Below are 40,871 nucleotides of genomic sequence, written 5' to 3'. Positions count from 1 at the left end.
TCTCCCGATGTTCCCAACACCGCGTCCCCGCGCCGCCGGTGAAGGCGTATTTACGGATCACAACACACCTCCGCAAGCCCTTTTTTCGTGAAACCGACACATTCCTGTGGAAAACTTCGACGCTCTTGGCCGCGGGTCTGCTCCTCAGGAGTGCTAGGCCGCCGCGCCCGCCCGCGCGAAGGCCTCGCGCAACCGCTCCAGCCCGCGCTCACGCAATTGGCGCACGCGCTCCCGGGAGATGCCGTAGGTCTCGCCGAGGTCCGCCAGGGTCTGGGGCGGGTCCTGCACGTAGCTCGCGATGACGATCTCGCGCTCGCGGTCGGGCAGCGCCGACATGTGCCCCGCCATCTTTCGCCAGAAGGCGCGCCGATCGAGGCGCGCGCCCACCAGCGCTTCCGAATCGCCCGACGGATCCTCGATCAGATCCTGGATGTCGCTGCCATCCTCGCCTGCCGCAGGACGGTTGAGCGAGCCGTCCCGCGCCGCCAGACGCTGGCGCATCGCCGCGACGGTCGTCTCGTCGACCTCGAGCTCGCGGGCGATCGCGGCGTCCAGCTCCTCGGGGCGCACCTCCCCGGAGAAGGCGAGCCGCGCCTCGACCCGGCGCAGGTTGAAGAAGAGGCGCCGTAGAGCCGGCGAATTCCCCAGCCGCACCAGAGACCAGCTGCGCAGGCGGTAATCCTGGATCTCGGCGCGGATCCACCAGGCCGCGTAGGTCGAAAACCGGAAACCACGGTCCGGGTCGAACCGCTCCGCGGCCTTGAGAAGGCCGATATTGGCTTGCTGGACGATATCCTCGTCGGGCGCGCGCCCTGCCCCGCCGGCGCGCCGCGCCACCGAAACCGCCAGCGCGCGATGGGCCGTCACCAGGCGGTTGCGCGCGTCGGTGTCGCCCTCGTCGCGCCAGGCCCGCGCGAGCGCCAGCTCCGTCTCGGCGTCGAGGAATTCCGCCGGACGGTCGAACTTGCTTCGGGAGCGGGACGGGGTGAATGGCTTGTTCATCGGGATCCGAGCAGCAGGGACGCCTTCAAGGGCGCAATCGTTTCGAAACGAAACTATGTTCCTGCGCGGCGGCTTGTCAATATGGTATCGGAACGCTACTTTTGGTCCATGACATCGCGCAGCGCCGACCCAAGCCACACGCCTGACGAGATCGCCGAGATGCTGGTCCATCTCGGACGCGCGGCGCGCGGCGAGGATGCCGCCGCGCGGCTGACGCCCGCGCAGTGGACCGGCCTTCGGTTCTTCGCCCGCGCCAACCGCGCCTCGCGCACACCATCCGCCTTCGCCAGCTTTCACGCCACGACGCGGGGGACCGCGTCGCAAACCGTGAAATCGCTCGAACAGAAGGGGCTGCTGACCCGCAGCCGGTCGGACGAGGATCGCCGCTCCGTGAGGTTCGAGTTGACGAACCATGGCCGCACGATGCTTCGCGCCGATCCGCTGCGTCATCTGGCCCACGCGATCGAGCGCCTGCCGGACCGGCAGCGCGCGGCGCTGTCCGCGGCGCTTCCGGCCGTCGCGACGGACCTCGCGACGATGCGCGGCGCGAGCGCCTTCGGCACCTGCGGCGACTGCCGGCATTTCGCCGGGCGCGACGGCGGCGGATACTGCGCCTGCGTCGCGGCTGAACTCACACCTGCCGAAATCGGACAGCTCTGCGCGAATTTCGCCGCCGATACCACGCACACCACGGATCCAGAGGAGACGACGTGACCTCCACACCCCCCGATCTCGGCCGACGAGAGGCCCCCGAGCCCTCGAACGGCCTGTCCCACCTTGGCCGCATCATCGCCGTGGCGAGCGGCAAGGGGGGCGTCGGCAAGTCCACCGTGACCACCAATCTCGCGCTGGCGCTGGCCGGGCGCGGGTTGCGCGTGGGTGTGGTGGACGCCGATCTTTACGGCCCCTCGATCCCGGGGATGCTCGGCGTGCCCACAGATGAGCCGCCCCTGCTCGACGCGGCGCGAAAGGTCATCCCGGCCGACGCGCACGGGGTGAAGGTGATCTCGATGGGGATGCTCACCGGCGACGACAAGCCCGCGATCCTGCGCGGCCCCATGGTGGCCAAGTATCTGCGCATGTTCGTCACAGAGGTTGCGTGGGGCGAGCTCGACGTGCTGCTGCTCGACCTGCCACCCGGCACGGGCGACGTGCAGCTGACGCTGGCGCAGGCCTTCCCGCTTTCGGGCGCGGTCATCGTGACGACGCCGCAGGACGTGAGCCTGAAGATCGCGCGGCGCGGCCTGCGCATGATGGAGCAGGTGAAGGTGCCGATCCTCGGCATCGTCGAGAACATGAGCGGGTTCACCTGTCCCGACTGCGGCTCGGTCACCCACATCTTCCACCGCGGCGGCGGCGAGCGGATCGCCGCGGATCTGGGCGTGCCCTTCCTCGGCGCCGTGCCGCTCGACCCGGCCGTGGTCGATTGCGGCGACGCGGGCAAGCCGCTCGTGGTGGCCTACCCGGACACGCCCGCCGCCGAAGCCTACCGCCGGATCGCCCACGAGGTGGCCGGAGAGGTCGAGGGCGGCGGCGGTCTTGCCCTGCCCTTCGACTGGGACTGGCAGAGCGGCGAGGGCAAGCCGCGCGGCGCGCCCGAGGCCGCGCGGCCCGGCGGCACGCCCGAACGGCCCGTCGCGGTGGAAAGCCCGGATGCGCGGACGCTGGGGATCGTCTGGGCCGACGGCCACCGCAGCCGCCACGACGTGCGCGACCTGCGTCTGGCCTGCCGCTGCGCGCAATGCGTCGACGAGATGAGCGGCCGGGCGCTTCTCGATCCGGCGAGCGTGCCGCTCGACATCGAACCACGCCGCATCTGGTCGCTGGGCAACTACGCCATCGGCATCGCCTTCAGCGACGGCCACCAGAGCGGGATCTACCCCTTCTCGACCCTGCGCGCCATGCAGCCTGCGGAGGTGGAAGATGTCTGAGAGACTGCGTATCCGCGCCGAACGCGCCGCGAGCGACCCCGACACCATGCGCTTCATGCTGGAGCGCGCGGTGCAGGAGGGCGCGAGCTGTTCGGCGGACGGGGAGGACGCGGGCGACGCCCCCCTGCCCCGCGCGATCCTCGGCCTCGACGGCGTGCGGACGCTTCATGTCTCGGGGCCGGCAGTCACCGTGACGAAGACGCCTGGGGCCGATTGGGAGGCGCTGAAGCCCTCGGTCGCCGCCGCCATCCGTGAGGTGCTGGCGACGACCGACGCCCCCCTCGGCGCCGGCGCGAAAGCCCCCGGCGCGGTGCGGTCCGACGCAGAGGTGCTGCGCGCCGTGCAGCATGTTCTCGACGCGCAGGCCAACCCGGCCATCGCCGCCCATGGCGGGCATGTCGCCGTCACCGACGTGAAGGACGGGACCGTGAGCCTGCGGATGTCGGGCGGCTGCCAGGGCTGCGCCGCCTCCGCCGCGACGCTGCGCCACGGTGTCGAGCAGATGATCCGCACCGCCGTGCCGGAGGTGCGCGAGATCGTGGACGTGACCGACCACTCGGCGGGCACCAATCCCTATTATTCCGACGCCCCCGCCGCACCCTCCGGCGCGACGCCGCTCCTCAACCGGCCCGTGCCCGAGGGCGCGATCAGCCACGAGAACGGGCAGTTCATGGTAGCGCCGGAATATCTCGGCCCGAAGCTCGGCCTCACGGCCGAGGACCTGCGGCAGGCGCTCCGCGCGGGCGAGGCCACCGCGCGCGTCGAGGAAGGCACGGGCCCCGACCGGGGCATGACCCGTGTCACGGTGCGCCACAAGACGCGCGCCTGGTCGGCCGAGATCGCTCCCGACGGCTCCGCGCGCGAGGTCCCCCCGCCGCGCGGCGCAAGCGACGACGACGCGGCCCTGCGCCAGAAGATTCGCAGTCAGGTCGCGGGCGCACCGCCGGGCGATCTGCCGATGACATACGGCGCGCTCGCCCGCGCGCTCGGCATGTACATGCCCGGCGCCGTCCGCCGTGTCACCCGCGCGCTCGAAGCCACCATGGCGGAGGATGCCGCCGCCGGCCGGCCCTTCCTGGCCGCGCTCGTCGTGAGCCGGATGCGCGGCCAGAAGCCCGGGCGCGGGTTCTTCGACGAGGCCGCGCGCCTCGGCCGGGGTCCGAAATCCGGCGAGGACGAGGAGGCGTGGTGGGCCCGCGAACTCGCCAAGGCACGCGCAACCTACCTGGAGCCGACCCCGGCGGACTGACGCGCCGCCCCCCGGACCGCCGCTACTCCGCCAGATGGCAGGCGACGCGCGTCCGGCCGATCTGCCGCATTTCGGGCCGTTCCTTCGCGCAACGCTCCACCGCGATCGGGCATCGCGGATGGAAGGCACAGCCCGGCGGCGGGTTGATCGCGTCGGGGATCTCGCCCTTCGGAGGCGCGACCTCGCGCCCGAAATCGTCCATGCGCGGCGCGGCATCAAAGAGCATCTGCGTGTAGGGGTGCTTCGGCTCCTCGAAGAGCCGGTCGCGCGGCGCCTCTTCCACGAGCCGTCCGAGGTAAAGCACGCCGATCACGTCGGCCATGTGCTGCACCACGGTGAGGTCGTGGCTGATGAAGAGATAGGTGAGCCCCAGCTCCTCCCGCAGATCGCTCATCAGGTTCAGCACCTGCGCCTGCACGGAGACGTCGAGCGCCGAAGTCGGCTCGTCGCAGACGATCACCCGCGGGTTGGACGCCAGCGCGCGGGCGATGCAGATCCGCTGGCGCTGCCCGCCCGAGAACTCGTGCGGGAACTTGGAGGCGTCCTGCGCCGACAGCCCCACCTGTTCCAGAAGCCGCTCCGCCAGCCCCGCCGTCTCGCCGCCCCGTGCCTTCACCGGCTCGGCGATGATGTCGCGCACCCGCCAGCGCGGGTTGAGCGAGGCGAAGGGATCCTGAAAGATCATCTGCACGTCGGAGCGGATGCGATCGACCTCGGCCGCATCCGCCTCGCGCGAGAGGTCCACGCCCTCGATCTCGACCGCGCCCTCGGTAGGCGGCACCAGGCCCACCACGATCTTGCCGATGGTGGACTTGCCGGAGCCCGACTCGCCCACCAGCGCGTAGACCGACTTTTCCTCGACCTCGAAGGAGACGTCGGAGACGGCGGTGAGAAAGGTCCTGGGCCGCCGCTCAAGCACGCGGTTCAGCCAGGGCTTGGACACGTCGAAGACGCGCGTCAGACGACGCACCGAAATCAGCGAACTCATGCGGCGCTTTCCTCCGCGTCCGGGGTCAGCGGGAACCAGCAGGCCGCGCGCCCCTCGCAGGCGGCCAGCGTGGGCGGCGGATCCTGCCGGCACTTGTCCTCGGCCCGATCGCAGCGCGGGTTGAACGGGCAGCCCGCCGGCAGGGCATTGAGCCGCGGCATGGCGCCGGGGATCTGGCGCAGCCGCTGCCGCCCGAGCGAGGCGAGCGGCGTCGAGGCCATGAGGCCCGCGGTATAGGGATGGCGCGCGCGCGTCAGCACCTCGCGCACCGGGCCGAGTTCCACCAGCCGGCCGGCATACATGACCGCCACGCGGTCCGCGGCCTCGGCGATCACGCCCATGTCGTGGGTGACCAGCATCACGGCCACGCCCTTCTCGCGGCAGAGCCGCTTCAGAAGCGCGATGATCTGCGCCTGCACCGACACGTCGAGCGCCGTGGTGGGCTCGTCGGCGATCACCAGGTCGGGCTCGGCGCAGAGGGCAAGCGCGATCACCACCCGCTGGCGCATCCCGCCCGAGAACTCGTGCGGGTAGCTGCCGATCCGGGCCGCGGCGGCGGGGATACCCACCTCTTCCAGCGCGGCCACCGCGCGGCGGCGCGCCTCCGCCTGGCCCACCGGCAGATGCTCGAGGATCGTCTCGGTCAGCTGATCGCCGATTGTCAGCAGCGGGTTGAGCGAGGTCAGCGGATCCTGGAAGATCATGCCGATCTTGTTGCCGCGGAGCTTGCGCAGCCGGTCGCGGGGCAGGTTGTCGATCCGCTCGCCATTGAGCAGGATCTCCCCCCCCGTGATGCGCGCCGGGGGATCGAGGAGGCCGATCACCGCGTTGCCGGTCATCGACTTGCCGGCGCCGGATTCGCCCACCACGCCGAGGATCTCGCCCGCGCGGATGTCGTAGCTGACCCCGTCGGTCGGGCGCAGCGTGCCCGCGCGGGTGGGAATCTCCACGACCAGGTCGCGGACGGAAAGCACGGGCGGGGCGTTCGCGCCGTCCCGCCCCTGGGTCGGGGTCGTGTCCGTCATCTCAGCCTCGGGTTGAGCGCGTCGCGCAGCCAGTCGCCCAGAAGGTTGATCGACAGCGCGAGCGCGAGCAGGGCAAGCGCCGGGAAGAAGAGGATCCACCACTCGCCCGAGAACATGAATTCCTGTCCGATCCGGATCAGGGTGCCGAGCGACGGCTGTGTCGGCGGCGCGCCGACGCCCAGGAAGGAAAGCGTGGCCTCGGCGATGATCGCGAGCGCGAGGCTGATCGTGGCGATCACCAGCACCGGGTTCAGCACGTTGGGCAGGATGTGGCGCAGCATGATCGCGGGGCCCGTCCGGCCGATGAGTCGCGCGGCCTGCACGTACTCCTTGTTCTTCTCCACCATGGTCGCGCCGCGCACGACGCGGGCGAACTGCACCCAGTCGCTGAGCCCGATGGCCAGGATCAGCACCCAGATGGCCATTTCGTTGCGGTATTCGGGCGGCGTGATGCCCTTGGCGATCCCGAAGATCAGCATGGCGACGAGGATCGCGGGGAAGGTGAGCTGCACGTCCGCCACGCGCATGATGATCGTCTCGGTCCAGCCGCCCACATAGGCCGCGATCAGTCCCAGCGTCACGCCCAGCACCATGGCCAGCAGCACGGCGCAGAACCCCACGAAGAGGGAGATCCGCATGCCGAAGAGGATGGTGGAGAAGACGTCGCGGCCCTGATCGTCGGTGCCGAGGATGAAGTAGTCGCCGGTGAACTGGTTCGCCGTACCGGGCGGGGTGAAGCCGTTCATCAGGTTGAGCGTCGCCGGGTCGAACGGGTCATGCGGCGCGATCAGGGGTGCCAGGACCGCGCCGAGGATCAGGACAAGAACCACGGCAAAGCTGGCCATCGCGACCGGGGAGCGGCGGAAGGAATAGGCGAAATCGCTGTCCCAGGCGCGCTTGAGGCGGCGCATGGCGCGGGCCTCGCGGACGGGGCTGAGCGGCGCATCGGTCATGCCGGTTTTCCTCCGGTGCGATCGACGCGCAGGCGCGGGTCGATCGCGAAATAGAGCAGGTCGACGATCAGGTTGATGCCGACGAACATGACCGAGATCATCATCAGGTAGGCGGCCATCACGGGGATGTCGACGAACTGGATCGCGTTGATGAAGAGAAGCCCCACCCCCGGCCACTGGAACACCGTCTCGGTGATGATCGCGAAGGCGATGATGGAGCCGAGTTGAAGCCCGGTGATCGTGATGACCGGCACCATCGTGTTCTTGAGCGCATGGCGGAAGTTGATCGCCCGCTCGCGCAGGCCGCGGGCACGGGCGAAGCGGATATAGTCCTGCCGCAGCACCTCGAGCATTTCCGTGCGCACCAGCCGCATGATGAGCGTCATCTGGTAAAGCCCGAGCGTGATCGCCGGCAGGATAAGCGCCTTGAGACCGCTTTCGGTCAGGAACCCGGTCGTCCACCAGCTGCCGACCCGCGTGACCTCGCCCCGCCCGAAGGACGGCAGCCAGCCGAGTTCGACCGAGAAGAGATAGATCAGCAGGATCCCGATCAGGAAGGTCGGCAGCGACACCCCGACGAGCGAGAGGGTCATGATCGTGTTGGCCGCGATGCCCCGCCTTCGGATCGCCGTGAAGACGCCGAGGCCGATCCCCGCCACCAGCGCGAAAAGGCCCGACATGAAGGCAAGTTCCAGCGTGGCCGGAAGCCGTTCGACCAGGATCTCCGACACCTCGCGGCCCTGGCGGTAGGATATTCCGAAATTGCCCTGCGCCGCCTGTTCGAGGAAACGCCAGTACTGCACGGGGAAAGGCTGGTCGAGCCCAAGCTCCATGCGCAGCCGTTCGACATCCGCCTGGGTGCGCTCCTGGCCGAGCATGTTGTCCACCGGGTCGCCGACGAAACGGAACATGGAGAAGGCGACAAGCCCCACGACAAGCAGGACCAGCAGGGACTGGAAAACGCGGCGGATGACATACGCGAGCATCCCGGCAAACTGTCCGCAAACGGCAGGGGCGTCAAGAACGCGGGCGCATGGCTGACGTGACGACTGCCGCCGCGTGGCCGCGTGCACGCCCCGTCGCGGCGTTCTGCCGGCCGCCCGCTCTATGCCCCGGCGGCCGGACGCACGACCACAAGATGGCGGGGAAGGCGGTTCGAAAAGGAAAGGGCGGCCCTCAGACCGCCCTTTCGCCGGTCCTTGCCGGATCGGCTCAGTTCATTTCGAAGAACTTCATCTTGGGATCGTCCTCGGGGCTCACCTCGATACCCACGCGGTCCGTCATGCCCCAGTTGAGCACCTGGTGGTGGACCGGCAGGTAGAGCGTCTCTTCCTGCACGACTTCCCAGATCGTGGCGATCATCTCGTTGCGCGCCTCGAGATCGGTTTCGGAGGCGAGCATCTCGATCATCTCGTCGATCTCGGAGTTCGAGAAGCCGGTGTTGTTCCAGCTGCCGCGCTCGGATCCGCGGGTGTGGACGAGGAAGTTGAAGATGTATTCCGAATCGTAGGTCGGCACGCCCCAGCCCAGCATGTAGAAATCGGTCTCGCCGTTGGTGATCAGCGGGAAGTGCTGCGCCTTGGGCTTGGCGTCGAGGTTCACCGTGATGCCGATCTGGGCCATCATCCCCACGACCGCCTGGCAGATCGCCTCGTCGTTGACGTAGCGGTCGTTCGGGCAGTCGAGCTGGATCGAGAAGCCGTCGGCATAGCCCGCTTCCTCCATCAGCGCCTTCGCGGCGTCGACATCGGTCGAGATCTGGTCCATCTCGGCGGTCCAGCCGTTGACGAAGGGCGGCGCGATCATGCCTGCGGGTGCGGACTGGCCGCGCATCACGACCTGCTGGATCGCCTCGCGATTGATCGCCAGGTTCATCGCCTTGCGCACGTTCACGTCCGCCAGCGGGTTCGCGCCGACCACGTCGTCATTGGCGATGTCGTCCGCCCCGAGGTTCAGCCCGAAGAAGATCGTGCGGTTCTGCGGGGCGGTCTTGACGACAAGGCCCTCGGTCTCGCCCACGCGGCCCAGATCCTGCACCGGCACGTCCTGGATGAAGTCCACCTCGCCCGACAGGAGCGCGGCGACGCGGGTGGCGGCGTTCTGGATCGGGGTGTAGACGATCTCGGTCACCTCGAGCGGGAACATGTCCTTGCCCCAGTAGTTCTCGTTCTGGGTCAGGACCGTCCGCACGTCGGGTTCGCGGCTGACGAGCGTGTAGGCACCGGTGCCCATCGCGTTGGTGGCGGCGAAGGTCGTCTCGCCGCTCTCGACGTCCTGCACCTCGACCGCGCCGTTGGCCTCGGCCCAGCCCTTGTCCATCATGAAGAGGTTGGTGAGGTTCGCCGGCAGGATCGGATTCGGACCGTCGGTCACGAATTCGACGGTGTGATCGTCGACCGCGCGCACCTCGACCACGGAGGAGAGCAACTCCTTCATGTTGGACTTTTCAGACTTCGCCCGGTTGATCGAGAACACCACGTCCTCGGCGGTGAAATCCGAGCCGTCGTGATATTTCACGCCCTGGCGCAGGTTGAACACCCAGACGTTCGGGTCGTCCGCGGACGGCGCCCAGTCGGTGGCGAGCGCCGCCTGGAACTGGCCGTCCATGTCCCGGATGATGAGCGGCTCGTAGATCTGGTGGGCGAGGGTATGGGTCGGCCCCTCGTTCTGGGCGTGCGGGTCGAGCGTGAGCGAGTCGCCCGCCCGCGCCCAGCGCAGCGTCTCGGCGGACGCGCCCGCGGCGGTCGTCACGAGAAGGGTGGTCGCCAGAAGGGCTGTCGTGCGTTTCATGTCTGTCTCCCTGTCGGTCATGGCCGCCCCGTTGCGCCGGGGCGGATGGTGGCGCGAGGATAACGCAACGGGCGGGACGGGCAACAGGCAGCTTCGGGCGACCAGGGGGCAGCCCCCCGGCGGGGGCCCGCGCGCCGCGGGCGGCCTTCGGGCGCGAAGCGGGTGTTGCGCCGGGCCGGTTCGCCCTATGTCTGGCGCGACAGCGAGCACCCGCGTGCAGCCCCGTGGGGCCGCGCCAGCCCGAAAGGACCGTTTCGATGAGGATCAACGCCGATTTCTCCAGGCGCGTCGTGGTCAGGTTCGACGACAGCGACTGGGTGCCCTCGCCGATGCCGGGCGTGGAGCGCAAGATGCTGGACCGTATCGGCGCCGAGGTCGCGCGCGCCACCAGCATCGTGCGCTACGCGCCGGGCAGCACCTTCTCGGCGCATACCCATGACGGCGGCGAGGAGTATCTCGTGCTCGACGGCACGTTCTGCGACGAGCACGGCGCCTTTCCGGTAGGCAGCTACGTCCGCAACCCGCCGACCTCCCGCCATACGCCCTCGGCGCCCGACGGCGCGACCATCCTCGTGAAGCTGCACCATTTCGACCCGGCCGACCGCACTGAGGTTCACGTGGACACCGCGGCGCGGGACGCCCCGCGCCTGCCGCTCTTTTCGGACAGCCGCGAGGATGTGGCGATCGAACGCTGGGCGCCGGGCGCCGAGGTATCGATCGACGCCCCGGGCGGGATGGAGGTCTTCGTGCTCGAGGGCGGCTTCGCCGAGGCCGGCGACACGCTGCGCCGTTGGGACTGGCTGCGCCTGCCGCCCGGAACGGCAACCAAGGCCAAGGCCGGCGCCGATGGCGCGCGCGTCTGGGTGAAGTCCGGCCATCTCGTTCACGTCCCCGCCGATGCCTGAGGCACCGAACGCCCCCCGCGAAGCGCAGACCGGACGATGACGTGACGGTCGTTCCCGGGCAGAAGAACCGGGGCCGCTTCGGCTGACTTGCGGGATGGTGCCGGCACCAGGGATCGAACCCGGGACCCCCTGATTACAAGTCAGGTGCTCTACCAGCTGAGCTATACCGGCCCGAGGGCTGCGTTAGACGATCGCGCGTCGTCTGTCCAGCAAAGGACGCCCGGTTTGACGCGACTGCGGGCGCGGGTATAGCTGCGGCGCTGACGGAGGAGCGGCATGAAGGTCATCATCCACACCGGCGCACACTGCACCGACGAAGACCGGCTGCTCAAAAGCCTTCTGCGCAACGCCGACACGCTGCGCGGGGCCGGTGTGGCGGTGCCTGGACCGGGGCGCTACCGGAAGCTTCTGCGCGACACACTGACCTCGATGCGCAAGACCGCGCCCGCCGAAGACGCCCGCGAGGTGATCCTCGACGCGATCCTCGACGAGGACCCGGACGCGGTGCGCCGGCTGGTGCTCTCGAACGACAGCTTCTTCGCGGCCCCGCGGCTGGCGCTCGCGGGCGGGACGCTCTACCCGCTGGCGGAGGAACGGCTGGCCTACCTCGCCGAACTGCTGCACGAGGACGAGCTTGTGATGGCCATGGGGCTGCGCGACCCGGCAAGCTTCCTGCCCGCGCTCTTCGAAAGCTCCAAGCATACCGATTTCGACGAGATGCTCGACGGCGCCGATCCGGAAACGCTGCGCTGGTCGGACCTCGTCATCCGCATCCGCGACGCGCTGCCGGGACTGCAGATGATTCTCTGGTGCAACGAGGACACGGCCTTCGTCTGGGCCGACGTTCTGCGCGCTGTGGCCGGGCTGCCCTCCGAGACCGACCTGGCCGGGGATTTCGACGTGGCCTCCGCGATCCTGACCGACCTGGGCGCCGCGCGGCTCAGGGGATACCTCAAGGAGGCCCCGCCGATGAAGCCGGCGCAGCGCCGGCGGGTGATGGCCGCCTTCCTCGACCGCTACGCGGACCCCGGCAAGGTGGAGGAAGAGATCGACCTGCCGGGATGGGACGCGGCGAAGCTGGAGCGGCTCAGCGCCGCCTACGACGTGGACGTCGCGCGCATCGCGGCGATGCCCGAGGTCCGCTTCATCCGGCCCTGATCTCGGCCCCGCCCTGCCAGACGCGGGCGAGCGAGAGAGCCTCGTCCAGAAGCACCATGTCCGCCCTGAGCCCGGGCGCGAGGCGCCCCGCGCGCAGCCCGGCGACCCGCGCCGGGATGGAGGTAGCCATGGCGAGCGCGCTGTCGCGGTCGAGGCCCACCGGCCCGGTCATCACCGAAAGCGCGCCAGCCATGTCGAGATCGGCGCCCGCAAGCGTGCCGTCCTCCAGCGTCAGACGCCCGCCCGCGCGACGGATCTCTCGTCCGCCAAGGCGAAAGCGCGCCGCGTCCGTTCCCGCCGCGGCCATCGCGTCGGTCACAAGGAAAAGCCGTCCGGGCCCGGCCTTGGCGCGCAACGCCACGCGGATCGCCGAGGGATCGACGTGGACCCCGTCCGCGATCAGCCCCGCATCGACCGTACCCGCCTCGAGCGCCGCCCCGACGAGACCCGGCGCCCGCGCCGTGAGCTGCGACATCGCGTTGAAGAGATGCGTGACGGCGCGCGCGCCCGCCGCGAAGAGCGCGGCGCACGCCTCGGCCGGCGCATCCGTATGCCCCAGCGAGACCAGCACCCCGGCCCGGGCGAGCGCGGCGACCTGGGCGGGCGTGACCGCCTCGGGCGCCACCGTCAGCATCAGCAGGGAAAGCCGGCGCGCCGCGTCCAGATAGAGATCGAGATCGTCCTGCGTCATCGGGCGCAGCCGCGCCGGGTCGTGCGCACCCGGCCGGGCGAGATGCGGCCCCTCGAGATGAAGCCCCGCGACGCCCGGCCACCCCGCGCCCGCCACGGCCGAGATGGCGGCCCGGGTCGCCTCGGGCGTGTCGCTGACGAGCGTGGGCAGGATGGTCGTCGCGCCGAGCCGCGCATGGGCGCGGGCGATGCCGGCGACCGCGTCGGCCGAGAGCGCCTCGCCCAGCATGACGCCGCCGCCGCCGTTCACCTGCAGATCGACGAAACCCGGGGCCAGGAGGCCGCCCGCCAGACGCTCCACCGCGACCTGCCGGGGCAGATCGCTTTCGGGCAGCACGGCGGCGATGTCCCCGTCCTCAAGAAGGACCGCGTGCCCGCGACGCGTCCGCGTGCCGTCGAAAACCTCCGCCCCGGTCAGCGCGCGGGTGCCGTTCAGGCCATGCCCAGCGCGGATTTGTACATCTCCAGCACCGCCTCCTCCTCGGCGATGTCGTCGGGCTCGCGCTTGCGCAGCGCGATCACCTTGCGCATCACCTTGGTGTCGTAGCCGCGCGCCTTCGCCTCGGCCATGACCTCCTTCTGCTGATCGGCGATTTCCTTCTTCTCGGTCTCGAGCCGCTCGAACCGCTCGATGAACTGGCGCAACTCGTTCGCGGCGACGCCATAGGCCTCAGCCGTGCCGCCCGCGCCGTCCCGCTCGGCGAAATCCTGCATGGCACCCTGCCTCCGTGCTTTGTGGGGAAGCTACTTGCTAGCGCCCTGCCGGCCCCCTCGCAAGGGGTTGCCGGGGGCGCCCCGATCCACTAGCTCGCCCGGCGTGGCGCGGCGAGGAGAAGGCGCATGGACATCTTGATCTGGAGCGGTGCGGCCCTCGCGCTTCTGGGATTGGCGGGCCTCGTCTGGAGCATCGCGACGGTGGCCGGCGCCAAGCGCGCGAAGCTCGACGACGACGAGATGCGCGCGGTCCTGCAAAAGGCGCTGCCGCGCAACCTCGCCTCGCTCGGCCTCTCGGTGATCGGGCTCATGGCCGTGATCGTGGGCGTTGCGCTCGCCTGACGGCGCGCGCTCAGACCGGCAGGTTGTCGAACCTGTCCTCGATCAGGTCGTCGGGCTCCTCCTCGTCCGCCGCGCGGAATTCGCGCGCCTTGAGCCGCGCGACCAAGTCCTCCAGACGCAGGAGCAAGTCCTCGCGCAGCGTCTCGTCGGCCTCGGGCAGGCGCTTCTCGATATCCGCGATCTCGGCTTCGAGCCCGGTCGTCTCAGACGTTTCGTCCGCCATGGCGCTTCCCCCTCGGGTCATGTGTTCAAAGATGCCGCGCAATCCGCGCAGAACGGCGTGGCCGGCAGCACATCGAGGCGTGCGGGGTTGATCTCTTTCCCGCACTTGGCGCAGTGGCCGTATTCTCCCTCGCGGATGCGCTGAAGCGCGGCACGAATGCGGCGGACCTCCTCCTGTCCGGCCTCGCCCAGCGCCTCGAGCACCTCGTCCCCCTCGCGTTCGACCGCGTCTTCCTCCCAGTCGCGGGAATGCGGCTCGTCGAGCTCGGCCTCGATGGAATGCAGCCTGGCATCCAGTTCGCCGAGGCGCGCCAGCAAGGTCGCGCGGCGGTCTTCAAGGGTGGCCATTCAGTCTCTCTCCTCGGATGAACTTCGGGCAGCATGTCGGTCAAGGTGCCCGCTTGCCTTGACGCAGGTCAAGACGATTGCCGAGCCGCGTCGCCCTTGATACACATTCCCGAAATTGTATATGTTGCGGCGCAACGAAGGGAGACGCCCCATGAAACCAGAAGTCAAAGCCTTCTTCGACGAAGCGACCAACACGATTTCCTACGTCGTGCGCGAGCCCCACGGCAAGGCCGCCGCGATCATCGACAGCGTGCTGGACTTCGATTACGCTTCCGGGCGCACCGACACGCGCTCGGCCGACGCGATCATCGAGCATGTCAGGGCCGAGGATCTCGATCCCGTCTGGATCCTCGAGACGCACGTGCACGCGGACCACCTCTCCGCCGCGCCCTACCTGCAGGAGAAGCTGGGCGGCCGGATCGGGATCGGAGAGAACATCCGCATCGTGCAGGACACCTTCGGCAAGGTGTTCAACGAGGGCACCGAGTTCCAGCGCGACGGCAGCCAGTTCGACCGGCTTTTCAAGGAGGGCGACAGCTTTCACATCGGCCAGCTTCGCGGCGACGTGCTGCACACGCCCGGCCACACGCCCGCCTGCCTGACCTACGTCATCGGCGACGCGGCCTTCGTGGGCGACACGCTCTTCATGCCCGATTTCGGTACCGCGCGCTGCGACTTCCCGGGCGGCTCGTCCGAGACGATGTACGACTCGGTGCAGAAGATCCTCGCCCTTCCCGACGAGACGCGCATCTTCGTCGGCCACGACTACAAGGCGCCGGGCCGCGAGGATTACGCCTGGGAGACGACCGTGGGCGAGCAGAAGGCGAAGAACGTCCACGTGGGCGGCGGCAAGTCGAAGGACGACTTCGTGCGCATGCGCGACGAGCGTGACGCGACGCTGAACATGCCCAAGCTCATCATCCCGTCGCTCCAGGTGAACATGCGCGCCGGGCAGATGCCGCCGGCGGACGATCAGGGCGACGTCTTCCTCAAGGTGCCGGTCAACAAGATCTGACCTGACCGGCTTTCCGCCGGGCGCATGCGCAGGATGCCCGCGCGTCCGGCGCTTGATCCAGAACGGGACAACAGGGAAACGCGACGATGGAACAGGACTGGATTTGGGGCCTGATCGGCGGGCTGCTGATCGGCTCGGGGGGTGCCGTCTATCTTCTAGCCAACGGCCGAATCATGGGCGCAAGCGGCATCCTCGGGGGGCTCGTGGATGGCTCGGGACGCAGCGACGCGTGGGAGCGCCTTGCCTTCCTCGCGGGCGTGGTGCTGCTGCCGGTGCTGCTCTACCCGCTCTACGGCGCGGTCGAGACGAACGTGAAGTCGAACTGGGCGGTGCTGATCGCCGCCGGCCTGCTGGTGGGCCTCGGCACCCGCATCGCCAACGGCTGCACATCGGGCCACGGCGTCTGCGGGATCTCCCGGTTCAGCCTGCGCGGGATCGCCTCGACCGTGGGCTACATCCTTGCCGGCGCCGTCACGGTGCTGCTTTTCCGCCATGTCTGGGGGATCATCTGATGCGACACGTCTTCGCCTTTCTCGCAGGCGGGCTCTTCGGGGCCGGGCTTTTCGTTTCGGGCATGACCGACACAGCCAAGGTGCAGGGTTGGCTCGACATCTTCGGCGACTGGGATCCGACGCTCGCCTTCGTGATGGGCGGCGCGATCATCCCCATGGCGATCGCCTGGCGGCTGGCCGGACGCCGCCGGACACCGGTCCTGGGCGGGACGTTCCCGCCCCCGCCCCCCGTGCGTCTCGACCGGCGCCTCGCCGCGGGCTCCGTCATGTTCGGCATGGGCTGGGGGCTTGCCGGCCTCTGCCCCGGACCGGCCGTGGCATCGCTGAGCTATGGTGGCGTCGGCCACTGGGTCTTTTTCGCGGCGATGATCGCGGGCATGATGGTGTGGCCGGTCCTGCGGGACGCGCTGGAGCGCCCCGTGGCGGCGGAATGAGGAGAACGAGCATGGACATTCGCCAGATCGACGCGCGCTATCACGTCTCGCCCCAGATCGCGGCCGAGGACGCCGAGGCGCTCGCCGAGGCGGGCTTCACCCGGGTGATCTGCAACCGGCCCGACGCCGAGGTGCCGCCGAGCCACCAGGCGGAGGCGATCGGCGAGGCGGTGCGGGCCGCGGGCCTCGAATTCGAGGTCTTGCCGCTCACCCATGAGACGATGACGCCCGAGAACGTGGCCCGGCAGGCCGCGCTCGTGGACACGGCGCCCGGAAAGGTGCTGGCCTACTGCGCGTCCGGCACACGCTGCACGGTGGTCTGGGCCCTCGGGCAGGCGAGGCGACAGTCTCCCGAAGAGATCCTTTCCGCCGCGGCGCAGGCGGGATACCGCATCGACGGGCTTCGGCCCACGCTCGACGCGCTTGCCGGGCGCGGCTGAGGCGCCGCCGCACGCGGGCTAGGCGTTCCCGGTCCCTGTGTCCGTGTCGTCAGATGCGAGGGCGTCCATGTCGAAGGGCGCCCCGTCGCCGTCCGTGAAGGCGCTTGCCTGCACGGGCTCGAAGTCGAGCGGGGGCAGGTCCGGCAAGTCGAAGGGGTCGCTTTCGGGCGCAGATGGCTGCGTCCTGGCCGGCGGATCGGCCTCCTCGATGGGTGGCAGCGCCACCTCCGGCGGGGACGGGTCCTGCGGGCGGTCCGGCCCGCTCTCGTCCGTGGGGGTCTCTTCCGGCGTGTCGGGCTCGTCCTGTGCCCCCGGCAGCCCCTTGGGCCGCCCCGGCAGGCGCACCGCGCGCATCCCCTCCACCCGGCCGAGCCGCACCTTGCAAAGCACGCGGCCGTCCGGGGCCTCCAGCTCCGCCGACTCGAGCGCGCCGCCGGGAATGGCGAAGCGCTCGCCCGGCGCCAGCCGCCCCACGCGCGCGATCGGAATTTGCAGGCGATGCAGCACCACGCGCAACTCCGCCGTCGCGCGAAGCGCCGCCTCCGCGAGGCGCCGCGGCTCCGCGTCGCGCCGCGCCGGGGCGGGCGGATCTTCGGGCTGCGGCAGCGCCAGCGTCAACGTGCCCGTCCGCGCGCCGCCGCCCAGTTCCAGCGAGAAACGGAACTGCCGGTAATCCGGCGCCTGGAGCGCGCGCGTCAGCGTTCGCAGATCGGGAAGCCAGGCCCCGAACCGCATGCCCTTGACCCAGGCGGCCTCCGCGCTGCCGGAAAGATCCGTCGCCGCGCGTTCGAAGAGGCCGTCGATCAGGGGTTGCGCGAGCGCCGCGTCGGTGGCGGTGAAAGCGCGATCTTCCGCGGCCCGGTCGGTCACACGGCCGGTCGTCTGCTGTTCGATCAGGGCGGCGAGCGCCGAACGGTCGAGCGTCAGAACGCCGGCCGCGCCCTCCGGCCCCTCGATCAGCACCAGGAGCGCGTCGTCGTCGAGCCCGTCGACGAGAGCCTCCTGGTCGAGACCTTCCTGCGCGACATCGGTGACCACGAGATCGAGGCCCAGGCGGCGTTCTGCCACGCGCGCCATGGCGAGGCGAAGCGCCCGCGCGGGCGACATCGCGCGCGCCTCCGCCTGGCGGCGGCCGGCCCGCGCCTTCCGGCGTAATGCTGCGTTCTCTACTGTCTCGGCCATGATCCGTTCACCCGCCCACGCGAGTCCTTCCGAAGCGAGCCTAGACGCCCTTCGTTACCGACCGGTTGACCGGGCTCATTGCGCGGCCATCGCCGCGCGGGCGGGCAGGCCGAGCCGGAAGGCCGCGCCGCCCTGGCCGGGCAGGTAGGTGATCGTCCCGCCGAGACGACCCATGATCTCGCGGCAGATCGCGAGGCCCAGCCCGGCGCCCCCCGCCTTCTGATCGCCGACCCGGGCGAACTTCTCGAAGATCACGTCCTGCGCGTCCACAGGTATACCGGAGCCATTGTCGATAAAATCGACGATCAGAAGCCCGTCGCGCTCCGCGACGCGGATCGAGAGCTTCGGCGCGTCGGCGTCGCAGTACTTGCGGGCGTTCGCCACGAGGTTGATGAACACCTGGCTCAGCCGGTCGAGGTCGGTGAGGAGGCGCAGATCCTCCGCATCGCGGTCGCGGCGGACCTCCAGACGCGCGCCGGCGGCCTCTCCGGCAAGGGCGGTGGCCACCGCATGATCCAGAAGGTCGGCCAGCCCGCCCTCGCGGATGTTGAGGCTGACCTGCCCGTTCTCGAGCACGCTGAGATCCAGCAGATCGTCCAGAAGCCGGGTCAGGCGCAACGCCTCGTCGTGGATGATCGAGGCGTATTTCGCCTGGTCCCGCTGCTCGAGCCCGCCCGCGTCGCGCAGGATCTCCGAGAAGGCGCGGATGGAGGTCATCGGCGTTCGGAGCTCATGGCTGATCTGGCTGAGGAAGGCATCCTTCTGGACGGAAAGCCGCGTGAGCTTCTCGTTCGCCTCGCGAAGCTGGCGGGCGGTGCGCGCGAGTTCGCGGCGCTGGGACTCGAGCTTGGCGGAATACTCCATCATCTGCGCGGTCTCGTCGGCCACCGCCATCAGCTCCTCGACCGAGACGGTCAGCCCGCCGACGATCTGCCCCACCATGGCGTGGGCGGTCGCCGCGCCCACCGAGCCCGCAAGTTCGCGTTCCAGAACCTCGAGGAACTCGGGCGTGGGCTCGGGCAGGTAGCCGCGCAGCCCCTGCCGCCCCGCCTCGCGCCGGAAAAGGGCCTGGGCCTCCGCGGCCCCGAGGATGCGCTGGGCCATCACCATGAGGTCCTCGGTCTGCGCCGCGCCGCCGCGCCAGCCGCGCGGGCTGCCCGCCGCGTTGAGCGCGCTGACGAACTGCGCGCCCTGCAGCCGCTCGAGCGGTTGCGGGAAGCTCAGAAGCGAGACCGCGAGGAACACCGCGGTGTTGAGCGTGAGGCTCCACAGCACGGAATGGATGAGCGGGTCCATCCCGTCGATGCCGAAAAGCGCATGCGGCACGAGCCACCCCTGCCCCAGGATCCCGTCGGCCATGACGCCCGCGCTCAGCACCACGCCGGGCCCGAAACTCGGCAGGAAGCTCGTGTAGAGCCAGACCGCGAAGCCCGTCAGAAGCCCCGCCAGCGCGCCCGCGCGGGTGGCGCCGCGCCAGAAAAGGCCGCCCACCATGGCCGGCAGGACCTGCGCGAGCCCCGCGAACGCGACGAGCCCGATGGCCGCGAGCGCGGTGCCCCCGCCCGAGAGCCGGTAATAGAGATAGCCCAGGAACACGACCCCCACGATCGAGACCCGCCTGGCCAGCAGCACCACGTGGCGCACATCGCCCGACCGCGTCGCCCCGCCCCCTGCCGCGCGCAGCCAGATCGGCATCACGATGTGGTTGGACACCATGGTGGAGAGCGCGATCGCCGCGACGATCACCATGGAGGTCGCCGAGGAAAAGCCCCCCAGGAAGGACAGCATGGCGAGCGTCTCCTGCCCGGAGGCCAGCGGAACGGTCAGGACGAAGAGATCCGGGTTCGCGCCCGCCGGCATGAGGTCGAGCCCGACGACGGCGATCGGCACCACGAAGAGGCTCATCAGCAGCACATAGGCCGGAAAGGCCCATGCGGCGGTGCGCAGATGGCCCTCGTCCTCGTTCTCCACCACCATGACGTGGAACATGCGCGGCAGGCACAGGAAGGCCGCCGCGGAGAGGAAGGTCAGCCCCGCCCAGCGCGCGCCGTCGATCTGCCAGCGGGCGAGCTCGGGGCTCGCGTCGATCCGGTCCAGCATGGACGACGGCCCCCCGCCGAGGCCCCAGACCACGAAGACGCCCACGGCGAGCAGCGCGCAGAGCTTGACCACCGCCTCCACCGCGATGGCCATGACCACGCCGTGGTGGCGTTCGTTCACGTCGAGGTTCCGGGTGCCGAAGATCACCGTGAAGAGCGCGAGGCCCGCCGCGACCCAGAGCGCCGTCGCGTCGGCGTCCGCTGACGGGGGGCCGGCCGGATCGGGATGGGCGAAGGCCGCGAAGGACAGCGTCACGGATTGCAGCTGGAGCGCGATGTAGGGCGTGGTGCCCACCACCGCGAGAAGCGTCACCGCCACGGCGAGCACGGTCGACTTGCCGTAGCGCGAGCTGATCAGGTCGGCCACCGAGGTGATGCGCTGCGCCCGCCCGATCCTTACCAGCTTGCGCAACCCCCACCACCAGCCGAGCATGATCAGCGTGGGACCGAGGTAGATGGTGAGGTATTCCAGCCCCGACCGCGCGGCGTAGCCGACCGCGCCGTAGAAGGTCCACGCCGTGCAGTAGATCGACAGCGAGAGCGTGTAGACCCAGGGCCCGCGCAGCCAGCCGACGCGGCCGCGCCAAGCGGCGCGCTCGGCCGCGGCGGCGACGAGAAAGAGGAACGCGACGTAGCCGAGGCAGACCGCGACCAGCAGGTTCAGCGACGGCATCAGTCCGGCTCCGCGCCGTCCCCGTGGCGCTCGCGGATGTCGCCCAGCCGCCGCGACAGCAGGGCAGCGGCGAGGATCAGCAGCGCCCAGACCGCGAAGAGATACAGCATCGCCCGCGAGGTCGAGACCTCGCCGCCCTCCCCGCGCCAGAGCAGCGGCAGCGCGAAGAGGCACGCGCCAAGGATCGGCAGCAGCCGTGCCGCGTCGGCAAGCCGCCGCGCGCGGTAAAGCTCGCGCTGAAGGAACACCGGCGGCGACCGATCCGTCACGACTGCACCATCGCGCGCACCGCGTCGAGAACCTCTGTGTTCGAGAAGGGTTTCGTCATGAACCGCGACGCGCCGGCCCGCTCGGCCATCTCGCGGTCCTTCGCCTGGCCCCGCGCGGTCAGCATGAGCACGGGCAGGTCGTCGAGCCCCTCGGCCTCGCGCAGGTCGCGCAGGATGTCGTAGCCGGAGCGGCCGGGCAGCATCACGTCCAGGATCAGCAGGTCGGGCCGCTGCGCGCGGATCACGTCGAGCGCGTCATGCCCGTTGGCGTGCGTGTGCACGCGCCACCCGTCGCGCGACAGGATGAAGCTGATCGCCTCGATGATGTTCGGCTCATCCTCGATGACGAGGACACGCTTTCCCATCCTATCCTCTCCTCCCACGCCGCGATTGCCGCGGTCTCGCGTTTTCGGTCGAGTAAACACCACTCCTTCGGCGCAAGTCAAAAGCCCTCTGCCAGGATCGAGGGCTCGCGCCGGCCGGGACAGGCGGGCTGCGGGCAGATCCGGCAGCTCACGCCCACCGGCAGGGCCGGAGCGTCTTCCTCGGCGGAGGGCGCGACGGGCACGATCAGCATGGTCGCCTCGAAAAGGCCGGGACGGTCGAAACCGGCCGGGGACGCGGGCTGGGCCACGGCAAGCCCGCGGAACAGGCGCGGGCCGGCGCCCGCCGGCGCCATCAGGCGCGCCACCGGCTGCGCCGGCCGCGACAGCGCCTCGAAAAGCGGCCAGTAGGGGCAGCCCGCCCCGAACCGCGGCAGCGCGAAATCGTCGAGCGGCTTGCGGAAGGTGAGCGTGCCTGCCCCGTCGCAGATCACCAGGCCAAGCGGCGCGGGCACGAGATCCGCGGGCAGCTGGGCGAGGCGTCGCATGGCGGCGGCAAGATCGGTGCCGCTTGCCCGTGCGAGCGCCGCCGGATCCGGGCCGTCGCGCGCTACCACCCGCGCTACCCTGGAAAGCGGCATCGCGACCGCGTCGGCCCGATACCGCTCCAGAAGCCGCCGCGCCGTGGCGCGCGCGGCGGTCGAAACCGGCGCCGCATCACCGTCCAGCAGCGCGTCGATATCGGCCGACGGCCCCTCCAGCTCGCCGAAGTGGTAGGCACGCCCGCCGAAAAACGCCTCGAGCTCTTCCTGCGGCGATGTGAGGTTGGCGCCGTCCTCGCCCGCCGCGTCGAGGAAATTCACCAGCCCCTGCACCGCCCCCGCCAGGCGGCGGCTGTCCTCGTTGAGGTTGCGGTGGAAGCGGTCCTGCCACTCGGGCTCCAGCTCTCCGGTCTCGGCCAGGATCGCCGCGGTGGACCGGATCGCCGTCACGGTCGACAGCACCTCGTGCATGGACGCCGCGAGGTGCGGATCATGGGTCAGGCGGTCCGACAGCGACTCGACCGTACGCTCGAGCGCGTCGATGCGCCGTCGCGCATCCACGAGCAGTTCCGCCCAGCCGGGGAAGCGTCCGGCGAATTCCTCCGCGCGGTCGAGCTCGGCGCTGTGACCTCCGCGCCGTGCGGCGGCTTCGCGCAGCCCGGCCACGAGCGCGGCCTCCGCGCCCTCGCTCAGAAGGGAGGATTGCACGCCCAGCGCCTCGGCGATGGACAGCAGCAGCTTGCCGCCGATTCTCCGGCGGTTGTGCTCGATCAGGTTCAGGTAGCTGGGCGAGATCCCGGCAAGGCGGGCCAGTTCGGCCTGCTTCAGCCCGGCCATCACGCGCCGCTCCCGGATACGGGTGCCGGTGAGGGCCTCGGGCGTCATCGCCAAATCCTCCGCAATTCAAAGGCTTTCTGCACTGCCGAATAATATCTTTACAGTCCGCAACGTCAGCCTGTGTAGATATTTACAAAAAAGTTCATTCTTTCAAGACAGTTGTTGCGACGTTTTCTTTTATTGCGTGATACTGGCTTTGCACAGAAGTGCTCGCGCCGGGGAAGAGAGGAGTCCCGGGCGCACTCATGTACTGGGAGGATGACATGTCCAAGACCAACCTCACGCGCCGCGGCGTGCTGAAGACGGGTGCCGGCGCGGGCGCGGGCCTCGCGCTGCCGACGATTTTCACGGCGAGCTCGGCTCACGCCTTCACGAACGAGCCCACGGGCAGCACGGTCACGCTCGGCTTCAACGTGCCCCAGAGCGGGCCCTACGCCGACGAGGGCGCCGACGAGCTGCGCGCCTACGAACTGGCCGTCGAACACCTCAACGGCGAGGGGGATGGCGGAATGCTCCGCACCTTCAGCTCCAAGGCGCTGGAAGGCAACGGCATCCTCGGCAAGAAGGTGGAATTCGTCACCGGCGACACCCAGACCAAGTCGGACGCCGCGCGCGCATCGGCCCGCTCGATGATCGAGAAGGACGGCGCCATCATGATCACCGGCGGCTCGTCCTCGGGCGTGGCCGTGGCCGTGCAGGCGCTCTGCCAGGAGGCGGGCGTGATCTTCATGGCCGGCCTCACGCACGCCAACGACACCACCGGCAAGGACAAGCGCGCGAACGGCTTCCGCCACTTCTTCAACTCCTACATGTCGGGCGCGGCCCTCGCGCCGGTGCTGGCGAACGCCTACGGCACCGACCGCAAGGCCTATCACCTGACCGCCGACTACAACTGGGGCTACACCACCGAGCAGGCCATCAAGGAAAGCACCGAGGCGATGGGCTGGGAGACGGTGAACGCGGTGAAGACGCCGCTGGGCGCCGGCGATTTCTCGTCCTACATCACGCCGGTGCTGCAATCGGGCGCCGACGTCCTCGTGCTGAACCACTACGGCGGCGACATGGTGAACTCGCTCACCAACGCCGTGCAATTCGGCCTTCGCGAGGCGCAGGCCAACGGCAAGGACTTCCAGATCGTCGTGCCGCTCTTCTCGCGCCTCATGGCGCGGGGCGCGGGCGAGAACATCAAGGGCATCTTCGGCTCGACCAACTGGCACTGGTCCCTGCCCGACGAGGGCAGCCAGGCCTTCGTGCGCTCCTTCGGCGAGAAATACGGCTTCCCGCCGAGCCAGGCCGCGCACACCTGCTATGTCCAGACGCTGCTTTACGCGGACGCGGTCGCACGGGCCGGCAGCTTCCAGCCCTGTGCCGTGGTCGAGGCGCTCGAGGGCTTCGAGTTCGACGGGCTCGGCAACGGTCCGACCCTCTACCGGGCCGAGGATCACCAGTGCTTCAAGGACGTGCTCGTGGTGAAGGGCAAGGAGAACCCGCAATCCGAGTTCGACCTGCTGGAGATCGTCGAGATCACGCCTGTGGACCAGGTCACCTACGCCCCGGATCACCCGCAGTTCGCGGGCGGCTCGCTCGGCAGCTGCAACAACGGCGCCTGATCCAACCGCGGGGCGCGGGCGCCACGGCGCCCGCCCCTTCCCGCGCCGCCGCCGCGCGCGGCGCGTCCCGACAACATGAGAGGCGGGGGCCATGGACGCGATAATCCTGCAAATCCTCAACGGGCTCGACAAGGGCTCGGCTTACGCGCTGATCGCGCTCGGTCTGACGCTGATCTTCGGCACGCTCGGCGTGGTCAATTTCGCGCACGGCGCGCTGTTCATGATCGGCGCCTTCGTCGCCGTGACAGTGTCCTACGTGCTCGGTCTCTCCTTCGAGACGGTCGATCCCGAGCGGGTCGACTTCCTCGGCAATCCGCTCAAGGTCCAGAACACCTACATCGAAGAGTGGTTCGGGCCCCAGCTCGGCGGCGCCATCATCGACTGGTCGGTGCCCATCTCCATCCTCGTCGCGATCCCGATCATGGCCTTCGTGGGCTACGCGATGGAGCGCGGCCTCATCCGCTACTTCTACAAGCGCCCGCACGCGGACCAGATCCTCGTGACCTTCGGACTTGCGATCGTGCTGCAGGAGATCATCAAGTTCTATTACGGCGCGAACCCCATTCCGACGCCCGCGCCCGACGCGTTCAAGGGATCGTTCGATTTCGGCGTGCTGCTTGGCTTCGATCCGAACACGATCCTATACCCGTACTGGCGGCTGGTCTATTTCGGCTTCGCCATGATCGTGATCGCGGCCGTCTTCGCCTTCCTGCAATTCACCACCTTCGGCATGGTCGTGCGGGCAGGCATGGCCGACCGCGAGACGGTGGGCCTGCTGGGCATCGACATCGACAAGCGCTTCACCGTCATGTTCGCGATCGCCGCGATCGTGGCCGGCCTTGCCGGGGTGATGTACACGCCAATCCTTTCGCCCAACTACCACATGGGCATGGATTTCCTGGTGCTGAGCTTCGTGGTCGTGGTCGTGGGCGGCATGGGAAGCCTGCCGGGCGCGGTGCTCGCGGGCTTCCTTCTGGGCATCCTGCAAAGCTTCGCGTCGATGTCGGAGGTGATCTCGGTGCTGCCGGGCATCAACCAGATCATCATCTACCTCGTCGCCATCATCGTTCTGCTGAGCCGTCCGCGTGGCCTCATGGGCCGCAAGGGCGTGATGGAGGAATAAGCCAATGCTCGGACTCAACCGCAAGGATGCGACGCTTTTCCTCGTCGTCTTCGCCCTGGTGCTTTTCGCGCCCTTCCTGCTGAACCCCTTCCCGACGGAATCCGGCCTGGCGCAATTCAACGCCGGCTACCCGGACCTGATGCAGCGCTTCGTGATCTTCGGGATCTTCGCGATCGGCTTCAACATCCTGTTCGGGCTCACCGGATATCTGTCCTTCGGACACGCGGCCTTCCTCGGCGTGGGCTCCTACGCCGGGGTCTGGATGATGAAGCTGCTGACCATGAACGTGATCCCGGCGATCCTCATCTCCGTCGTGTTCGCGGGCCTGCTCTCGCTGATCATCGGCTGGATCTCGCTGCGCCGGTCGGGGATCTACTTCGCCATCCTGACGCTGGCCTTCGCGCAGATGTGCTACGCGCTGGCCTACTCGGTGCTCACGCCCGTCACGGGCGGCGAGACGGGGCTGCAACTCAGCCTCGACGATCCGCGCGTCATCGGGGCGAGCGCGACGCCCGACGGCAACATCCCCGTCCCGCACCTCTTCGGGCTGGAAATGAACGACAACACGCAGCTCGCCATGGGCGAGTGGGTGTTCACCTTCTCCGTCGGCTACTACTTCGCGGCGCTGCTCATGCTGGTCGCGTTCTACCTCGCGATCCGGCTGTTCCGCTCGCCCTTCGGGATGATGCTGCGCGCGGTGAAGTCGAACCAGCAGCGGATGAACTATACCGGTCTCAACTCCAAGCCCTATACCCTGGCCGCCTTCGTGATCTCCGGCATGTATGCCGGCCTCGCGGGCGGGCTGATGGTGGCGATGGACCCGCTTGCGGGGGCCGAGCGCATGATCTGGACCGCCTCGGGCGAGGTGGTGCTGATGACCATCCTCGGCGGCGCGGGCACGCTGATCGGGCCGGTGCTCGGCGCCGGGCTGATCAAGTATCTCGAGAACATCCTGTCGAAGATCAACAAGGGCGTGCTGGAGCAGTGGTTCGCCTTCATGCCCGACGGGCTCTCCGACATCATGGTGACCATCATCTATCCCTTCGTGGGCAAGGGCTGGCACCTCACCCTCGGCATCATGTTCATGCTCGTCGTGATCTTCCTGCCGGGCGGACTCGTGGAGGGCGGGCAGCGCATCGCGCGGCTCTTCCGCCGCAAGAAGAAGAAGACCGCGGGCTCCGGCGACGACCCGGAGCATCACCCCAAGCCCCAGCCGCACGTGGCCGAGTGAGGAATACGCATCATGGGAATCCTCGAAGTCAAGGACGTCAACAAGCGCTTCGGCGGCCTGAAGGCGCTTTCCGAAGTCAATCTCTCGGTCCGGGAGAACACCGTTCACGCCATCATCGGACCGAACGGCGCGGGCAAGTCCACGCTGCTGAACTGCCTCGTGGGCAAGCTGATCCCCGACACCGGCTCGGTGATGTTCGACGGCCAGTCGGTGCTGGGGCGCAAGCCCTACGAGATCAACCAGATGGGCATCTCGCGGGTGTTCCAGACGCCCGAGATCTTCGGCGATCTCACCGTGCTCGAGAATGTCATGATCCCGTGTTTCGCCAAGCGTGACGGGATGTTCCGGATGCACGCCTACGAACACATGCTGGACGAGCACGACCTTGTCGCCAAGGCAGAGGAAATGCTGCACGACGTCAACATGCTGGACAAGCGCAACATGCACTCCGCATCGCTGTCGCGGGGGGACAAGCGCCGGCTGGAGATGGCGATGTGCCTGGTGCAGGAGCCGCGCCTCCTGCTTCTGGACGAGCCGACCGCGGGCATGAGCCGCGCCGACACCAACAACACGATCGACCTTCTGAAGGAGATCAAGGAGAAGCGCGACATCACCATGGCGATCATCGAGCACGACATGCACGTCGTCTTCAGCCTCGCCGAGCGGATCACCGTGCTCGCCCAGGGCACGCCGCTGGTCGAGGACACGCCCGAGAACATCAAGGGCCATCCGAAGGTGCAGGAAGCCTATCTCGGCGAAGCCGCGTAAGGAGACTCTGTCATGAACGTCAAACCCGACTTCTCCAAGAACGCCAACATGGCCGAGACGGCGCCCGCCTTCCTCTCGGTCTGGGACATGCACGCCTATTACGGCGAAAGCTACATCGTGCAGGGCATCAGCTTCAACGTCCACGAGGGCGAGATCCTGGCGCTGCTCGGCCGCAACGGCGCGGGCAAGACCACCACCCTGCGTTCGCTGGCGCGGCTCGACAACCCGCAGGTGACCCACGGGGAGCTCTGGCTCGACCACCAGCCTCTGCACAGAATGAAGGCCCACGAGGCCTCGACCATCGGCGGGCTGGGCCTGGTGCCGGAGGATCGGCGAGTCATCGCTGGCCTGACGGTCGAGGAAAACCTGCAGCTGGCGCAGATCGCGCCGCCTGTTGGCTGGTCGCTCGAGCGGATCTACGATCTTTTTCCGCGTCTCGGGGAGCGCCGCAAGCAGGAAGGCGTGACGCTGTCGGGGGGCGAGCAGCAGATGCTGGCGATCGCCCGCGCGCTCGCGCGCGACATCAAGCTGCTGCTTCTGGACGAGCCCTACGAGGGTCTCGCCCCGGTGATCGTGGACGAAATCGAGCGCACGCTTCACACCGTGAAGGAGCAGGGGATGACGACGATCCTGGTGGAGCAGAACGCGGTGCGCGCGCTGCAACTGGCCGACCGGGCCGTCATTCTTGACACGGGGTCCATCGTGTTTGACGGTTCCGCGACGGAGGTCCTCGAGAACGAGGAACTCCGCGCCGAATATCTGGCGATCTGAGCCGGATCGACCGCCCCTGGCCGGCTGGACGCGGGAACGGGCGGGAAAAAAGGACGAGGGGAGGAGCAATGACCGACACCTATCCGCCTTCCGCGGAAACCATTTCGCGCGCGCATGTCACCGCGGAAACCTACGAGAAGATGTATTCCGAAAGCGTTTCGGACCCCGAGGGGTTCTGGAAGCGCGAGGCGATGGAGCGGATCGACTGGATGACGCCCTTCACAAAGGTGAAGGACGTCAGCTTCGATTTCGGCAACGTTCACATCAAGTGGTTCGAGGACGGCACGCTGAACGTGGCGGCCAACTGCATCGACCGGCACCTCGAGACGCGCGGCGACCAGACCGCGATCATATGGGAGCCCGACGAGCCCGGCGATGACGCGCAGCACATCACCTACCGGGAGCTGCACGGGCAGGTCTGCAGGATGGCGAACGTGCTCAGGTCGCTCGGTATCGGCAAGGGCGACCGCGTCGTGATCTACCTGCCGATGATCCCCGAGGCGGCCTACGCGATGCTCGCCTGCGCACGCATCGGCGCGATCCATTCGGTGGTCTTCGCGGGCTTCTCGCCCGACGCGCTGTCGGCCCGCGTCAACGGGTGCGACGCGAAGCTGGTCATCACCGCGGACAGCGCACCGCGCGGCGGCCGCAAGACCAAGCTCAAGGACAACGTGAACCAGGCGCTGCTGCGCGACTTCGACGAGGTCAAATGCCTTGTCGTGCGGCGCACCGGCGACCAGGTGGCCTGGCGCTCCACGGGCGATTACTGGTGGCACGAGGAGGCCGAGAAGGTCGACGACGACTGCCCGCCCGCGGAAATGAACGCGGAGGATCCGCTCTTCATCCTCTACACCAGCGGGTCGACCGGCCAGCCCAAGGGGGTCGTGCACAGTTCGGGCGGCTATCTCCTCCATGCCGCGATCACGCAGCAGATCACCTTCGACTACCACGACGGCGACATCTTCTGGTGCACCGCGGACGTGGGCTGGGTGACGGGGCACAGCTACATCGTTTACGGGCCGCTGGCGAACGGCGCCACGACGCTGATGTTCGAGGGCGTGCCCACCTACCCCGACGCGAGCCGCTTCTGGCAGGTCTGCGAAAAGCACAAGGTCAATCAGTTCTACACCGCGCCCACCGCGATCCGCGCGCTGATGGGCCAGGGCGACGAGTTCGTCACGAAATGCGATCTGTCGTCGCTGCGCATTCTCGGGACCGTGGGCGAGCCCATCAACCCCGAGGCGTGGAACTGGTACAACACGGTCGTCGGCAAGGGGAATTGCCCGATCGTGGACACCTGGTGGCAGACCGAGACCGGCGGCCATCTCATCACGCCGCTGCCCGGCGCCCATGCCACGAAGCCCGGCTCGGCCATGCGGCCCTTCTTCGGCGTCCAGCCCGTGGTTCTGGATCCGCAGTCGGGTGAGGAAATCGATGATTTGCCCGCCGAGGGCGTGCTGGCGCTGAAGGACAGCTGGCCCGGCCAGATGCGCACCGTCTGGGGCGATCACAGCCGCTTCGAGGCGACCTACTTCCAGCAATACAAGGGCCACTATTTCACCGGTGACGGCTGCCGGCGCGATGCGGATGGCGATTACTGGATCACCGGGCGCGTGGACGACGTCATCAACGTCTCGGGCCACCGCATGGGCACCGCGGAGGTCGAATCGGCGCTGGTTGCGCACGCCAAGGTGGCCGAGGCCGCCGTCGTCGGATACCCGCACGCGATCAAGGGTCAGGGGATCTATTGCTACGTGACGCTCATGAACGATGTCGAGCCCTCGGACGAGCTGCGCAAGGAACTGCGCGACTGGGTCCGCCAGGAGATCGGGCCGATCGCGTCTCCCGACCTCATCCAGTGGTCGCCGGGCCTGCCCAAGACGCGCTCGGGCAAGATCATGCGCCGCATCCTGCGCAAGATCGCCGAGAACGATTACGGCAGCCTTGGCGACACCTCGACCCTCGCGGACCCCGGCGTGGTGGACGATCTGATCGACAACCGGATGAACCGGGAGTGATCCCGCGCGGCGCGCGCCCAGAGTGTGCGCCGCTTGATCGCGGTCATTGCGCGAGGGTGGCTTGAGGCGCACCCTTGCGACCGATCGAAAGGAGATCCCCGATGCGACGACTGTCCCTCGCCTTCACCTGCACCGCGATGCTGGCCGTTTCGGCATGCGAGAACCTCACCCGAGAGGAGAGGGTCGTCGTCGGCGGGCTGACCGGCGCGGCGGTCGGGCTCATCACCGCGCGGGAACTGACCGACGACGACGACTGGGTCATCATCGGCACGCTGACCGGCGCGGCCGCCGGCGCGCTCATCGCCCGCAACCGGGACACCGGTCGGTGCGCCTACGCCACGCGCGGCAGCGGCTACCGCGTGGCCCCCTGCTGAAATCCGGGACGCGTTAAGGTTTCGTCAAGGCGCGCCTGCGACAAGGGGTGCGGGGGTTCGAACGGAACGAAAGCGTGTCCCGATGTCCTTTCTGGGGTCTTCCATCTTTCAAGCCGCGCCGCACGCCGCCACCTACCCGCTCTCGCTTCCCGCGGCCCCTGCGCCGCAGGCCACCGACACCCGCGTGGCTCCGACACGAGGTGGCGACGGCGCCGGTCTTGATCACGACCTGCGCCGTTACGGCGCGCCCCAACGCGCCCGCCGCGACGGCCACAGCGCGCCGCCCTCGATCCTGCAGATGAAAATCGACAGCCTGCTTCGCGAACAGGCCGAACGGCGTGCGGACGAAGCGGCTGCGGCCGCCGCGCGAAATCCGTACCAGCGGACCGACGCGGCGGCCCTGCGTCCCGACTTGGTCGTCGGGGCAGACACCGAAACGCCGGCCGAGGACCGCGAAGGCGCAGGGGCCGCTCGCGCCGGCACGCCGCCGGCCGTGACCCCGACCGACGCCCTCGGCGCCCCGCGGAAGGGGGCCTGAGCCGGCGATCACGCCGCTTTCCTCGCCCCGGGCCATGCCCTATACACGGCCAAATCAGGAGGGGGCGGCGCCGGGCGGGCACGCCCCGGGGCAATGGCCGAGGACGACATGACGACACACACGCACGACGACGACGTGGCCTTCATCCGCGCGCTGGCCGAACTGCTGCGGGAAACCGATCTCACCGAGATCCAGGTGGACCGGGCCTACGGCGAGGCGGACACGCTGAGCGTCGTGGTCAGCCGCGCAACGCAGGCGCAGCCCCAGCTCGTGCAGGCCCCTGCCCCGGCCCCCGCGCCGTCGCCGGCCCCCGCGCGGGACGCCGCCGCGCCCGCCGAGGCCGCCACGCCCGACGACCTTGCCAGCCACCCGGGCGCCGTGACCTCGCCCATGGTGGGCACGGTGTACATGCAGCCCGAGCCCGGCGCCCCGCCTTTCGTGAGCGTCGGCACCGGCGTCTCCGAAGGTGATACCCTGCTCATCGTCGAGGCGATGAAGACCATGAACCACATCCCCGCGCCGCGCGCGGGCACGGTCAAGCGTATCCTCGTCGAGGACGGCTCGGCGGTGGAATACGGCGCACCCCTCGTGATCATCGAGTGAGCCGCGCCATGTTCGACAAGGTCCTCATCGCAAACCGGGGCGAAATCGCGCTTCGCGTGATCCGTGCCTGCCGCGAGATGGGTATCGCCAGCGTCGCGGTCCATTCCACGGCCGACGCCGACGCGATGCATGTGCGCATGGCGGACGAAAGCGTCTGCATCGGTCCGCCCTCCGCGACGCTGAGCTACCTGTCGGTGCCGGCGATCATCTCCGCCTGCGAGGTCACGGGCGCGCAAGCGATCCATCCGGGCTACGGTTTCTTGTCCGAGAATGCGCAGTTCGTCCAGATCGTCGAGGATCACGGCCTCACCTTCATCGGCCCGTCGGCCGAACACATCCGCATCATGGGCGACAAGATCACCGCCAAGGACACGATGAAGGCGCTCGGCGTGCCTTGCGTGCCCGGCTCGGAGGGGGGTGTCACCTCGCTCGAGGAGGCGCGCGCGCTCGGCGCGGAGATCGGCTATCCGGTGATCGTGAAGGCGACCGCGGGCGGCGGAGGACGCGGCATGAAGGTCGCCCGCTCGTCCGAGGAGATGGAGCGCGCGTTTCGCACCGCCCGCGCCGAGGGCAAGGCCGCGTTCGGCAACGACGAGGTCTATATCGAGAAATACCTGACCACCCCGCGCCACATCGAGGTTCAGGTCTTCGGCGACGGCAAGGGCCACGCCGTGCATCTGGGCGAGCGCGACTGTTCGCTCCAGCGGCGCCACCAGAAGGTTTTCGAGGAGGCGCCGGGCCCCTGCATCAGCCCCGAGGAGCGCGCGCATATCGGCAAGGTCTGCGCGGACGCCGTGGCCCGGATCGGCTATTCCGGCGCGGGCACCATCGAGTTTCTCTACGAGGCGGGCGAATTCTATTTCATCGAGATGAACACGCGCCTTCAGGTCGAACACCCCGTGACCGAAGCGATCTACGGCGTCGATCTCGTGCGAGAGCAGATCCGCGTGGCCGAGGGCTATCCGCTGTCCTTCACGCAGGACGACCTCACCATCAACGGCCACGCCATCGAGGTGCGCATCAACGCGGAGCGCCTGCCGGATTTCGCCCCGTCCCCGGGGCGCATCACCCAGTATCACGCGCCGGGCGGGCTGGGCGTCCGGATGGATTCCGCGCTTTACGACGGCTACGTGATCCCCCCCTTCTACGACAGCCTGATCGGCAAGCTCATCGTGCACGGGCGTGACCGGGCAGAGGCGATGGCGCGGCTGAACCGCGCCCTCGGAGAGCTTATCGTGGACGGCGTGGACACCACGATCCCGCTTTTCCGACGCCTGCTCGACGCGCCGGCCGTGCAATCGGGCGATTACACAATCCACTGGCTGGAGACATGGCTGGAGACGACCCTCGACGCCTAGCGCAGGGCGTGCCATGACCGGCCCGCCACCCGCCCGGCAGGACGTCGCGCTGACGCCCGAACTCGTCCTGCACGCCTACGCGATGGGGCTTTTCCCCATGGCCGAGCACCGGGAGGACGACACCGTCTTCTGGGTGGACCCGAGACGCCGGGGCGTCTTCGAACTCGATCGCTTCCACATCTCCCGAAGCCTGGCCCGGCGGATGCGGCGCGGCGGCTTCTCGGTGACCGTCGATACCGCTTTCGAGGCGGTCATGGACCGCTGTGCCGACCGCTCCGAGACATGGATCAACGACGAGATCCGGCGCCTTTACGTCGCCCTGCATCGCATGGGCCACGCTCATTCGCTGGAAATCTGGATGGATGGCGCGCTTGCTGGCGGGGTTTACGGGGTAACCCTGGGGGCGGCCTTTTTCGGCGAAAGCATGTTCTCGCGTCGGACCGACGCCTCCAAGATCGCGCTCGCCTACCTTGTGGACCGGCTGCGGCTTGCGGGATTCCTGCTGTTCGACACCCAGTTCCTGACGCCACATCTCGCCTCGCTCGGCGCGGTGGAGATCTCTCGCGCAGAGTATCATCGCCGCTTGCGCGCGGCCCTCGAGGAAACGGCCGATTTCACAGCGCCGGCGCTGCCGGCCACGCCTCAGGACGTGGTGCAGCGCAATACCCAGACGTCGTAGCGCGCGTGATCGAGCGCGTTGAGCGCGGGCGAGGCCGCGGTCATCCAGCCGGCGAAGACGGGCTCCGCCTTGCCGTCCTCCCGGATGACGACATACGCCCAGGCATCGCCGGAAGGATCGCCCTCCGGGTAGCGGCACTCGCGAAGAGAGATCTCGAGCCGCCCGAGCGTGACCCGCGCCCCGTTCACGAGGGTCACATCCTCGACCGTGCCGCTGATCTTGTCGAGCCCACGCAGCACGGCGCCGGTGCCGCGTTCGGCCGCTTCCTGCGCCGCGGAGGCGACGGGAAGCCCGGCGAGCGCCAGCATGAAAGCCGTCCTGCGGATCACTCGTCGCCCTCTGTGAAGAACTTCAGGAGAAGCGTCACGAGGCTCACGGAGCTCTGGGTGTCGATGATCTCTTCCCCCGGTTCCAGGTAGAACAGCGACCCGCCCGGCGAAATCTCGACGTAGTTGCCGCCGAGGAGGCCCTCAGAGGCGACGAGGATCGCGCTGTCGTCGGGGATCTGCACGCCCTCGCGCACGGTGAAGACCGTGTCGGCCCGGTAGGTTTCGGGATTGAGGCTGATATCCGTCACGGTCCCGATCTTCACGCCGGCAAGGCGCACGTCGGTACCCACGCCCACGCCTTCGAGCGAACGGAAACTCGCGGTCAGCGGATAGGACCCGCCGTCGCGGGAAAAGCCGGTGATCTGGGCCGCGTAGACGACGAAACCGATGGCCGCCGCAAGGACCACGCCGCCCACGAGACTTTCCGCCCGGTGGTCAGACATCGCGTCTACTCCGGGGTCCAGGGCTCGTAGTCGCGCTGCTCGTCCGGCGCGACGCGGCGGATCGAGCCTCGCGGCGCATAGGCAAGCGGCGTGCCGGTGAGATTCTCCTGATGAGGTTTTTCCCACGGCTTGTGAGGCAGCGGCCGGTCAGTCGGCGGCTCGTCCCATGTGCGGTGCAACCATCCATGCCAGTCCGGGTCCACGCGGCTTGCCTCGGCTTCGCCGTTGAACACCACCCAGCGGCGGCTGTCGTCGCGGTTGCGGTAGAACACGTTGCCCTGCGTATCCTCGCCCACCCGCTCGCCATGACGCCAGGTGAAGAACTGCGTGCCAAGCGTCTGGCCATTCCACCAGGTGACCGATCGGTTCAGGAAACTAAGGATGCCCATCGACGCCTCCGGATATCACCTGTTCCATATGGACCAGCGCGCAGGCAAGGTCCAGTGGTGCGCCGCGCGGCATTCACGATGCCGGCAAGAGCCGCGTGCCGCGGCGCCACAGGATCGCCGCGCCGAACCGCTTCGGCCGCCGCGAAGGCGGGCCGGAGCATCCGACACAGGCACCCCATATCGCTGAAAGCGCCATGAGCACGCCACCGCGGTCGATGGCCGTTCCGATCTTGGATCCGGTCTGCGCGTTCTCCCGGCCTCAGCCGGCGCTCGCGCCTTCCTTCTTCTGGTCGGCGTAGATCATCAGCGGTTTGGCGTCGGAGGTCGCCGCCTCTTCGTTGACCACGACCTCGGTGACGGAGTCCATGCCGGGGAGCTCGAACATGGTGTCGAGCAGGATGTCCTCGAGGATGGACCGCAGACCCCGCGCCCCCGTCTTGCGGCGGATCGCGCGCTTGGCGATCGCCTGAAGCGCCTCGTCCGTGAAGGTGAGTTGCACGTCCTCGAGCTCGAAGAGCCGCTGATACTGCTTGACGAGCGCGTTCTTCGGCTGGGTCAGGATCGTCACCAGCGCATCCTCGTCCAGATCCTCGAGCGTGGCGATGACCGGCAGACGGCCGACGAATTCGGGGATCAGGCCGAATTTCAGCAGATCCTCGGGCTCGAGCGCCGTGAAGATCTCTCCCACGCCGCGCTCGTCCGGGGCGCGCACATCGGCCCCGAAGCCCATCGCCGAGCCCTTGCCGCGCTGTGCGATGATCTTGTCGAGCCCCGCGAAGGCCCCGCCGCAGATGAACAGGATGTTCGTCGTGTCCACCTGCAGGAATTCCTGCTGCGGATGCTTGCGCCCGCCCTGCGGCGGCACGGACGCCACCGTGCCTTCCATGAGCTTCAGCAAGGCCTGTTGCACGCCCTCGCCCGACACGTCGCGCGTGATCGAGGGGTTTTCCGACTTGCGCGTGATCTTGTCCACCTCGTCGATGTAGACGATGCCGCGCTGCGCCCGCTCGACGTTGTACTCGCTGGCCTGAAGGAGTTTCAGGATGATGTTCTCGACGTCCTCGCCGACATAGCCCGCCTCGGTGAGCGTGGTGGCGTCGGCCATGGTGAACGGCACGTCGAGGATGCGGGCGAGCGTCTGGGCAAGCAGCGTCTTGCCGCAGCCGGTGGGGCCGATCAGCAGGATGTTGGACTTGCTGAGTTCGATGTCGCCGGATTTGGCCGCGTGGTCGAGGCGCTTGTAGTGGTTGTGCACCGCCACGGCGAGCACGCGCTTGGCCATGGCCTGGCCGATCACGTAATCATCGAGCACGTCGGAAATCTCGCGCGGGGTCGGAACGCCGTCGGTGCTTTTCAGCCCGCCGCCCTTCGTCTCCTCGCGGATGATGTCCATGCAGAGTTCGACGCATTCATCGCAGATGAACACCGTCGGCCCCGCGATCAGTTTGCGCACCTCGTGCTGGCTCTTGCCGCAGAACGAGCAGTATAGCGTGTTCTTGCTGTCGCCGCCGGAGTTCGTCGCCATATCACACCTTTCGGGCCGCTGTGTCTTTTTCGGGCGCCGCGGCGGGCCGCGGCTTCGGCCTTCCTGTCGGAGCAGCTTAGGTCAGCCACCCACCGGCCACAACGCCAAATTTCCGGCCGGTTCGCCTTCGGAACAGAGACGGTTAACGATCAGGCGTCCGTCTCGGTCTCGGCGCGCTTCTGAACGATCTCGTCGATGATGCCCCATTCCTTCGCGTCCTCGGGCGACATGAAATAATCGCGCTCGAGGGCGGTTTCGATCTTCTTGAGCGTCTGCCCGGTGTGGTGGACGTAGATGTCGTTCAGCCGGCGCTTGAGCTTAAGCGTTTCCTCGGCGTGGATCATGATGTCCGTCGCCTGGCCCTGATAGCCGCCCGAGGGCTGATGCACCATGATCCGGCTGTTTGGCAGCGAGAAGCGCATGCCGGGCGCGCCCGCGGCAAGCAGGAGCGAGCCCATCGAGGCCGCCTGCCCGATCACCAGCGTGGACACCTTGGGCTTGATGTACTGCATGGTGTCGTAGATCGAGAGCCCCGAGGTCACCACGCCGCCCGGGCTGTTGATGTACATCGAGATTTCCTTGGACGGATTTTCCGCCTCGAGGTGGAGCAGCTGCGCCACGATGAGGCTGGACATCCCGTCATGCACGGGCCCGGAAACGAAGATGATGCGCTCCTTCAGGAGCCGCGAGAAGATATCGTATGCGCGCTCGCCCCGGCTGGTCTGCTCGACCACCATCGGAACCAGGGTATTCATGTATGTCTCGAAGGGATCGGTCATCTGGGGCTGCCTGCCTTGTGTGCTGGGACGTCGTGGCGTCGTCGGTCTGTGGGAGTCTTAGTGTTGCACCGGGGGGGCTGCAAGGGGCGGCACGGCTCCGGCACGGGCGTTTGATCCGCGCGGCCCGGGCATTAGCTCTCTGCCGGTCGTGGAGGGTCCGATCATGCAGGCACTCACCCAGTTTCCACCGGCCCGGGCGGCCGGCCTCGCGCGGCTCGCGCGGTTCGTCCCGCGCGCCGGCACGGACTATGCGCGGCGGCGCAATGTCGATCTGGGTCCCGGCCGGCACGACCATGTCTCGGGGTTGTCGCCCTGGCTGCGCCGCAGGCTCGTGACCGAGGAGGAACTGCTTGCCTCCGTGCTCGGGCGGCATTCGCCGGTCGCGGCCCGCAAATTCGTGGAGGAGGTGTTCTGGCGCGCGTACTGGAAAGGCTGGCTGGAAAGGCGCCCGGCGGTCTGGACGAGCTACCGCGCGGGCCTCTTGCGTGCACTCGACCGCGTGCAGACCGAGGCGGGCCTTCGCCAGGACTGGGCGGCCGCCTGCCGCGGTGAAACCGGCATCGACTGCTTCGACGCCTGGGCGCGGGAGCTCGCCACGACGGGCTATCTGCACAATCACGCGCGGATGTGGTTCGCCTCGATCTGGATCTTCACGCTGCGCCTTCCGTGGGAGCTTGGCGCCGATGTCTTCCTGCGCCACCTGCTCGACGGCGACCCGGCCTCCAACACGCTTGGATGGCGGTGGGTCGCCGGGCTCCAGACGCCGGGCAGGACGTATCTCGCGCGTCCCGGGAACATCGAGAAATGCACCGGCGGCCGCTTCCGGCCCGAAGGGCTCGCCGCCGCGGCGCCTGCGCTCGAGGGTCCGCCGGCCCCGCCGCCGCGCCCCGTGCCCGAAAGCGGCCGCTGGGATCCGGGCCGGGCCACGGGGCTTCTGCTTACCGAGGAAGACCTTGCGCCCGGCCCCCTTTTCGAGGCGGGGCTCGCGCCGCGGGCGACGGCGGTGCTCAGTTCGGTCGACGGGCTTTCGCCGCTCGCCGTCGCGCCCCATCTGCTTGCATTCGTGGAGGGCGCGATCGACGACGCCACCGCGCGGTGGGCGGCAAGGCTCGGCCCGGTGACGCGTCTTTCCTGCGCCGACGACATCGCGGAATGGGCGGCCGCGAACGGGATAGAGCAGGTCGTCACGCCCTACCCGCCCGTGGGACCCGCCGCCGATGCGCTTGCAGGGCGGGACGTGATCCGCATCCTGCGCCCCTACGACGCCGCGGCTTGGCCCCATGCCACGCAGGGCTTCTCCAGCTTCAGGGCGCGCATCCCTTCGCTGCTGGACGGGATCGGCCGACCCGCGGCCTGAAACGACGAGGGGCCGCCCCGAAGGACGGCCCCCGCATGCCGCGCACGCAGCGGTTCAGCCGAACATGTCGGTCGTGATGCCGGAATACCAGCCGAGGCTTTCCTCGTAGGTCTGGCGGCGCAGATCGGCGGGTTCGCCCGTGTCGCTGATGAAGCCGTCGACCTTGGCGATCTTCTCGTCCGTCGCCTCGTAGGTCGCGCCCACCTTCACGCCGTCGTCGGTGTCGATGAGCGACCAGCAGGTGTTGGAGAACTTGGCAGGGAACACGGTCGCCCCGGTGAGCGCGCCGCGGATCGCCATCGCCGCCACCTTGGCCTGGCTGTTGGCCGAGTAGCCCGATTTCGGCATGTCGCCCTGGTCGGTCGCATCGCCGAGGATATGCACGTCCTCGTCGAGGCGCGAGACCATCGTGTGGCCCGAGACCGGCGCCCAGTTCCCTTCGGTCAGGCCCGCCTCGTGGCAGATCCGGCCGGCCTGCTGCGCGGGGATGACGTTGCACGCGTCGACCTGCTCCACCATGCCGTCGATGTTGACCGTCATCTCGGCGGGGTTCACCTCGACGTTGTCGCCGCCGAAATCGGGCCCGATCCGCGAGATCATGCCGGGATAGTGCTTCTGCCAGCCCTCCTCGAAGAGCGCCTGCTTGGAGAAGTTCGCCTTCGGGTCCACGATCAGGATCTTGGCCGTCGGGTTCTGTGCCTTCAGCAGATGCGCCACCATCGAGACCCGCTCATAGGGGCCGGGCGGGCAGCGGTAGGGGTTGGGCGGCGCCACCATGGCGTAGAGCCCGCCCTCGGGCATGGCCTCCACCTGGGATTTCAGCAGCGCGGCCTGGGTGCCGCCCTTGTAGGCATGGGGCATCGTGTCCTGGTCGTCGATGCTCCAGCCCGGGACGGAGCCATCGACGAAATCGATGCCGGGGCTCAGGATCAGCTTGTCGTAAGGCAGCGACGCGCCGCTCGCGAGCGCGACGGTCTTGGCGTCGCGGTCCACGCCCACGGCCCAGTCGTGCACGACGTTGATGCCATAGTCGCTGGCGAGCTTGTCGTAGGAGTGCGCGAGGCTGTCATACTCGCGGAACCCGCCGATGTAGAGGTTCGAGAAGAAGCAGGTGTAGTAGCTGCGCGCAGGCTCGATCAGCGTCACATCGATCGCGCCGTCGCTGTCCTTGGCGATGTAGCGCGCGGCCGTGGCGCCGCCCGCGCCGCCGCCCACCACGAGCACACGGGGCTTGCCCTGTCCCAGCACGGCCGGCGCGTAGAGCGACGCCGCGGCCGCGGCGCCGGTGCCGATGAAGGCACGTCTGTTGAGTGTCATGAGGTCTCCTCCCTTGGCGTGTCGCCGGGCGGTTCACTCCGCCTCGGCGAAATACGCGGCAAGTGCCGCGATCTCCTCGTCGGACAAGCGCCCGGCCATCATCTGCATCACCGGATGCGGCCGGATCTTGCGCTTGTAGGCGTGCATCGCCACGACGAAATCCTCTTCCGGCCAGCCGGTGATCGCGGGGATGCCTTCGTCGGCCCCGTCGCGCCGGTGGCAGGTCGTGCACTCGGATGACAGATATTCTCCGTAGGCCGGATCGCCGACAATCTCGAGGGTGTCCGGCGGCAGGTCCACTTCGCGCGGCAGCGCGGTGGGTTCGGCCTCGGGGATGTTGGCCGGATCCGCGGAATAGACCCGCAGATAGGCGAGCACATCCGCGCGGTCCTCCGGCGCATCCAGCCCGGCGAAGTTCATGCGCGTCCGGGACACGAGCGCGCGGGGATTTTCCAGATACGGATCAAGGGTGTCGAACGTCCACACGAGCCCGTCGGCCCCCATGCGCGCCAGCCCCTCGGAATAGCGGTAATCCGCGATCTCTCCGGCCTTGCGGCCGAAGATGTTGTTGAGATGGGGGCCGATGCGGTTCTCCGCACCGGCCCCGACCTGATGACAACTTGCGCAGTGACGCGCGAAAAGCGTGGCGCCACTGTCTGCATCGCCGATCGGGCGCGTTTCCTCCTCCGCATGGACACCGGTCGCAAGAAGCGTCGCGGCGAAAAGCGTTATCGAAAGAAGCGGCCCTTGCGTCATCAATTCTCCGAATAGGTCTTGAGATACTCGGTGACGGCAGCGATGTCCTCGTCGTTCCTGAGGCCCGCGAAGGCCATCTTGGTGCGCTGGACGTACTCTCTCGGATTGGCCAGGAACTTCGCCAGCGTCTCCTCGTTCCAGACGCCGCCCTCTTCGCCCATCTCGAGCAGGGTGTTGGAGTAGCGGAAGCCATCGATGCCGCCCATCTCGCGCCCGAAGAGGTCGTTGAGATGCGGACCTGTGCGGTTCTGCGCGTTCTC

At 68.6% G+C, this 40,871-nt stretch carries 45 protein-coding genes and 1 tRNA gene (1 of these 46 cut by a window edge); 22 read left to right on the top strand and 24 right to left on the bottom strand.

The annotated features are described in order from the left end of the window. Nucleotides 1-153: 153 nt before the first annotated feature. Nucleotides 154-1,002: a sigma-70 family RNA polymerase sigma factor gene (locus tag AB6A69_RS05580; RefSeq protein WP_371060033.1), complete on the bottom strand. Its 849-nt coding sequence runs from the start codon at nt 1,000-1,002 to the stop codon at nt 154-156. 108 nt (nt 1,003-1,110) lie between these two features. Between AB6A69_RS05580 and AB6A69_RS05575 the strand changes: the two genes are divergently transcribed. Genes AB6A69_RS05575 through AB6A69_RS05565 form a run of 3 tightly spaced genes read left to right on the top strand, consistent with a single transcriptional unit; the run spans nt 1,111 to nt 4,182 of the window. Beyond that, nucleotides 1,111-1,716, top strand: a complete 606-nt coding sequence (locus AB6A69_RS05575) for a MarR family winged helix-turn-helix transcriptional regulator (RefSeq protein WP_371039134.1) — start codon at nt 1,111-1,113, stop codon at nt 1,714-1,716. After that, nucleotides 1,713-2,933, top strand: a complete 1,221-nt coding sequence (locus AB6A69_RS05570; RefSeq protein ID WP_371060032.1) for a P-loop NTPase — start codon at nt 1,713-1,715, stop codon at nt 2,931-2,933. The genes AB6A69_RS05575 and AB6A69_RS05570 overlap by 4 nt, the downstream gene beginning before the upstream one ends. Beyond that, nucleotides 2,926-4,182, top strand: a complete 1,257-nt coding sequence (locus AB6A69_RS05565) for a DUF6522 family protein (RefSeq protein WP_371060031.1) — start codon at nt 2,926-2,928, stop codon at nt 4,180-4,182. The genes AB6A69_RS05570 and AB6A69_RS05565 overlap by 8 nt, the downstream gene beginning before the upstream one ends. A 22-nt stretch (nt 4,183-4,204) precedes the next feature. On the opposite strand, the gene AB6A69_RS05560 is transcribed toward AB6A69_RS05565, so the two are convergent. The 5 genes from AB6A69_RS05560 to AB6A69_RS05540 all read right to left on the bottom strand — a co-directional run bounded on the left by AB6A69_RS05560 (nt 4,205) and on the right by AB6A69_RS05540 (nt 9,938). After that, nucleotides 4,205-5,170: an ABC transporter ATP-binding protein gene (locus AB6A69_RS05560; protein WP_371060030.1), complete on the bottom strand. Its 966-nt coding sequence runs from the start codon at nt 5,168-5,170 to the stop codon at nt 4,205-4,207. After that, the gene (locus AB6A69_RS05555; RefSeq protein WP_371060029.1) at nt 5,167-6,195 is read right to left on the bottom strand and encodes an ABC transporter ATP-binding protein; all 1,029 of its coding nucleotides are present in this window, start codon (nt 6,193-6,195) and stop codon (nt 5,167-5,169) included. Before AB6A69_RS05555 ends, AB6A69_RS05560 begins: the two co-directional genes overlap by 4 nt. Beyond that, on the bottom strand, nt 6,192-7,148 hold the full coding sequence (locus tag AB6A69_RS05550; RefSeq protein WP_371060028.1) for an ABC transporter permease: 957 nt from the start codon (nt 7,146-7,148) through the stop codon (nt 6,192-6,194). The genes AB6A69_RS05555 and AB6A69_RS05550 overlap by 4 nt, the downstream gene beginning before the upstream one ends. Beyond that, nucleotides 7,145-8,134 carry an ABC transporter permease gene (locus tag AB6A69_RS05545; RefSeq protein ID WP_371039140.1) on the bottom strand — a complete coding sequence of 330 codons (990 nt, stop codon included), beginning with the start codon at nt 8,132-8,134 and terminating at the stop codon, nt 7,145-7,147. The genes AB6A69_RS05550 and AB6A69_RS05545 overlap by 4 nt, the downstream gene beginning before the upstream one ends. Before the next feature lie 226 nt (nt 8,135-8,360). After that, entirely contained in the window at nt 8,361-9,938 is a 1,578-nt protein-coding gene (locus AB6A69_RS05540) for an ABC transporter substrate-binding protein (protein WP_371055680.1), read from the bottom strand. Nucleotides 9,939-10,195: 257 nt separating this feature from the next. Between AB6A69_RS05540 and AB6A69_RS05535 the strand changes: the two genes are divergently transcribed. Next, nucleotides 10,196-10,843: a cupin domain-containing protein gene (locus AB6A69_RS05535; protein ID WP_371060027.1), complete on the top strand. Its 648-nt coding sequence runs from the start codon at nt 10,196-10,198 to the stop codon at nt 10,841-10,843. 95 nt (nt 10,844-10,938) lie between these two features. Here AB6A69_RS05535 and AB6A69_RS05530 read toward each other — a convergent pair. Beyond that, a tRNA-Thr gene (locus AB6A69_RS05530) sits at nt 10,939-11,014 on the bottom strand. Between the two features lie 105 nt (nt 11,015-11,119). Between AB6A69_RS05530 and AB6A69_RS05525 the strand changes: the two genes are divergently transcribed. Further along, entirely contained in the window at nt 11,120-12,001 is an 882-nt protein-coding gene (locus tag AB6A69_RS05525; protein ID WP_371060026.1) for a hypothetical protein, read from the top strand. Here the strand turns inward: AB6A69_RS05525 and nagA are convergent. Together nagA and AB6A69_RS05515 are read right to left on the bottom strand one after the other, a co-directional pair. Then, a complete protein-coding gene (nagA, locus tag AB6A69_RS05520; protein ID WP_371060047.1) occupies nt 11,988-13,109 on the bottom strand; it encodes an N-acetylglucosamine-6-phosphate deacetylase in 1,122 nt (373 codons plus the stop codon). The genes AB6A69_RS05525 and nagA overlap by 14 nt on opposite strands. 14 nt (nt 13,110-13,123) lie before the next feature. Next, entirely contained in the window at nt 13,124-13,405 is a 282-nt protein-coding gene (locus AB6A69_RS05515; RefSeq protein ID WP_371060025.1) for a DUF2312 domain-containing protein, read from the bottom strand. 126 nt (nt 13,406-13,531) lie between these two features. On the opposite strand from AB6A69_RS05515, the gene AB6A69_RS05510 reads away from it, so the two are divergent. Continuing rightward, on the top strand, nt 13,532-13,747 hold the full coding sequence (locus tag AB6A69_RS05510; RefSeq protein ID WP_371039145.1) for a hypothetical protein: 216 nt from the start codon (nt 13,532-13,534) through the stop codon (nt 13,745-13,747). A gap of 10 nt (nt 13,748-13,757) precedes the next feature. On the opposite strand, the gene AB6A69_RS05505 is transcribed toward AB6A69_RS05510, so the two are convergent. Further along, nucleotides 13,758-13,970, bottom strand: coding sequence for a hypothetical protein (locus AB6A69_RS05505; protein WP_371039146.1), 213 nt, complete (start codon nt 13,968-13,970; stop codon nt 13,758-13,760). Between the two features lie 17 nt (nt 13,971-13,987). After that, a complete protein-coding gene (locus AB6A69_RS05500) occupies nt 13,988-14,317 on the bottom strand; it encodes a TraR/DksA family transcriptional regulator (protein ID WP_371060024.1) in 330 nt (109 codons plus the stop codon). A 151-nt stretch (nt 14,318-14,468) separates the two neighbouring features. Here AB6A69_RS05500 and AB6A69_RS05495 point away from each other — a divergent pair, with 151 nt between their 5' ends. From AB6A69_RS05495 to AB6A69_RS05480, 4 genes are all read left to right on the top strand, one after another. Then, nucleotides 14,469-15,332, top strand: a complete 864-nt coding sequence (locus AB6A69_RS05495; RefSeq protein WP_371055683.1) for an MBL fold metallo-hydrolase — start codon at nt 14,469-14,471, stop codon at nt 15,330-15,332. Nucleotides 15,333-15,418: 86 nt separating this feature from the next. Next, nucleotides 15,419-15,844 (top strand): YeeE/YedE family protein, encoded by a 426-nt coding sequence (locus AB6A69_RS05490; protein ID WP_371060023.1) that lies wholly within the window; start codon nt 15,419-15,421, stop codon nt 15,842-15,844. Continuing rightward, a complete protein-coding gene (locus AB6A69_RS05485; protein WP_371060022.1) occupies nt 15,844-16,278 on the top strand; it encodes a DUF6691 family protein in 435 nt (144 codons plus the stop codon). The genes AB6A69_RS05490 and AB6A69_RS05485 overlap by 1 nt, the downstream gene beginning before the upstream one ends. Nucleotides 16,279-16,289: 11 nt before the next feature. Beyond that, on the top strand, nt 16,290-16,718 hold the full coding sequence (locus tag AB6A69_RS05480; RefSeq protein WP_371060021.1) for a TIGR01244 family sulfur transferase: 429 nt from the start codon (nt 16,290-16,292) through the stop codon (nt 16,716-16,718). An 18-nt stretch (nt 16,719-16,736) separates the two neighbouring features. Here AB6A69_RS05480 and AB6A69_RS05475 read toward each other — a convergent pair whose 3' ends face one another. The 5 genes from AB6A69_RS05475 to AB6A69_RS05455 form a co-directional block, all read right to left on the bottom strand. After that, complete coding sequence (locus AB6A69_RS05475) at nt 16,737-17,900, bottom strand: hypothetical protein (protein ID WP_371060020.1); 1,164 nt, start codon at nt 17,898-17,900, stop codon at nt 16,737-16,739. Between the two features lie 75 nt (nt 17,901-17,975). Further along, on the bottom strand, nt 17,976-20,672 hold the full coding sequence (locus tag AB6A69_RS05470) for an ATP-binding protein (protein WP_371060019.1): 2,697 nt from the start codon (nt 20,670-20,672) through the stop codon (nt 17,976-17,978). After that, a complete protein-coding gene (locus AB6A69_RS05465) occupies nt 20,672-20,941 on the bottom strand; it encodes a hypothetical protein (protein WP_371039154.1) in 270 nt (89 codons plus the stop codon). The genes AB6A69_RS05470 and AB6A69_RS05465 overlap by 1 nt, the downstream gene beginning before the upstream one ends. Next, nucleotides 20,938-21,306: a response regulator transcription factor gene (locus AB6A69_RS05460; RefSeq protein WP_371060018.1), complete on the bottom strand. Its 369-nt coding sequence runs from the start codon at nt 21,304-21,306 to the stop codon at nt 20,938-20,940. Before AB6A69_RS05460 ends, AB6A69_RS05465 begins: the two co-directional genes overlap by 4 nt. Nucleotides 21,307-21,383: 77 nt before the next feature. Then, complete coding sequence (locus AB6A69_RS05455) at nt 21,384-22,691, bottom strand: helix-turn-helix domain-containing protein (protein WP_371060017.1); 1,308 nt, start codon at nt 22,689-22,691, stop codon at nt 21,384-21,386. 215 nt (nt 22,692-22,906) lie between these two features. Here AB6A69_RS05455 and AB6A69_RS05450 point away from each other — a divergent pair, with 215 nt between their 5' ends. From AB6A69_RS05450 to aat, 11 genes are all read left to right on the top strand, one after another. Further along, on the top strand, nt 22,907-24,253 hold the full coding sequence (locus AB6A69_RS05450) for a substrate-binding protein (protein WP_371039157.1): 1,347 nt from the start codon (nt 22,907-22,909) through the stop codon (nt 24,251-24,253). A gap of 91 nt (nt 24,254-24,344) precedes the next feature. Next, complete coding sequence (locus tag AB6A69_RS05445; RefSeq protein WP_371060016.1) at nt 24,345-25,376, top strand: branched-chain amino acid ABC transporter permease; 1,032 nt, start codon at nt 24,345-24,347, stop codon at nt 25,374-25,376. A gap of 4 nt (nt 25,377-25,380) precedes the next feature. Then, nucleotides 25,381-26,607, top strand: a complete 1,227-nt coding sequence (locus AB6A69_RS05440; protein WP_371039159.1) for a branched-chain amino acid ABC transporter permease — start codon at nt 25,381-25,383, stop codon at nt 26,605-26,607. 12 nt (nt 26,608-26,619) lie between these two features. Continuing rightward, nucleotides 26,620-27,375: an ABC transporter ATP-binding protein gene (locus tag AB6A69_RS05435; protein WP_371039160.1), complete on the top strand. Its 756-nt coding sequence runs from the start codon at nt 26,620-26,622 to the stop codon at nt 27,373-27,375. A 12-nt stretch (nt 27,376-27,387) separates the two neighbouring features. Further along, on the top strand, nt 27,388-28,146 hold the full coding sequence (locus AB6A69_RS05430) for an ABC transporter ATP-binding protein (protein ID WP_371055690.1): 759 nt from the start codon (nt 27,388-27,390) through the stop codon (nt 28,144-28,146). 68 nt (nt 28,147-28,214) lie between these two features. Beyond that, the gene (gene acs / locus AB6A69_RS05425; RefSeq protein ID WP_371060015.1) at nt 28,215-30,164 is read left to right on the top strand and encodes an acetate--CoA ligase; all 1,950 of its coding nucleotides are present in this window, start codon (nt 28,215-28,217) and stop codon (nt 30,162-30,164) included. Nucleotides 30,165-30,265: 101 nt separating this feature from the next. Beyond that, complete coding sequence (locus AB6A69_RS05420; protein ID WP_371060014.1) at nt 30,266-30,538, top strand: glycine zipper 2TM domain-containing protein; 273 nt, start codon at nt 30,266-30,268, stop codon at nt 30,536-30,538. 82 nt (nt 30,539-30,620) lie between these two features. After that, nucleotides 30,621-31,076: a hypothetical protein gene (locus AB6A69_RS05415; RefSeq protein ID WP_371060013.1), complete on the top strand. Its 456-nt coding sequence runs from the start codon at nt 30,621-30,623 to the stop codon at nt 31,074-31,076. A gap of 108 nt (nt 31,077-31,184) precedes the next feature. Next, nucleotides 31,185-31,679: an acetyl-CoA carboxylase biotin carboxyl carrier protein gene (gene accB / locus AB6A69_RS05410; RefSeq protein ID WP_371039165.1), complete on the top strand. Its 495-nt coding sequence runs from the start codon at nt 31,185-31,187 to the stop codon at nt 31,677-31,679. 8 nt (nt 31,680-31,687) lie between these two features. Beyond that, the gene (gene accC, locus AB6A69_RS05405; RefSeq protein ID WP_371060012.1) at nt 31,688-33,037 is read left to right on the top strand and encodes an acetyl-CoA carboxylase biotin carboxylase subunit; all 1,350 of its coding nucleotides are present in this window, start codon (nt 31,688-31,690) and stop codon (nt 33,035-33,037) included. Between the two features lie 13 nt (nt 33,038-33,050). Continuing rightward, nucleotides 33,051-33,716: a leucyl/phenylalanyl-tRNA--protein transferase gene (aat, locus tag AB6A69_RS05400; protein WP_371060011.1), complete on the top strand. Its 666-nt coding sequence runs from the start codon at nt 33,051-33,053 to the stop codon at nt 33,714-33,716. On the opposite strand, the gene AB6A69_RS05395 is transcribed toward aat, so the two are convergent. The 5 genes from AB6A69_RS05395 to AB6A69_RS05375 all read right to left on the bottom strand — a co-directional run bounded on the left by AB6A69_RS05395 (nt 33,680) and on the right by AB6A69_RS05375 (nt 37,181). Then, on the bottom strand, nt 33,680-34,024 hold the full coding sequence (locus AB6A69_RS05395; RefSeq protein WP_371060010.1) for a DUF2155 domain-containing protein: 345 nt from the start codon (nt 34,022-34,024) through the stop codon (nt 33,680-33,682). The two genes, aat and AB6A69_RS05395, sit on opposite strands and share 37 nt — an antisense overlap. A 17-nt stretch (nt 34,025-34,041) precedes the next feature. Then, nucleotides 34,042-34,488, bottom strand: a complete 447-nt coding sequence (mlaD, locus tag AB6A69_RS05390; protein WP_371055698.1) for an outer membrane lipid asymmetry maintenance protein MlaD — start codon at nt 34,486-34,488, stop codon at nt 34,042-34,044. 5 nt (nt 34,489-34,493) lie between these two features. Further along, the gene (locus AB6A69_RS05385; RefSeq protein WP_371060009.1) at nt 34,494-34,877 is read right to left on the bottom strand and encodes an NADH:ubiquinone oxidoreductase subunit NDUFA12; all 384 of its coding nucleotides are present in this window, start codon (nt 34,875-34,877) and stop codon (nt 34,494-34,496) included. A 259-nt stretch (nt 34,878-35,136) separates the two neighbouring features. Next, nucleotides 35,137-36,402: an ATP-dependent Clp protease ATP-binding subunit ClpX gene (clpX, locus tag AB6A69_RS05380; RefSeq protein ID WP_371055699.1), complete on the bottom strand. Its 1,266-nt coding sequence runs from the start codon at nt 36,400-36,402 to the stop codon at nt 35,137-35,139. 149 nt (nt 36,403-36,551) lie between these two features. Continuing rightward, nucleotides 36,552-37,181 (bottom strand): ATP-dependent Clp protease proteolytic subunit, encoded by a 630-nt coding sequence (locus AB6A69_RS05375; RefSeq protein ID WP_371039172.1) that lies wholly within the window; start codon nt 37,179-37,181, stop codon nt 36,552-36,554. A gap of 163 nt (nt 37,182-37,344) precedes the next feature. Between AB6A69_RS05375 and AB6A69_RS05370 the strand changes: the two genes are divergently transcribed. Continuing rightward, a complete protein-coding gene (locus tag AB6A69_RS05370; protein ID WP_371060008.1) occupies nt 37,345-38,538 on the top strand; it encodes an FAD-binding domain-containing protein in 1,194 nt (397 codons plus the stop codon). Nucleotides 38,539-38,592: 54 nt separating this feature from the next. On the opposite strand, the gene AB6A69_RS05365 is transcribed toward AB6A69_RS05370, so the two are convergent. The 3 genes in view from AB6A69_RS05365 to AB6A69_RS05355 are tightly spaced (at most 33 nt apart) and all read right to left on the bottom strand, a layout consistent with a single transcriptional unit that may run on beyond the window. After that, on the bottom strand, nt 38,593-39,855 hold the full coding sequence (locus AB6A69_RS05365; RefSeq protein ID WP_371055701.1) for an FCSD flavin-binding domain-containing protein: 1,263 nt from the start codon (nt 39,853-39,855) through the stop codon (nt 38,593-38,595). A 33-nt stretch (nt 39,856-39,888) separates the two neighbouring features. Then, nucleotides 39,889-40,611, bottom strand: a complete 723-nt coding sequence (locus AB6A69_RS05360; RefSeq protein WP_371060007.1) for a c-type cytochrome — start codon at nt 40,609-40,611, stop codon at nt 39,889-39,891. After that, on the bottom strand, nt 40,611-40,871 hold the final stretch of the coding sequence (locus tag AB6A69_RS05355) for a c-type cytochrome (protein WP_371060006.1). Its footprint extends 957 nt past the window's final position; 261 of the gene's 1,218 nt are visible here — the last part of the coding sequence; its start codon lies off the right edge, out of view — the gene reads right to left on this strand; the stop codon is at nt 40,611-40,613. Before AB6A69_RS05355 ends, AB6A69_RS05360 begins: the two co-directional genes overlap by 1 nt.

It is taken from the genome of Rhodosalinus sp. 5P4 (assembly GCF_041365695.1).
GTDB lineage: Bacteria > Pseudomonadota > Alphaproteobacteria > Rhodobacterales > Rhodobacteraceae > Rhodosalinus.
The sequence above is the reverse complement of the archived record's forward strand: the minus strand, read 5'-3'. Positions and strand labels throughout refer to the sequence as shown.

Coding starts and splice junctions, on each gene's coding strand:
- AB6A69_RS05580 (WP_371060033.1), bottom strand. CDS start 1,002: ATGAACAAGCCATTCACCCCGTCCCGCTCCCGAAGCAAGTTCGACCGT.
- accC (WP_371060012.1), top strand. CDS start 31,688: ATGTTCGACAAGGTCCTCATCGCAAACCGGGGCGAAATCGCGCTTCGC.
- AB6A69_RS05565 (WP_371060031.1), top strand. CDS start 2,926: ATGTCTGAGAGACTGCGTATCCGCGCCGAACGCGCCGCGAGCGACCCC.
- AB6A69_RS05440 (WP_371039159.1), top strand. CDS start 25,381: ATGCTCGGACTCAACCGCAAGGATGCGACGCTTTTCCTCGTCGTCTTC.
- AB6A69_RS05475 (WP_371060020.1), bottom strand. CDS start 17,900: ATGGCCGAGACAGTAGAGAACGCAGCATTACGCCGGAAGGCGCGGGCC.
- AB6A69_RS05370 (WP_371060008.1), top strand. CDS start 37,345: ATGCAGGCACTCACCCAGTTTCCACCGGCCCGGGCGGCCGGCCTCGCG.
- AB6A69_RS05500 (WP_371060024.1), bottom strand. CDS start 14,317: ATGGCCACCCTTGAAGACCGCCGCGCGACCTTGCTGGCGCGCCTCGGC.
- AB6A69_RS05435 (WP_371039160.1), top strand. CDS start 26,620: ATGGGAATCCTCGAAGTCAAGGACGTCAACAAGCGCTTCGGCGGCCTG.
- AB6A69_RS05560 (WP_371060030.1), bottom strand. CDS start 5,170: ATGAGTTCGCTGATTTCGGTGCGTCGTCTGACGCGCGTCTTCGACGTG.
- AB6A69_RS05445 (WP_371060016.1), top strand. CDS start 24,345: ATGGACGCGATAATCCTGCAAATCCTCAACGGGCTCGACAAGGGCTCG.
- AB6A69_RS05365 (WP_371055701.1), bottom strand. CDS start 39,855: ATGACACTCAACAGACGTGCCTTCATCGGCACCGGCGCCGCGGCCGCG.
- AB6A69_RS05430 (WP_371055690.1), top strand. CDS start 27,388: ATGAACGTCAAACCCGACTTCTCCAAGAACGCCAACATGGCCGAGACG.
- AB6A69_RS05385 (WP_371060009.1), bottom strand. CDS start 34,877: ATGGGCATCCTTAGTTTCCTGAACCGATCGGTCACCTGGTGGAATGGC.
- aat (WP_371060011.1), top strand. CDS start 33,051: ATGACCGGCCCGCCACCCGCCCGGCAGGACGTCGCGCTGACGCCCGAA.
- AB6A69_RS05460 (WP_371060018.1), bottom strand. CDS start 21,306: ATGGGAAAGCGTGTCCTCGTCATCGAGGATGAGCCGAACATCATCGAG.
- AB6A69_RS05375 (WP_371039172.1), bottom strand. CDS start 37,181: ATGACCGATCCCTTCGAGACATACATGAATACCCTGGTTCCGATGGTG.
- AB6A69_RS05510 (WP_371039145.1), top strand. CDS start 13,532: ATGGACATCTTGATCTGGAGCGGTGCGGCCCTCGCGCTTCTGGGATTG.
- AB6A69_RS05490 (WP_371060023.1), top strand. CDS start 15,419: ATGGAACAGGACTGGATTTGGGGCCTGATCGGCGGGCTGCTGATCGGC.
- AB6A69_RS05535 (WP_371060027.1), top strand. CDS start 10,196: ATGAGGATCAACGCCGATTTCTCCAGGCGCGTCGTGGTCAGGTTCGAC.
- AB6A69_RS05550 (WP_371060028.1), bottom strand. CDS start 7,148: ATGACCGATGCGCCGCTCAGCCCCGTCCGCGAGGCCCGCGCCATGCGC.
- AB6A69_RS05470 (WP_371060019.1), bottom strand. CDS start 20,672: ATGCCGTCGCTGAACCTGCTGGTCGCGGTCTGCCTCGGCTACGTCGCG.
- AB6A69_RS05455 (WP_371060017.1), bottom strand. CDS start 22,691: ATGACGCCCGAGGCCCTCACCGGCACCCGTATCCGGGAGCGGCGCGTG.
- AB6A69_RS05575 (WP_371039134.1), top strand. CDS start 1,111: ATGACATCGCGCAGCGCCGACCCAAGCCACACGCCTGACGAGATCGCC.
- clpX (WP_371055699.1), bottom strand. CDS start 36,402: ATGGCGACGAACTCCGGCGGCGACAGCAAGAACACGCTATACTGCTCG.
- AB6A69_RS05555 (WP_371060029.1), bottom strand. CDS start 6,195: ATGACGGACACGACCCCGACCCAGGGGCGGGACGGCGCGAACGCCCCG.
- AB6A69_RS05495 (WP_371055683.1), top strand. CDS start 14,469: ATGAAACCAGAAGTCAAAGCCTTCTTCGACGAAGCGACCAACACGATT.
- AB6A69_RS05480 (WP_371060021.1), top strand. CDS start 16,290: ATGGACATTCGCCAGATCGACGCGCGCTATCACGTCTCGCCCCAGATC.
- AB6A69_RS05395 (WP_371060010.1), bottom strand. CDS start 34,024: ATGCTGGCGCTCGCCGGGCTTCCCGTCGCCTCCGCGGCGCAGGAAGCG.
- accB (WP_371039165.1), top strand. CDS start 31,185: ATGACGACACACACGCACGACGACGACGTGGCCTTCATCCGCGCGCTG.
- AB6A69_RS05420 (WP_371060014.1), top strand. CDS start 30,266: ATGCGACGACTGTCCCTCGCCTTCACCTGCACCGCGATGCTGGCCGTT.
- AB6A69_RS05505 (WP_371039146.1), bottom strand. CDS start 13,970: ATGGCGGACGAAACGTCTGAGACGACCGGGCTCGAAGCCGAGATCGCG.
- AB6A69_RS05525 (WP_371060026.1), top strand. CDS start 11,120: ATGAAGGTCATCATCCACACCGGCGCACACTGCACCGACGAAGACCGG.
- AB6A69_RS05450 (WP_371039157.1), top strand. CDS start 22,907: ATGTCCAAGACCAACCTCACGCGCCGCGGCGTGCTGAAGACGGGTGCC.
- AB6A69_RS05485 (WP_371060022.1), top strand. CDS start 15,844: ATGCGACACGTCTTCGCCTTTCTCGCAGGCGGGCTCTTCGGGGCCGGG.
- acs (WP_371060015.1), top strand. CDS start 28,215: ATGACCGACACCTATCCGCCTTCCGCGGAAACCATTTCGCGCGCGCAT.
- AB6A69_RS05515 (WP_371060025.1), bottom strand. CDS start 13,405: ATGCAGGATTTCGCCGAGCGGGACGGCGCGGGCGGCACGGCTGAGGCC.
- AB6A69_RS05415 (WP_371060013.1), top strand. CDS start 30,621: ATGTCCTTTCTGGGGTCTTCCATCTTTCAAGCCGCGCCGCACGCCGCC.
- mlaD (WP_371055698.1), bottom strand. CDS start 34,488: ATGTCTGACCACCGGGCGGAAAGTCTCGTGGGCGGCGTGGTCCTTGCG.
- AB6A69_RS05540 (WP_371055680.1), bottom strand. CDS start 9,938: ATGAAACGCACGACAGCCCTTCTGGCGACCACCCTTCTCGTGACGACC.
- AB6A69_RS05545 (WP_371039140.1), bottom strand. CDS start 8,134: ATGCTCGCGTATGTCATCCGCCGCGTTTTCCAGTCCCTGCTGGTCCTG.
- AB6A69_RS05360 (WP_371060007.1), bottom strand. CDS start 40,611: ATGACGCAAGGGCCGCTTCTTTCGATAACGCTTTTCGCCGCGACGCTT.